Raw genomic sequence first — 55,945 nt, 5'->3', positions numbered from 1 at the left:
GCTCCAGCGACACACCCTCGGCACCTGACACCCCAAGATCATCTCAGACCGCCCGCCGCCACGACGAACGACCCACCAAGACCTGAACAGTTACACATGAACATTAGACAGCATACTGCATGCAACTTCGATTGTGGCGAGTCGCGCCGGAACCGACCCCCGGCCCCGACGGGCGTTGGCGTACGGAGTGAGTGCCGATGAACTTCCCGGTGCGGGTGTGGATCGCGGCCCTGGTGGCGCTGGCCGCGCTCATCGTCGGCGACCTGGCGTTCGTGGGTCGCCGGCCGCACGCGGTCGGGGCTGGGAGGCGAGCCTGTGGGGCGTCGGCTACGTCGCCCTCGCGGGCCTCTTCGGTGTGCTCCTGCTCGTCTTCGCGGGTCCACCAGCGGCGCGGAGTTCTTCGCCGGTTACGTGACCGAGTACAGCCTCTCGATCGACAACCTCTTCGTGTTCGTCATCATCATGTCGCGGTTCGCGGTGCCGAAGGAGCACCAGCATCGCGTGCGGCAAACTGACCACCCGGGTCAGTGGGCGGCGGATGTTCACCCCGATGGTCGTGGTCGTCGCCGCGCTCGGGCTCGCCAACGTCATCTTCGCGCTAGACTCGATGCCCGCGATCTTCGGTCTCACCAAGGACAGCTTCATCATCTTCACCGCGAACGCCTTCGCGCTGATGGGGCCGCGCTCAGCTCTACTTCGTCATCGGCGGGCTGCTGGACCGCCTGGTGTAACTCAGCTACGGCTTGGCGGTGGTCCTCGGTTTCATTGGGCTGAAGCTGATCATCGAGGCCCTGCACGGCTCGCACATCTACGAGATCCGCTTCGCGGTACCTACCGGACATCGGCATCGCCGCGTCGCTGGGCTTCATCGTCCGCACCCTGGCGGTGACGACCGTGGCGAGCCTGCCCCGCTTTAGTTCGACCGCGAATAAACCCGAGGAGCCCGTGGAGGTGCGCGAGCCCGCGCACAGCGGCGACCACAGCGCATGACCTGGCGGGAGTGTGGCGGTGTTCAACCCCAACTCATGCTGGAGGCACGTTCCTCAGCGCGTCGGCCGCGATGACGCCCGCCATCCAGCGAGGAACCGAGTACTCCGGGTTGCCTCGTCGGCGCAGTCCGACCGTGCCCTGCGCGAGGTCGTCGGGACTTCCCTCATCACCCGAGCTTCGGCGTCCTGGGCGGTGCGCCAGCGGCGAGATCGGTGTCGTTGTGACCGCAGATGCCGCTGAGGCCTTTCGTTGCTGCGGCCACCAACAGCACTGACTGACCATGCATGCCGACCTGTGGGTCCGGCGGCGGACGCGGTAATCGAGCCCTCGGGAAACGCGTGAACTGGCGGAATAGCCGACCGAGTGGCGGCGTTCACTTCGTATGAGCAAGCGGGCGCCGCAGGACGCGCCGTCTCAGCTCGAACCGCGGACGGCGAGGGAATTGCTGGCAGAGGAGCGCGCCAGTGCGATGGCGCGCGTCGAGGCTCTGGAACGCCACCTCGCGTCCATCGGCGAAGTGTCGGCGTGGACCGGCACCGATGACGAGCACGACCCCGAGGGTGCGACGCTCGCCTACGAGCGGGCCCAGGCGCAGAGCCTGCTCGCGGACGTCCGGCGGGAGCTCGACGAGCTGGAACGGGCCACCGCGCGGCTGGACGAGGGTACCTACGGCATCTGTCAGCGTTGCGGGAAGCCCATCGCGCCGGAACGCTTGGAGGCGCTGCCCGCCGCGACGACCTGCATTGCTTGCGCAACCCGCCGCTGAACACCTCGTCAACCCAAGCTCGCGACGGCAGGACGGGCGAAGGTGCGGCGGTAGTCGCGTGGTGTGACGCCCACGATGCGGCGGAAGTGGTGCCGGAGCAGCGCAGCCGTGCTGAACCCGCAGTCACGCGCGACCTGGTCGATGCCCAGCTCCGTTTCTTCGAGGAGCCGCCGGGCGTGAAGCACGCGCTGCGTGACCAGCCACTGGTTCGGGGTCGTCCCGGTTTCGGCGACGAACCGCCGCGCGAAGGTGCGCTGCGACATCTGCGCCCGCCTGGCGAGGCTGGCGACGGTGTGCTCGCGGTCGAGCGTCTCCTGCAGCCAGCTCAGCAGCGGCTGCAGGCTGTCAGCGGAGCACTCGGGGACCGGCAGGTCGATGAACTGGCGCTGCCCGCCGTCGCGCTGTGGCGGCACGACCATCCGCCGGGCGATCTTCATCGCCGCACCGGAGCCGAGCTCGCGCCGCACAAGGTGCAGGCAGGCATCGATCCCGGCGGCGGTGCCCGCACTCGTCACCACGTTCCCGTCGTCCACGTAGAGCACGTCCGGGTCGAGGTGCGCGGCGGGAAACCGGCGCCGGAAATCGGCCGCCTGGAACCAGTGAGTCGTGCAGCGGCGACCGTCGAGGATCCCGGCAGAGCCGAGCACGAACGCGCCGGTGCACACCGAAAGCACTGTGGCCCCGTGGGCCTCGGCTTCCCGCAGCCCGGCGAGCACGCCCGGCGGGTAGACGTCCCGGATCCGGCACGCGGGCACAGCTACGACGTCGACCCCATCCAGCCCGTCGAGCCCGTGCTCGGGGGTGAGGCTCATCCCCACAGACGTGCCCAACGGCACCCCGGGGCGCTCACCGCACACCCAAAATTCGATCGGTGGCACGCCATCGGCGGTGCGGTCCAAGCCGAAGACCTCGCACAGCACACCGAGTTCGAACGGCGCGGCGCCGTCCAAGACGATCGCAGCCACTGAACGAAGCATGTCTCGATGATAGCTGGCAGGATTTTGCTGAACATCGGCGTCGCTGCCACTGTTGGCAGGAAATGGGTGCATCGCAAACTGAGTGCCATCAACCGGACGTTAATTCAGAGGTGAGCACGATGCGCACACCACTTCGGGACAACCCGACGCCGGACCGGTTCGCCGGGATCAGGCGGTATTTCGCGACCCAGAACCTGGTGTGGTCCCGCCACCTGGACACGCTCCAGCCGTGGGAGCAGGTCACCGAACTCCGCTGGGTCCGCAACCCGATCAGCCGCCGCTGGGAACTGCGAGGCGGAGTGCTTCCCGGCTCTTGAGGCCAGTCGGGCCTGGCGCCGGGCCAGCGGTCGACGCCCGGGTGGCGAGGGGCCCGCGAGCCTTTCGGGTGCTATTGCACCGAAAAGTGCTCGCGGGTCAGTAGCAAGGCGGAGCCGGCGGTTCTCATGCGTCGATGACCAAATCCTCCAATGGTTTGGAGCAGCAGAGGAGGATCTTCTGCTCGGCTCGGTCGCGGGGGCGGATGCCCCCGTTGTGCTGCATGTCGACGGAGCCCTTGAGCAGCGTCGCCTTGCAGGTGCCGCACATGCCTTGCCCGCAGGACGACGGCAGGCTAATGCCCGACAGTGCGGCGGCGTCGAGCACGGACGTGCCGGCGGCGCACTCGATGGTCAGCCCGCTGCGGGTGAGCTCCACCGAGAACGATTCGTCCACACTGGACACCGCGCGCACCGGCTGGGGCGGGGTGATCGTGAAGCTCTCCTGGTGATAGTGGTCCATGGGGAAACCGGCTTTGGCGAGCATCAGGCGCACGGCTTTCATGTAGCCCGCCGGGCCGCAGATGAACGCTTCGCGGTCGAGGAAGTCCGGGGCGATCTGCCGCAGCACGTCGGTGGTCAGGCGCCCGCGATGCCCGTCCCACCGCTCGGTCGGCCCGTCAGCCTCGCAGATGTGGCTGACCCGGATCCGCTCCGAGGTTGCCGCCATGAGTGCCAACTCCTGCCGGAAGACGATGTCGTCCGGGGTGCGGGCGCTGTGCACGAAGACCACGTCGGCTGGGGACGCCAGGTCGTGCAGCGTCCTGGTCATCGACATGAGAGGGGTCACGCCGCTGCCGGCGGAGAGGAAGAGGTACTTGTCCGCCGGGTGGCGGACCATCGAGAACTCGCCGAGCGGTCCCTGCGCCCGGAGCACCGCACCGGGTGCCAGGTGGTCGTGCAGCCAATTCGAGACGGGCCCGCCGGGAACCCGCTTCACGGTGATTGCCACGAGGTGCGGACGTGTCGGTGGTGAGGAGATCGTGTAGCACCGCTCGATCTCCTGCCCGTCGATCTCGACCGTGACGACGAGGTGCTGCCCCGGGTCGTGGCGGAACAGCCGGGGCTCGACGGGTTCGAGGACGAACGTTGCGACGTCGCTGGTGATCTGCTGGACCTGCTTGCAGAGCAGCTGCTGATCCGCCGCGCCGTCCCAGTCGCGGCGGCCGACCAGGGACCGGAAGGTTGGCGCGCCGTTCATCGCGTCAGGTGGGCTCGGAGGCGGGTGATGTACCAGTTGCAGAACGCCTCGACCTGGTACTCGGTGGGGGCGTACGGCCCGGGCTCGTACGCCGGGCTGCCGACCCCGCGCTGCGCTCGGGCGACGAGCTCCGCGTCCTGCTCGTTCGTGGCCGTCCAAACCGCGAGCAGCTCGTCCGGGTCGTAGGTTACGCCGGCTTCCGCGTCCGGGTGTACCAGCCAGGTGGTGCGCAGCAGCGTCCGGTCAGCGGCCAGCGGTAGCACCGCGAAGGTGATCGCGTGGTCGCTGACGAAGTGGAACCAGCAGTTAGGCTGCAGGTGCAGCGCCAGATGGCCGAGCCGGGGCGTCGGGAAATCGCCGAGTAGCGGTCGGGACGCGGCTTTGCCGTCCGCGGTGAAGGATTCACCGGCGAGGTTGAGCGCGTCGCGCTGGATCCGGAACCCGGTGGCGCGGGTGTCCAGTTCCTCGATCAACTCGTAAGGCAGCCCGAGGCGCTGGCAAGTCTGGCGCAGCTCGGCGTCCACCTGCAGGTAGCGCTCGTGCGCGGGGCGCAGTCGCGGCGGGAGGTTCTCCTCGGTGTAGCCGTAGGTCGGGAAGAAGGAGCGCAGCAGCTCGGGATGGCCGTCGCAGTGGTAGCACTCCCGGTTGTTCTCCATCACCAGCTTCCAGTTGCCCTCTTCGACGAGGTCGACCTGCGCCGCGACCTTGGCGCCGCGCAGCTGGTGTGGCAGCAGGTAGGGCTCGATTCGCGCGGCGACGTCGGGGAAGTCGCTCGGCGGCCGTTGCGCGAGGCAGACGAACACGAGCCCGGCGACGCTGCGGACGTGCACCCGTTTGAGGCCGAAGCAGCCGGGGTCGAAGCCCTGCGGCTGGGACGGCGCGTGCAGCAGCGTGCCGTCGGTGCCGTAGGTCCACTTGTGGTATCCGCAGACGATGTTCCCGACCGATCCGCGTTCCTGCTGCAGGATCCGTGCGCCGCGGTGCCGGCAGATGTTGTGGAACGACCGGAGGTTCTCGTCGTCGTCGCGCACGACGACGATCGAGTATTGCCCGAGCGCGATCGTGACGTAGTCGCCGGGTTCGGGGAGTTCGGCCTCGGTCGCCACGAAGATCCAGTGCTCGGCGAAGATCGCCGCGACGTCCAGGTCGAAGAACTCCGGGCTGGTGTAGAACGGCGCTTCCAGGCTGCGCCCGACCGTCCGGCGATCGACAAGTTCCGCCGGCGTTGCCGCGATGTCTGGGAGTGCAGTCACTTCTACTCCTCGCGAATTCCGTTCGGATTGAAGAGCGCGCGCTGCCGGAGACCGGCACACCGCAAGCGTGGGGCTCGCACGGCCGGCGGACAATCAAACGTTCATGCAGGAAATCGTGCAAACTGCTTTCATGATTGACAGTCGGCTCCGGATGCTGCAGCTCGTCGCCAAGCACGGCACCGTCACGGCCGCGGCCCAGGCGCTGCACTACACGCCTTCGGCCGTCTCATACCAGCTCCGCCAGCTGGCGGCCGAGCTCGGCGTGGAGCTGGTAGTGCCGCAGGGCCGCCGGATTCGGCTGACCTCGGCCGCCCGGGCGCTGCTGCGGCACGCCGAGCTGCTCTTCGCACAGTGGGAGCGCGCGCAAGCCGATCTGGCGGCACTCGCCGACGAGCCCGGCGGAACGGTCACGCTGTGCGGTTTCTCCACCGCTGCAACGCATCTGCTGCCACCTGCAGCCGCAGAACTGCGCGACAGCTTTCCGAACCTGCGCGTGCGGCTGATCGAAGCCGAGCCCGCCCGCTGCTTCGACCTGCTGCTCGCCGGCGATGCCGATCTCGCTCTCGTGATCGTCACCGCCGACACCCCACCGCTGTCGGACTCGCGCTTCGACCAGCTGCCGCTGCTCGACGACCCGCTCGACCTGGTCACGCCCGCGGGCCACCCGTTGGCGGCTCGCCCGGTGGTGACATTGGCCGACGCCGCGAACGAGTCGTGGATCGTGGGCCGCCCGGACAGCACCTACCACCACCTGGTGATCACCGCGTGCATGGCGGCGGGCTTCAGCCCGGACATCGCGCATTACGCGGACGAATGGGACACCGGCACTGCCATGGTCGCCCACGGTTTCGGCGTCATCCTGGTGCCCCGGCTGGCCCGGCTGCACCGCGAATGGCCGGTCGCGCGCATCCGCCTGCACGGGGAGCCCACCCCTGCCCGCCGGATCCTCGCCGTCACACGATCAGGTGGGCGGGCCAACCGCACGATCGCCCGCGTGCACGAGGCGATCACCAAGACCGCGGCCGGGATCTTGCCCGTCGCTCCGGCGGCGGAGGCGAACTCGCCGCTTTGACGGCGAGCTGGCTCGGTCCCGGGAGCTCATCGCTGTCCTCAGTGGACCCGCCAGGCCTGGCACCGGCACAGCATACCGACCGGGTGGTATGGACGGGCGTTCCGGTGAACGACCCGGATGCGGACCCGGGCTCGGAGCGACGTCTGATGCCGCAGGATGTTTCGAGCAACGACGAACGGATCGACGTCGGATCGCTGACCTCAGTTCGTCCTCTCCGGTGGCTCGCAGGGGCGCCCGGCGCTGCTGCTGCACGGCTTCGCGGAGACCGCGCGCAGCTGTGAGCTCGTCTCGGCTCGACTGGTCGAGGCCGGCGCACGATCGCGCCGAACCAGCGCGGCTACTCCTCCGGCGCCGGGCCCACGGCGACGACCAGTACTCCGTGCCACACCTCGTTGCCGACGCGGTGGGCGTCCTCGACGCGCTGAGATTGTCCTCAGTGGACGTCGTCGGTCACGACTGGAGCTCGGCGGTGGCGTGGCATCTCGCCGGTGCGCACCCGGATCGCGTGGCAACGATGACCGGCGTGTCCGTGCCGCACCCGGCGGCCTTCGGCTGGGCACTGGGCAACGATGCGGGCCAGCAGCGCCGCTCCGAGTACATCAAGCTCTTCCGTTAGGAGGGCAAGGCGGAGCGCATGCTGCTGGCCGATGGGTGAAGCGGCCGCGCGGCTTGTTCGGCGACGCGGTTCCCGCGGAGCTCGTGGACGAGCTCGTCCGAGTCCTCAGCGAGCCGGGCTTGAACTGGTCCGCGCGATGAGTCGCGACATCAACGAACTCGCGGCCGTCATGGTCCCGGCGACGTACGTGTGGAGCACCGGTGACGCGGTGCTGGGGCGAGCGGGTGCCGAGAGATACGGCGACCATGTGGCGGCGCCGTACCGATTCGTGCAACTCGACGGTGTCAGCCACTGGATCCTCGAGGAGTCCCGGACTCCCTCGCCGCGGCCGTCCTCCGGCCCCACGATCACTCGTAGGAGTTGAACGCAACATCGTCGGGCTTGGCCTTCTCGAGATTCCTTTCGAAGGCGCCATCCTTGATCCCCAGATTGGCCTTGCCGAAGTCGGCGCCGGTCAGCTTGTCCCGAATGCCAGACGGGAAGTTGTTCCAGCTGACCAGGTCCGGGTACTGCCACGTGCCGTAGTGGTTCTCCGGCTGCTCGTCGTGATTGGCCAGGCGGAAGCAGTGGGTGCTGACGCCGTCCTTGTGGTAGACGATCTTGGGGTGCGTTCCTTCCCAAGAGACCTCGGAACTGCGGTGCTTGTCGTAGTTCCCGTGCGCCGAGGTCGAAACGTACTGCGCCTCGCCCTGGTTCACCCACACCACGACGTGCTCGATGTCGTGCCGATGCCCGAAGGCGTCGTTCACGCCGTCGAGCGCCTGGTCCTTCTCGAAGTACAGGTCGTATAGGTAGGCGCACCAGCCGTTGTCGTTGCACTTGGCGTGGGAGTAGGAGTTGGTGTTGTCGAGGTCGGACTGGTCGTGGCAGTTCCCGTTGAGGGGGCCGGAGGGCGTCAACCCCTCGGCGATCGCCCCGGCGGGACCGACGGCCGGGGTGGGATAGCAGCCGTCGCCGTCGTAGTCGAAGGCCGGTTGCCACCTGCCGTCGGCCTCGTCGAAACTCGCGGGCAGCGCGGCCGGAGGTTCCGCCCATGCGGCCGGGGGAAGGCCGACGGCCAGCAGGGCGGCACCTGCGACCGTGCTCACGGCGAATGACAACTTTCCCGGTTTTCCCGGACGCGCGCTGTTCGGCGGTTGGGTTTGCTTCCTACGCGTTCTTCCATTCACCGCAATGCCCGTCACCGCAGAACCTCCTGATCGACGCCGGTCGACGCGTGATCGTAGTGAGGTTTCCGTCGCAGGTGTAGGGGAACTTCCGACTCGCCCCGCCGGGTTCACCGCACTTTCGCAGGTGCCGGGTTAGGTGAGCGGGCGGTGGAACAGGTCTGGGACGGGTTTCGGGTCGAACCAGGTCGACTTCGGCGGCATCGTCCGGCCCGAGTCCGAGGTCGCCATCACCTGGTCGACCGTCGGTGGGTGCGGGATCAGCCGGAGCGCGTTCTCTTTACTGCACCAGCAGGTTTCCACGGCGTGGTGCAGGTTTGGCGTCGCCTCGATCTGGTGGTCCACGAGGTCGTGCAGCTTCGGCAGGAGGTCTTGCTCGACGGCGAAGGCGTCGAGGACTCCTGCGGTGCGCAGTCGCAGCCGGTACCAGCGGTCGCCGAGACCGACTGCCACCACGCCAGATTCCGTCTCCGCCACCGGGAATTCCTCGATCCGCTCGGTCAGCGGGTGGTCGGCGAGACGATCCAGCACATCCCGGGTGGACGTGCCCGGCGTCAGCGCGAAACAGCGGTGGTATCCCAGGATGCGCATCTCGTCGCTGGGGAACAGCGCTGCGAGGGTGAAGGCGCTGGGGTGGTCCGGCCCGAGGTGGCCGTGCCGTGCGGCGTAGCGCTCGGCGGCCAGCATCCGGTGGTGGCCGTCGGCGATGTAGAGGTCGCCGATGCGGCCGATCTCATCACACAGCGCCCACGCGCGGGTCTCGTCGTGCCGGACCCAGACGGTGTGGGTGACGCCGCCGCCGGTCAGGCGCGCGGCGGGAACATCGGCGGTGATCTCGGCGATCCGGGCGTGCAGATGTTCTCTGTGGATCAGCATCACGGGCATCCGCTCCATCCCCGTGGCCTCGGTCTGCTCGTCGAGTTCGCGCACACGGGACGGTTGGGCGGCTTCGTGGCGGCGGATCCGGCCCCGCCGGTAGTCATCGATCGACACCTCAACCACGACCCCGGTCTGCCGGTGCCGATCGGTCTCTACCCGGTAAACCACGACCGCCGGTTCGGACAGCGCGCTCCCGTGCAACAGCACACGCGGCGGCCGTGCGGTGATCCCGGTGCGCTCCGATGCGCCCTGCCGGGCGGTGTTCATGAGCCGTCGCCGAGATGCGTTGCGGACTGCGGGGAACGCGACTCTTCGAGGTTCACGCAGTGCAGCACCGTGCCCGAGGCTAAAGCCTCCACCATTCGCACCACTTCCGCCGCGACTGCCTGTTGAGCCTGTTCGGTGGAGGCCCCGATGTGATGGGTGCCGTAGACGTTCGGGTGCTTGGCCAGCCTGGACTCGATGTGTCCCGTGCTCGTTGCGGGCTCGTCCGCGTAGACGTCGAGACCGGCGCGGATGTCCTTATTCTCCATGGCTTCGATGAGCGCGTCGTCGTCGATGAGATCCCCGCGCGAGGTGTTCAGGATGATCGTGCCCGGCTGCACCTCGGCGAGCAGGTCGGCGTCGATCAGGCGCCGGGTGTTGTCGGTCGCAGGCACGTGCAGCGAAAGGACGTCGCAGGTCCGCGCGAGGGTATGCAGGTCGTCGACGAAGCGCACGCCGATCGAGCTGGCGCGGTTCAGGGTCTCCTGCGGGCGCCCTGGTTTGGCCACGGCGTGCACCTCCATCCCGAATGCGGCCGCGCGTTCGGCGAACGCCAACCCGATCTGGCCCAGTCCGATGACGCCGACCCGGCGGCCGAGGATTCCTCGTGCGCGCGAATACCGCTTCTTGTCCCAGCGCCCCGCCCGCAGGTCTGCGACGTTGTCGCAGATGCTGCGATCCAACGCGAGCAACAGGGCGAAGGCGAGCTCGGCAACCGCGACCGCGTTGCGCCCGGGCACGTTGCACACGTGAATCCCGAGCCTGGACGCGGCCTCGCAGTCGATCGTGTTGGTGCCGGATCCCGCCCTGATGACCAGCCGCAGCGCGTCGGCGGCGTCGAGCGCAGAGGCGGGCACACGGGTGCTGCGGACCACCAGCGCCTCGCATCCGGTGAGTCGCTCGGCGAGCTGATCGGTCGTGGCGTCCGGCCGGTAATCGCAGTCGTGGCCCAGCTCGGTCAGCTCGGCCAGGTGAGCAGCGGGGAAGGCGTCGGCGAGCAATATCCTCATCGGCAACTCCCAACCAGCTGACATCCCGGAACTGTTGCTCAATGCGCACCATACTGCGCATGGCGCAATGGTGGCGGTTGGGCTGGAGTGCAGTCAACACCCGAGGGCGGGTGCCAGGTGTTCTTGTCTGGCACCCGCCCGTGTGCGCAGGCCGCTCTCGGCGACCATCCTGCCGGGTCGAACCGGTCGTGCGCGTTGGAGAAATCGCCGACGTCGCCAGGTGTCGTCGAAGGAGTAGCCGAACCTGGCCAGGTTGGAGGAACCCATCGGGTTGCGCAGGAACGAAAGCCCGATCCAGTTCGGGTCGAATGGCCGTACCGGATTCGATCATCGGCTAATTAGGTGTAAAAGGCTGAGAGTCAAAGCCCCGAAGTCTTCTGCGGCGCTCACCGCCCCGCCCCGGCAAGTCCGCGGGAAGCGGTGAAGCGGTCGTGCTGCCGCTCCGGGCAGTCCTCTTGCCGTCGACCGCTGCGCGGTATCAGGCAACCCCTCCCTTGTGAGTGGAGACCGCCCACCCGTCAGCCGACGCGGCGCAGGGTAATAGCTGCCCAAAAGACTCACGGCCCCGATCGTTGCGCAACGGTGCCGCCAACGCTGTTCGCTGCTGCGCGGGAACGCTCCCGGCGGAGGAACGACTCCACGATGATCAGGTTGATTATCCAGCCAAGCCACTGCCCGATCGGGATGGTCGCCTGGACCGCCGCCGGTACCGAACCTCCGTACATCGTGCCGATGAACGGGATCTGGGCGAGCAGCAGCAGCGGCACGACGACGCGCGAGGTCACCGCCAGGAAGGTCAGCGCGTAGTTGCGCAGCATCCAGGCCCGGTGAGCGGCAAAGTCCCGGCGCCGCGCCGCCCGGGCCGCCAGGGCACCTGTCACCAGCCAGCCGACGGCCGGGATGAGCAGGCCGACCCTGGTTAGGGCGTGCTCGGACATCAGCGCCACGGGGATGCCGGCCAAGCCCGCCGGCAGCATCCCCGCGAGCAGATAGGTCCGACCGATCGTTCGGTGCAGCCGGTGGCGAGCCCGCAGCGCTGGGAGGAACTGCAGCGGCCCGAGCACGAGGGCCACCGCAGCGGTGAAGATGTGCACGGCCAGCAAGATCCAGTGCAGTTCGTTGCGCACCTGGATCCGGCTGGCGTCCACGTCGAGCAACAAGTAGGGCATGACCAGGGCGGTCGCGGCGACGACCGCAGTGCCCAGCAGCAGCCAGCCCCGCCGTGCCCGCCCCGCCGATCTAGTCATGTTCAGCCTGCTTCCTGCGCCGATCGCGCGTCGAGGCAGCGATGAGCTCGGCCGCCGGAAACCACTTCCGGCGGCCATCGGGATCAGCCCAGCTCGTTGAGTCGCTCGCGGTACTCGTCGGAGCTGATCTCGCCCCGGGCGAAGCGCTCGGACAAGATCTCCTTCGCCCGCTCGACGCCGGAGCGCTGCCGCGGCCGGCCGCGAACCGCCAGCCAGATCGCGGTGGCGATCAGGGCGACGATCAATAGCAGGAAGAACAACCCGAAGATCCAACCCGGGCCGCTATGCGCTCCGTGCCAGCCGGGGCCCCACTGCGCCAAGAACTCGGTCAACATCACTGCCACCTCCGAAGCCGCATCCACTTGCTGCTCAAGCTTCGGTTCGGCGACCTCGGATGTCGTCGGTCGGCGAGCGGCAGTTGTTCTACCTCGCTCGACGTAGTGCGCATACGAAGGACTACGTGCGAATCATGCGCGAGGCCTTCGGCGACGTCGCCCGCGAACGTGCAATGGCTGCTGGGCAACAACTCCAAGCGGTCGATCGGCCCCGACAAGATCAACCAGCTGCGGCACGCCATCTTCCTGCGGGACGCGGACGGGGTGCGGGCCCACATGGAGCGCCAGCGCGGCCTGCTGCAGCCCAAGTTCGAGGCGGTGGCGCGGGTCCTGGAGGCGGAACTCGGCGGGACCGGGCTCGCCACCTGGACCTCGCCCAAGGGCGGGTACTTCGTGTCCCTGGAGGTGCAGGACCGGTGCGCCAAGGAGGTCGTGCGCCGTGCCAAGGAGGTCGGCATCGCGCTGACCCCGGCCGGCGCGACGCACCCGTACGGCGACGACCCGCGCGACGCCTTCATCCGCATCGGGCCGAGCTACCCGGGGCTGGAAGAGCTGGAGCGGGCGATCGAGGGGCTCACCGTCTGCGTCCGTCTCGTCGGCTACGAGAAGCAGGCCAGGTAGAACCCGTTTTTGCGCGGCGGTGCGGTTGAGCGGAGCTTGGCCGCACCTCCGTCGGTTCGCCTGCTTGCGCAACGCAATCGGGCTGCCGATCTTGTGGTTCGGTCGTTCGGCGGGGCAAACTCCTGCGTCATGGCGAAGTCGACGCGCATAGCGCTGCTTTCCGTTGTCGTAGCAGTCCTTTCCGTGCTGGGGTTCGTCGCGCCGTCCCAAGCGGCGCCGCCCGGCCGGATCGATGCCCGGCCCAGCACCGCCGAGTTGGCCCGGAAGTTGGGCGAACTCCAGAGGCTAAGCCACGGCGCGATCGAGGTCTCCGCAATCGGCAAGTCCAACCAGGGCCGGCCGGTGTGGAGCGCGCGGGTCGGCGACGGCCCGCTGCGCATCCTCTACGTCACCCAGCAGCACGGCGACGAGCCGCTCGGCACCCCGGCCGCACTGGAGTTCCTGCGCGAGGTCGGGGTCGGGCACAGCCGCTACCAGCGCTGGCTGCGGTCGCAGGTGACCGTTGACATCGTGGTGCGGGCCAACCCGGACGGCCACGAGCTGAACTGGCGGTACAACTACGCTCCAAACGCGGCTCCGGAGTACGGCGAGACGGGCAAGGGCTACGACATCAACCGCTACCACGACCCGGCGGTCGCGCCCGAGAACAACCCCGCCACCGAGGCGGGCCTGATCCAGCGCCACTACGCGGAGTTCCAGCCGCAGATCGTGGTCGACTACCACATGCAGGGCCGCTACGTCGACGATGGCGGACGCGAGATCACCGCATCGCTGATGTGGCCGACGAACCCGGGCGTTACGTCGAGCGACCTCGGGCTGGCCAAGCAGATCTCGGTGGTGGCGCAGCGGTCGATGACCGGTGGCGGGGCGAACGTTTCGCAGTACCCAGGCGGCGACTACCAGGGTATCGCCCGCAACGCCTACGGCCTGCGCGGCAGCGGCAGCGTGCTAATCGAGCTCAGCGACATGGGCCCGCAGCATGAGCAGGCGCAGATCGATTCGGCGCTGCGGTCCATGTCGGCCATCGCGCGGAGCGCGGCCGACGGTTCGCTCGGGGCGATCGACGCGGCCGAGGCGGACGCGATCCCGCCGCGCGGCGAGCCGATCCCGCAGGCTGCTACGGCCGGCACGGGTTCCGACTGGCACAAGCGACCATGATCAAAGTCAAGGAGCCACGACCGCGGCCTACACCAAGGCCTTCCATCAAAACCAGCTGGATCCTCCGAGGTGAGGGGCACCCTTTAGTGGTTTAGCCGGGCAGCCATAGCAACCCAAGGACTCACGGCCTTGGACCTGCGGAAACGGTGATCCCTGCGCTGTGGTCAGCGGGGCTGGTAGAGGGCGCTGCCCTTGACGTAGTCCGGGTAGGGGATCGTCCAGTCCGGAATGTCCCCGTCTGCCGTGGTCAGCGGGCGGTCGGAACCGACGATCTCCACCGGGTCGCCGATCTGCACGAAGTCGAAGTACCACTTTCCGTCAGTCGGCGACAGGTTCACGCATCCGTGCGAGACGTTGGCGACGCCTTGTTGGCCGACGGTCGCGGCGTTGACGTGCACGAATTCGCCGTTGTTCGAGATTCGCACCGCGTTGGGCAGGACCTCGTCGTAGTAGCCGGGTTGGCCCTTCTGCGGGCCTCCCCAGGTGTCCGAGCGCATCCGCGTCGAGATGTGCTTCTCGAAGGCGACGTGGGTGCCCGATTGGGTCGGGTAGACGCTCCTGCCGTAGGAAGCCGGGAACTGGCGGATCTGCTGTCCGTCCTGGAAGACGGTGAAGGTGTGGTCCTCGACGTTGCCGACCGCGCGCTGGTCCCGTCCGACGAGGAAGCTGCTCTCGTGGTCGGCGTTTCCCATGACGCCGCCGCCGGTGTCCACGCCGTAAAGCCGCGCGCGCACCCGGACGCTGGTTCCGGGTTGCCAGAAGTCCTTGGGGCGCCAGTTGACCTGTTCGTCGCTGATCCAGTGGAACGAGCCTTCGGTCGGCGTCGACGGCTCGACCGACAGCCGACGTTCGACGGCGGCCCGGTCGGTCACCGGCTTGCTGAAGTAGATCGACACAGGCATCGCGATCCCGACCGTGTCGCCGTCGGTGGGCCGGGTCCTCTCCACGGTGACGGTGTCCACGGGTGTTGCGGTGCGGAACGTCGAGTTCAGCGGGACCGAGGGCTTGCGGTCCACGTCCTCGGCCTGGGCCCGCACGTGGTAGGTCTTGCCGAACTCCAGCGGCATCGTCGTGCGCCACCTGCGGCCGCCGTCGCTCAGCGAACCGGGCACCGCCGTTCCCCCGTCGGTGGTAACCGCGACCGAGGTGAGCGTGCCCTCGTGCGCGCTGACGACCAGCGGCTCGCTGGGGGCGATCTGGCCGGCCCGATCCGGTACCGAAGCCGTCACGCTAGCCACGGACGGCTTGGGTTCCGAGCACGAGGTCAGCGCGCAAGCGAGCACGCTTCCGACGACAAGCCCCGCTGTTGTGACCCGCATCCCGGCTCCCGTCCCCGCAGCCATCCGACTCGACACCGACTCCACTGTCCGGGGCCGATGCGAATGTCTCAACACGATCATGCAGTCGGAAGGGGCTGGGAAGAGGTCCGTCACATGCCGGGAATGTGCCAGGTGAAGGGGCGTCGTCGCCGCCGTCGTACTTGGCTGCGACGATCTCCTCGCCTCCGCTGGCGGCTTCCGACTGGCAGGTCTCGTACTTGGCGCCGACCTCGTCGTAATCCGCGGGGATCGGTGGCGCTTGCACTTCGGCACCGCCCCGCTGATGAATATGCCCGTGGTGGTGCCGTCAGCCAAGAGCCCGGCGATCCTCGGACCGTTCTTGCCGCCCAGATCGGTGCCGCCGACTTCAAGCTGCGCCTGATGCAGTACGGCGTGGCGCCCTTGGCCTCTTCGCCGAACACCTGCTCGAAGCTCGCCTGGTTGCCGGGCTCGATCGCGGTCACGGTGAAGGCGATGCTGCCCTTGTCGATGCCGTCGTCGTAAGCGATGACTGCTCGGTCACCCCCACGGCCAGCTTGGTTCCGGGCGGGGACGTGAGCCCCGTGACGAACGGCGCGGCGCTGGTGGTTGGGGCCGGCAGGGGCGTCGACTTGGCGGTCGCGTCGCGGGGCGACCGCAGGCTGTGAGCGGGGCGTGGCGATCACCAGCAGGCCGATGTTGCGGAACGCACTTCGGACAGGAATGGATGGCGCGAAACCGCTATCGGTTCCGTCTTGTGCGAACCGCCACAACCGCCGTAGCTCGCGAGAGATCGTCCTGACCGACGCGGGTCCACATCGGTCAGGACGATCCACCAGGAGGATCGGGTCGGCAGGTGAAAGATCTAGCTGGGCTCAGCCGCGCAGTCCCAGACCCGCAGCCGCATACCGTCGGCGTCGTCACCGCCGGTGACCTCGAGATAGCCGCCGGAGCCGGGATTGCGCCACGTGCTGTCTGGCGGGGGTTCCCACTGCTGAGCCTTGGTGCCGTTGCACTCCCAAAGTCGCACGGCCCTGCCGAGGGCGGCTCGTCGTAGGACGGCGGCGCGTCCGCCGGGGAGCTTCCCCAGGTGGTGTCGGGCTCATCGCCGAGGGCGAAGTCCAGCGTGCCGCCCGTCGCGACGAAGTCCTCGCCGAGCCACGGTTTCGTGCTTTCGGCCCTGTTTGCTTTCAGGCCGTGCACGTACTTGGTGTTCTCGGTGGCACCTGGCGCGTTGATCGTGATCTTCGTGCCGTTGCCCCGGTCGATGACCACCGAGGGGAACAGCGGGCTGGCGAGCACCAACTCGGCCCGCCCCGGAGCCTGCGGGTACATGCCGATCGAGGCCCAGACCGCCCAGGACGACATCTGGCCGAGGTCGTCGTTGCCGACTTCGCCGTCCGGCGTCGATTTGAACAACTCCACGAGCGCGCGGCGGACGACGTCCTGTGTCTTGTGCGGTTGCCCGGTGTATGCATACGCCCACGGGGTGTTCAGCGTGGGCTCGTTGCCGAGATAGGCGGTGGGCTCGTCGGGACCTCCGTTGAGCTGGGTGAAGAAGGCGTCCAGCCGCGCGGTGACCTGCTCATCGCCGCCCATCAGGTCGAACAGCGCCCGGTGGTTGTAGGGGACCATCCAGGTGTACTGTGCGCCGTTGCCTTCGACGTACTCGTCGTGCTGCACGGGGTCGAACGATGGCCAGGAGCCGTCGGCGTTGCGCGGTTGGAGGTACTCGTTGCCGGGGTTGAAGAGGTTCTTCCAGTTCTGCGCGCGGGTCATGAACGTGTCGTGCACGTCCGCGGCTCCGATGCGGCCGGCCAGCTGCGCCACGGCGAAGTCCGCGCTGGTGTACTCAAGCGTGGTGGACGCCGATCCCCACACGCCGTTCACGCCCGGGGGCACGTAACCGAGCGAGTTGTACTGGTTGTAGCCCGCGCGTTCGCTGTGGTTCCCGGCGCCGTCGACCATCCTATCGAGCGCCCCGGCTGCGTCGAAGTCGGTCGCGCCGAAGGCGTAGGAGCTGGCGATGATGATCGGCAGCGGGTCTCCGACCATGACACCGGTGCCGCCGTTGGCCACCGTCCAGCGGTCGAAGTACCCGCCCTGAACGGACTGGTTGAGCGCGGACTGCGCGATGTCGGAGGCGATGTCGGGTGCGATCAGTGCGACGAGCGGGATCTGGGAGCGGTAGACGTCCCAGCCGGAGAAGTTGGCGTACTGGGTATGGCCTTCGGTCGGCGCGTGCACTTGCCCGTCGAACCCGGTGTACTGGCCGTTGATGTCGCTGAAGACGTTCGGGTGCAGCAGCGAGTGGTAGAGGCCGGTGTAGAGGCGGCGGCGGTCCTCATCGTTGCCACCGCCGACGTCGATGCGGCCGAGCATCCCGTTCCATGCGGCGCGGGTGCCGTCGCGGATCTCGTCGAAACTCTTCGCGGCCTGCTCGGCTTCCGCGTTCGTCTTGGCGTTCTCCGCGCTGACGAATGAGATTCCGACCCGGGCGACGACCGAGGAATCGGTGCTGGTGTCGAACTTCACAAACGCCTTCGCTCCTTCGCCCGCCTGGGGATGGGCGGCCGACGGGCTGGCGTGCTTGGTCGGCTGCGAGGCGATGCCCGCTGACGCGCCGGAGATCTGGGTGCGGTTGTGGTTGACCTCGCCGGACTCGACGACTCCGGTGCTGGTGAAATCGCGGTCGAAGCTGGCGTGGAAGTAGACCTTGTACCGGTTCCCCGCCCCGCAGAACCCGCCGCTCTCGCTGTACCCGCTGATGGCGTTGGTGCCGATGGTCAGCGAACCGGTCGCGTTGTTGAACGCCTTGGCCGCGTCGATCGACAGCGCGGCTTGCTGCCCCTGCGGGTAGGTGAAGCGGGCGATTCCGGAGCGTTGGGTGGCGGCCAATTGCGCTTTCAGGCCGTTGTCGAAGGTGACCCCGTAGGTTCCGGGTGCGGCGGATTCGTTGCTGTGGGAGAAGGTATAGTTATCCACCGGGCGATCGTCGAGGACGGGCATGAACGGGATGTTGCCGAAGTCGCCGCAGCCCGCGCCAGAAATGTGGGTGAGGCTGAAGCCGCGGATTCGGTTGTCGTCGTGGAAATATCCGCCGTGCTGGTAGGTTTCCGTGTCCGGGCTCCACTGCAACATTCCGAACGGAGCCACCGCGCCGGGGAAGGTGTTGCCCGCGCCGCCGCCATGGCCGAAGTCCGGCCCGCCCGGCTTGGTGCCGACGAACGGGTTGACGTACCGCGCCTCGCCGATCATCGCCGCGGTTCCGGTAGGTGCGGCTGCGGCAGCCGGCGGCAGGGCGGCCGCCACAACCGAAATTGCGAGCAGCTGGGTGAACTTGAATTTTCTCGTCGAACTCAGATGAATTCGCCTTCTCGATTCCTTCATCATTCTCCTCTTCGAGAGGGACCGGGGTATCACGCCGGCGCTGTGGCCACGCCGAGCACCGAGTCGGCCATGCCGTAGTACAGGAACCAGTGGTCCTGGAACCGGACCAGGCCCTCGCTGAACACGACGTGGTTGACCTGGCCGTTCTGCTCGTCGTCGGCGGTGGGGAAGATGAAGGGGCGTTCGAGGCGTGCGAGGGCCTTGGTCGGGTTCTGCGGGTCGATGAGCAGCTGCCCGCCGGAGTACTGCCCTTCCTGGTAGCCGCCGCTGCCGTCGGCCCGGCCGTTGTAGATCAGCAGCAGGCGGCCGTCGTCGGTCAGCAGCGGTGGCGGGCCGGGCTCGATGAGCGATTTCTCCCACGGGAACACCGGTGTGGCAACGGGATCGTCGTTGCCCGGCGTTTCCCAGTCGAGCAGATTCCTCGACCGCGCCCAGAAGATGTTCGACTCGCCGAAGTACATCCAGTACCAGCCCTGGATCGGCACCGGGGTGATCGCGCCGGCCTTGTTCCAGGGCCCCGGCCCGTGGCCGGGATCGGGCAGGTTCGGGAACAGCGGGGGATGTTTCGCCCAGTGCACCAGGTCGGTGGAGGTGGCCATGCAGAGCAGCGCCCGCCGGCCGTCGTAGGCGGTGTAGGTCAGGTAGTACGTGCCGTCGATCCGCGCAACTCGCGGATCCTCGCAGCCGCCCGGGATCTCCCAGGGCTCGGTGGGTATGAGCACAGGTTCGGGATGGCGGCGGAAGGTCACGCCGTCGTCGCTGAACGCCAGACCTATGCAAGATGTCTTCGCCGCGTTCTGCGCCCGGTAGAGCAGCGCGACCTGGTCCTCGACGACAATCGCGCAAGGGTTGTAGAGGTAGGCGGATTCCCATTCGTGGGCGGGATCCGGCCGCAGGATCGGATTCTGCGGGCTTTTCTCGAACGGCCCCAGCGGAAATGGCGCGGCGTTTGCCCGAGCGGCGATGGCTTCACCGGAAAACGTCGGAATCGCGGCTGCTCCGATCGCGGCACCTGCACCTGCCAGGAGCGCGCGCCGACGATTGATCGGGACGTCGTTTGGGCGTGGCAAGAGACCTCCCCGTTGACAACGTTGTCTACTCGCAGATCATTCCAACGTATCGAGCCACCCGGTCCCCGGCAATATCCGATCGGGTATGACAACGAGACAAGAATTGAGAATTGGTAGCCAGGACATGCACTTTCATCCTGTGCGGTGTCTAGTTAGTATGCATTTGCGCTTCTGCCCTTCGTGGAGATTCCCCCTTGCGGGGGTTTCCCTTGGCGCCCGTGCGACTCGGTCCGCCGGGTCCGCCGGGTCCGCGGGGATCCGGCGCGAGGCCAAGATGACTGCAATTCAACGCAGTTGGGAAGGTCGAACATGTCCGTGCGCAGCAAGCACCGTCGAGCACTGAGCGTCCTGTCCTGTGTTCTCCTCGGGTCTCTCGCGTCCCCGGCGTCCGCTGTGGCAAGCCGGAAGCGGGGAGATCTCCAACCGGCAGTGCGATGCGCGTGATCCGCAGTGCGCCGCGAAAAACCGCGTCCCGGTATCCGCCGCGCTGCACGATCCAGCTGCGCATAAGCGATGGGAGTGATGGGCCGGTCGAGGTGCAGAATGCGACGTACTTGCCGAGTTTCTGTCCTCGTGCGCGTGGTGCTCCGGGAGCACGACGATGTCCCGGATGTTGAGCATAGCGCGCATGGCTTGGGCCAATCGAACTTCGGAACATCGAGGAGGAACCACTTGGGAGCGCCTGCCATTTCGAAGGCAGGCGAATTTGGTAAGAACGCGAACGAGCCGGTGGACAGCGGGGATTCGGAGGTCGGCTTCGGGTGGGCTCAGGACGTGCCGCGGCCCATTGGGAACCGCGCGCTAGCCGGACTTGCCGATGTGGTGCCGGATGTTTGGCAGGCTTTGCTGCTGATCTTGTGCGGTTCGGGGCTGCAGTCTTGTCTTCGGGTTAACGTCTCAGGAATTGCCTTGCTCCTCGCACACGATCGTCTCTTGTGGACGGTCGCGGTCGGGTAGCCGTGTCCACAGCAAGGCGGTAGCTCCCGCCTGTGAAGACGAGAGCTACCGCGAACAGCAGGACTGCTTTGGGTTGGTTCTGGTTGCCGGAAGGGATAGGGCCTTCCGGGAGTTAGGGCTTGATCACCAGCGACGGCCCCAGTGGCCCCAGCCGCCCCAGCCCCAGCCGTGATGCCAACCCCAGCCCCAGCCCCAGCCGTGACCCCAGCCCCAGCCGTGACGGTTGCTGAAGATTGTGCTGATCTTCATTGTGGTCCCCCGTTAATCGATGGCGAAGCCCTGGTCGGCCGGCTTTCTTGGAATGCCGAGATGGCACGGGGCGGAGGCCTCGATCGGTTCCGCCCCTGATCCAGGCGTCGGCGTGTCGTAGGGTTCGCCGTGTTGTTTGAGACATCATCCACGGTAGGACTCGACGACAGCGCGCAAAACGGGTCTTTCGCCCCGAGTGCGTTTCGTAGTTACCGGTCACGTTGTGCAGTCGGTCGAATGTCGACAGCGGGTAAACCGATTTCGCGTCCTGTCCCAGCCAACGATCGTCCGGGTGCCGGAGCGCGCGGGTATGTATGCCGTGCCCCGCCGCGGAAAGCGGTCAGGACGTGCGGCTCACGGGCTGGCCAGTGAACCGGTGGCGAAACGGCGTCCGGCTGCGGGCACCGCTGGCCGGGCAGTGACCACGACCGGGCCGCCGCAGTTCCAGCATTCCGGTTCGTTGTCGGGCGCGGTTCGCCCCGCGACGTCGCAGCCAGGGCACATCCAGGCGGTCAGGATCACGTGACCGAGAGGGGCATGTTGGGGACGCATCGGCAGCCACCCATTTCTGATCGTGTCGGGTGCCGCCTGCGCGTTGTGACTGCTCCGACGGGGTGTTCACACTTGTGGGTGGAAATTATCGACAAGGTTCGTACTCAGAGTCAATGGTGCGCCGTGTCACGCGGAAGCCGACCACCCGGCGGACGGAGCTGCTTATCGGTGTGCCGTCCCCGCGCTTGACAGCGCACGGCACCCGGAGTCTCCTCGATTGTGGGCGCCGAGTTGCGTCGGTGACCCGCCGCCGTAGGCGGCCAAAGGGCGAGAAAGAGTTGGTCCCACGGGGAAGGGCCGGCCTAATCATGGCGACTTACGAGTACGACTGTCCTCGGTGCGGTCGCTTCGAGACGCATCAGCCGATCGGAACCGCATCGGATCCGCATGACTGCCCCGGATGCAGACGACCCGCCCGCAGGGTTTTCTCCGCGCCGCATCTCACCACCGTGCCCAGGCGGCTGGCTGCCGCGCTCGAGCGCGAGGAACGAAGCGGCGCGGAACCGGAGGTGGTCACCGAGGTGCCGCCGGGGCGTCCGCGGCCTGCGCCGCACCCGGTGCTGTCCCGGCTCCCTCGCCCCTGACTCCCGGCACCAGCGGAGGTGTCACCGGTGGCATATGTGGGATTGCTCTACGTCGGCGCCGTGCTGTTCCTCAACGGCGTCATGCTCTTGGGCAAGGCGGATCCGAAGGCGATCGCCGTGTTCAACCTCTTCGTCGGCGGGCTCCAGGTGATCACGCCGACGATTTTGATCGGCACGCACCTCGCGGACCCTGTCACCATCCTCAGCGCATCGGGCATCTACCTGTTCGGCTTCACCTACCTCTACGTCGGAATCGGGCTGCTCGGAGACTTGGACAGCAGCGGCGTCGGCTGGTTCTCGCTGTTCGTCGCGATCATGGCGCTCGGCTACTCGTACGCGAATTTCCACTTGCTCGGGGACAGCCCGTTCGGCGTGATCTGGTTGTACTGGTCATTTCTGTGGCTGCTGTTCTTCCTGCTGCTGGGCCTCAAGTTCGAACGGCTCACTCGATTCACCGGCTGGGTTGCCGCGATCGAAGGCTGGGTCACCGGCGCGATCCCGTCGTTTCTGATCCTTACCGGCCACTGGCAGAACCCGAACGTCATCGCGCTGGTTCTGCTGGTATTCGGCGTCGTCGTATTCGTCGCGCTGTGGTTGTTCACCACCGGCGTGTGGTCGGTCCGGGGCCTGCGGTCGGGCATCCGGACGATGTCCGCACCGCACAGGACGGCACATCAGTGAGGAGGATTTCCATGCCAGAAGTGATTTTCAGCGTCGACCAGTCGAAATCGATGCGGGAGCAAGCCGTGCCAGGGCACAACCGGTGGCACCCGGACGTCCCGGTGGCCGCCATGGTCCGTCCCGGCCAGGAGTTCCGCGTCGAATGCCGGGAGTGGACCGACGCGCAACTCGGCAACAACGACTCCGCCAACGACGTCCGGGACGTCAACCTGAACCTTACGCACATGCTCAGCGGCCCCATCGGTGTCGAAGGCGCCGAACCCGGTGACCTCCTGGTCGTCGACGTCCTGGAGTTGGGTCCGGTGCCGCAGGAGGTCGGCGAGGCCCCGGGGCAGGGCTGGGGTTATACCGGCGTGTTCGCGAAGGGCAACGGCGGCGGCTTCCTGACCGACTACTTCCCGGACGCCTACAAGGCGATCTGGGACTTCCACGGTCAGCAGTGCACTTCACGGCACTTGCCGGGGATCCGCTACACCGGCATCACCCACCCCGGCCTGATCGGTACGGCTCCGTCGGCCGATCTGCTGGGCAAGTGGAACCGGCGGGAGCAGGCGCTCATCGACACCGACCCGAACCGGGTGCCTCCACTCGCCCTGCCGCCGACCGAGCCTGGCGCGCTGGCCGGCCAGGCCGACGGCAGCGAGGCGCAGCGGATCGCCCGCGAAGGAGCCCGGACGGTTCCGGCCCGGGAGAACGGAGGCAATCAGGACATCAAGAACCTCACCCGCGGGTCGCGGATCTTCTTCCCGGTTTTCGTCGAGGGTGCGAAGCTGTCCATGGGCGACCTGCACTTCAGCCAGGGCGACGGTGAGATCACCTTCTGCGGTGCGATCGAGATGGGCGGCTTCATCGACCTGCACGTGGACCTGATCAAGGATGGCATGAACAAGTTCGGCATCACCACCAACCCGTTGTTCATGCCGGGCAACGTCGAGCCGCGGTACTCGGAGTTCCTGTCGTTCTCCGGGATTTCGGTGGACCACGACACGGACACGAACCTCTACATGGACGCGACCGTGGCCTACCGCCGCGCCTGCCTCAACGGCATCGAATACCTCAAGAAGTGGGGCTACACCGGCGAGCAGGCGTACCTGCTGCTCGGATCGGCACCCATCGAGGGGCGGATCAGCGGCATCGTCGACATCCCCAATGCCTGCTGCACCCTCTACGTTCCGGCGGCGATCTTCGATTTCGACGTCCGGCCGAACGCGACGGGACCCGTGCGCGAAGATCGCGGTCAGTGCGCCGTCACGTCCTGACCACCGGCAGCGGCCCCGCGGGGCCGCTGCCCCTTTGCGGTATGCCCGGAATGGGTGATTACTTGGGGGTGTGAGTTGCCTGGAGGAGAAGGCGGTGCTAACTCCGAGCCGGGGGCAACTGCGTCCTCGTGAGGCGGGGTGGGAAGGAAGCCCGAGGCGAAACTCTGCACCGATTCTGCTGGGCTTCTTGCGCATGAGCCGGGACGGACTCCCTTTAGTCCGCTGACCGGTTTCGAGATCGCGACTTCACGCGCAGGCGGACATCGCCCTCGAGGTGGTCGGCCTCACGTCCACATTGGATGCTTCGCTGGCGGCGACTCGCCGCGCACCGGTGGGGTTTCGCCAGCCGCGTGCACTTCCTTCCCCGGGCGGGCCACGACCGCCGATTTCGCGCGACACCGCGCATCTCCAGCGGCCCGATCAGGTGTGGAGGTGGGCGGGCTGGCCCGTCATCTGCTCGACGTCGTGCTCGGCGGTCTTGAGCAGTCGGCGGGCCAGGTCGAACAGGGCTCGCGCGGCGGCCAGCTCGTCGCCGATTTCCGGGACGCTCCGGTCTTCCGGGTTGCGCCGCGCCGATCCACGGCCGTGGATGTCTCCGGCGGCCGGCGCCTGCAGCCGCGCCTCGGCGTGCGTGTGGTCGACGTCCTCGTCGAAGTAGACGTCGACGATCCAGTGCTTCGTCGCAGCCATCGCCGATTCTCCGCGTTCGTCGGGGAGCCGTCGGCTCCGTTGGAAACCAAGCATCGCGGACTCGCGCCGCGGGGCGGCAGAGCCCATTGGCACCACCGAGGTGATTCTTCGCCATCGCACCGAACTGCCTCGCCGGTTCTTCCCAATCGGCGAGGACGTGCGTTCAGTGGTGGTTTCACCTTGAGATGCGGGTAACCCGGTGGCTTGCGGTATCCGACCCGAGGAGGCTGCGATGAACGAACGTGCATGGGAGCGCGCAGGAGCGGCGAGCGGTTTGGCGGCGGCGGTGTTGCTGCTGGCCAGCTTGTTCCTCAACCCGTCGGCACCGACCGGTGAAGAACCGGTCCTGACCTTCTTCTACGTGGCCGCGAACCGGGTGACTGTGTCGCTGGCGGCTCTGTTCGGGACGCTCGCGGCCGTGGTGTTCCTGTGGTTCGTCGGGCATCTGCGCCACCTGTTGCAGCGCGCCGAGGGCGGCACGGAGGCATTCTCGCCGGTGGTGTTCGCCGCGGGTGTCGTGCTGTCGACGGCGACGGTGCTGAGCATGCTCCCGGTGATCGCGCTGGCCTCGATGAGCCGGGATGTGACGACCGCGAGCCAGTCGTCGGTGTTCGTGCTCTCCGAGTTGCACCGGCTGTCGCTCGGTCCTATCGGTCTCCTGGTGGCGTTGTTCGCCGCGACGACCGGGGCCGCGATGGTGCGTCGCGAGTTGCTCGCGCCGTGGGTCGGGTGGTTCGGCTTCGTGGTGGCGCTGATCGGGCTGATCGCTGGGGTCACGGCCTTCTTCCTGACCGGGCCGTTCATCATGGTCGCCGCCATGGTGACCGGCGTGGTGTTCGCGGTGTGGATCGGTGATGCCGCGGTGTTGATGCTGTACCGGCCGGAGGTTGACCGCGTCCGAACCGTGGGAACGGCGTTCGCGCACTGATCACCGAAGTCGCGGAGCGGCTTGCGGGACGTCGAGCGTCGTTCGGGGTTCGGCGCGCAGCTCCTCCCGGTAGTGGCAGTTCGGACAACTGGGGGCTTCCCACACGGTGCCGCGCATCCCGTGCTTGCGCCGGTACATGTCCCGGTCGGCCTCGTGCAGGAGCGCCTGCGGCGGGGTGGCCGGATCGGTGGTCGTGGCCAGCCCAACGCTGGCCCGGATCCGCAGGCGGTAGTCGGGCGTTTCGCGATCGGTCCGCAGGCGCTGGGCGACGCGGTCCCGGAACTCCTTGGCTGCCCGGACGTCCGGATGCGTGCTGATGACGGCGAATTCGTCGCCGCCGATCCGGGCCACGGTGTCCCCTGGGCGAGCCGCGTTGAGCAGCTCGTCGGCGGTAGTGATGAGGAGCCGGTCGCCTGCGGCGTGCCCGTAGGTGTCGTTGACCGGCTTCAGCTCGTCGAGGTCCGCGACGAGCACGGCGACCACGCCGCCGTCCCGTTCCAGTTCTGCGAGGGCGTGCGCCAGGCGGTCGGCGAGCAGGGCCCGGTTGGCCAGTCCGGTCAGCGGGTCGTGCAGCGCGAGGTGGGCGAGGTGGGCGTCGGTGACGCAGCGTTCGCTGAGCTCCTCGCACTGGCTGACCAGGTACGCCGGGTGTTCGTCGGGACCGGTGACCACGCTGGTCCGGACCAGCACCCAGATCGGGTGGCCATCCTTGTGCCGGTAGCGCTTCTTCAGGCTCACGGTGGTCCGCTTGCCTTCGACCAGGTCTGCCAGCGCCACAGAACCGCTCTCCTGGTCCTGGGCGTAGGTGACGTCGGAGTAGCGCATCCCCAGCATCTCCTGCCTGCTGTACCCGAGCAGGTCGCACCACGCTTCGTTGACATCGGTCCAACGGCCGTCGAGGTCCAGCAGCGCCATCCCGATGGGGGCGTTGGCGAACACCCGGCACCAGAGGACGTTGGTTTCCGGACGGTCTGCGATCTCGTGGAACTGCGAAACCAGCAAACTCGGCTCGCCATCCGTATCGAGGATCGACGATGTGCTTTGGCGCATCCACAAGGTGGTCGCGTCGGACCGCATGAAGCGCCGATCTGCCACCGTTCCGCTGCCTCGAACGTCTCCGACCGTGAAGTCGGCGAGCGGGCGGTTGAGCAGGCTGTCCCGCCCGTACCCGAGCACCGAGCAGAGCGCGTCGTTGGCGTGCACGAACCGCCCGCACGGGTCGAGCAAGGCCATCGGGGACGCGGCACGATCCAGCAGCAGCTGCCACTGTGAGGACGAACTGGTCGACTCGCATTCGAAAGTTCGCATCATGCCCCCGTGGAGAGGTTCTGCCGACGTCCGGCCGTGGCACGGGAATTGTCAACCGGTGCTCGCCGCGTGGTGTCCGCGAAGTCGGTGGCATACGCTGCCGGAAACGCACGCGCAACCCCGTCAAAGCTTGCTGCGCGGCTCGAAGTGGTCTTCGCCGATGGGGGGCGAACGTGTCGCGAACTGCGGTGGGAAACATTCCCGTTGACACGACCAGCTTCGTCGGGCGCAGTCGTGAACTGTCCGAAGCAAAGTCGATGCTGACCCGCTCGCGGCTCGTGACGCTCATCGGCGTAGGTGGTGTCGGCAAGACGAGGCTGGCCCTCCGGGTCGCCGCCAGCCTGCCCCGGGCCTTCCCGGACGGGGTGTGGCTGGTCGACCTCACGAAGATGTCGGGCCCGCAGCTGCTGGCCCGGACCGTGGCCGAGGCGGTGGAGATCCGCGATTCCTCGCGGCGCAATCCGCTCGTCGTGCTCGCCGAGCATTTCCGGGACAGGCGTGCGCTGCTGGTGCTGGACAATTGCGAATCCATGTCCCAGGAGTGCGCTGGGATGGCGAACGCACTGCTCAGGGAGGCACCGAAGCTGCGCATCCTCGCGACGAGCCGGCAGCGGCTGAACATCGCGGGGGAGGCGCTCATGGACGTCCCTCCGTTGTCCGAAGGCGTCGCGCTGTTCGTCGAGCGGGCCAAGGCGGTCCGGGCCGATTTCCGGCTCGACGACCGGAACCGCGCGGCGGTGGAGGGCATCTGCCGTCGCTTGGATGGTCTTCCGCTCGCCATCGAACTGGCCGCCGCCCGGACGCGCACCCTCTCGCCCGAGGAGATCCTCGCGCGACTCGACGACCCGTACCACCTGCTCGACGTCGCGTCCGCAGGCGGGGAACCCCGGCACCAAACCCTGCGGGCGCTGATCGACTGGAGCCACGAGCTGTGCACACCCGCGGAGCGCCAGGTGTGGGTCCGGACGTCGGTGTTCGCCGGCACCTTCGACCTGGAGGCGGCACAAGCCGTTTGCCGGGACGAAGACCTGCCTGCCGAGGACGTGGTGGACGCTGTCGCCGGTCTGATCGACAAGTCCATCGTGCGCCGGGAACTGCACGGGAACATCTCCAGGTACCGGCAGATCGATACCATCCGCGCGTACGGGCGGGAGCGGTTGGCCGACAGCGGTGCGGAGCCGGCAATCGCGCTGCGCCACCGGCAGTACTACCAGCGCGTCGGGGCGCGTACCGCAGTGGAGAGGTTCGGTCCGAACCAGGTGGAGTGGTTCGCTCGACTGCGGCTCGACCACGCCGACCTCCGCGCCGCGCTGGAACGGTGCGCCGCGGATCCCGGCGCGGTGTCGGACGGCCTGCGCCTCGCAGCGGACTTGATGTACCACTGGGTCGGCAGCTACTACCTCAACGAGGGGCGCGGCTGGTTGGACGAGTTCCTCGCGCTGGTCACCGAGCCCACCATGGCCAGGGTCGATGCCCTGTGGGTGAACGGCTGGCTGGCGCTGATCCAATCCGACCTCACCACGGCGAGATCGATGCTCGCGGAAGCCCGGACGCTGGCGATCCGAATCGGCGCCGAGCCCGCACTCGGATACATAGCCCTCTACACCGGTATGGTGGCCAGTTTGTCCGACGACGCCGCGACGGCGCTGGAGCGCTACGACGAGGCGTTGCGCCGCCATCGCGCCAGCGGCAACCAGCACGGCATTGCCACGGCACTGATCCGCACCGCCATGGTCCGTTCCCGGCTGGGCGAATCCAACCAAGCCGGTGCGCTCGCGGAGGAATGCATCGCGGTGTGCGACGCGGCCGGCGACATCTGGCACAAGTCCTACGCGCTGACCGCGTTGGGCATCGAGATGTGGCGGCAGGGCGACGCCGAGCGGGCCGCTGAGCTGGAAGGGGAGAGCCTCCGCCTCAACCGGGACCTGGACGATCGGATGGGCATCGTGCTGAACCTCGACGTGCTCGCCCTCGCTGCCGCCAGCGGCGGCGACCACCGGCGCGCGGCCCGGCTGTTCGGCGCCCAGCAAGCCCTGCGCCGATCCCTCGGCGTCTCGCTGCACACCTACACGCATCTCGCGGCTGGCCACGAGGAATGCGTTCAACAGCTGCGAGCCAACCTCGGCGAGCATGCCTACCAGGCGCTTTTCCAAGAAGGGACCGCGCTCACCTTGGACGAAGCCGCCACCCTCGCACTCGCGGAGGAGCCCCGGTTCACCGCGCGACCCGCGATTGCCGGCGGGCCCGCGCTGCTCACCCGTCGGGAATCGCAGGTCGCCGAACTCATCGCGCGGGGCATGACCAACAAGGAGATCGCGGCCGAGCTGGTGATCGCGCTGCGCACGGCGGAAAGCCACGTGGAACACATATTCGCCAAGCTCGGCGCCACCTCCCGCTCCCAGGTCGCTACATGGATCACCGAGCACGCGAGGGCCTTCGGGGACTGACCTCGTTCTCGCGCCAGATGCCGGGCGTGGCGGGCGGGCAGCGTTGTCGGGTTGTTGGCGGTCGCTGAATAGGGGCATGTCGACCTCGAGCGTCGGGGAATCGGGGACGATTGATCCACCATGCGCGAAGTCGCCGCGGAAAACGGCGTAAGAACTACCGACTTCCATACCTAGATTTGCCGTGCGATCGCCGCTGGGGGCGACCTGTGGGCCCCACTTCCACCTGAAAGACCCGCAACGGCGGTTCCTCCAGCCACATCTGGAACATACGACACCAACCGGAAGGGCCACGGAATTATCCTGGACGCGCTTGCAGCGTCAGGAACCGGGTTGGTAATGGTTTTCTCGATGCTATCGCTTTTTTTCCGGCCCGGTGCCGAATTTATCGTGGGGGGTCGGCAATGCTGATCAAAGTGAACGAGAACAGGTCTCCCGGCAGGAAACCCAGCGGAGCGAGGCGAGCATTGCTGGGCGTGCTGCTCGGCGTGGTCGTGTTGGTCGCGGCCGTCTGCACCGGGGCGTCGGCTGCGGCATCACCGGCGCCGACGGCGCACGCGGGCGGCGGCGGGCTGCGCCTGGTGGTCGTCAAGATGGTCGATTTCCGGCTCTTGCAGCCGGCCTTCCTGCCTCCGGGGCAATACACGTTCCGGGCCGTCAACGACGGGCGGGCTCCGCACGCGCTGCAGATCAGTGGGCCAGGAGTCACGAACGCACGCACTCCCGTCGTCCAAGCGGGCCAAGCGGCGGATCTCAGAGTGTCATTGCGTCCCGGCGTATACGATTTCTGGTGCCCGGTCGGTAACCACCGCCAATTGGGGATGCAGCTCGACGTCTACGTCGGCTGATCCATTTTCGTCCTAATTGGACACACTCGGGCGCCTCCGGGGGCGTCGGGCGGAGCCGGAGCGGATTAGCTAGCCGGATGAGTCGACCAGAGCCGCATTCGGCAGAGCTCGGCGGAGTTCCCGGCGCGAACCGATGGCGAGCTTGGTGAACACCTTGCGCAGGTGCCATTCGACCGTGCGGGGGCTGAGGAACAACTGGGCGCCGATCTCCGGGTTCGTGTGGCCGTCGCGGGCCAGCCGGGCGATCTGAGCCTCCTGCGCGGTCAGCACCACCAACGTCTGCGGTGTGACCCGATGCATGGTTTCGCCGGTGGCCACGAGTTCCCGGCGAGCGCGCTCGGCGAACGCCTCGGCACCGACGCGGCTGAACATGTCGTGGGCGTAACGGAGTTGTTCGCGCGCTTCCAGCCGCCGGTTCTCCCTGCGCAGCCACTCGCCATGCAGGAGATGGGCGCGTGCACGATGTACGGTGGCACGGCTGCGTGCGAGCCATTCCGTGGCCTCCCGGTACAGTCCCTGGGCTTGCTCACCGGCGCTGAGCAACGCGCGTGAACGAGCCTCGATCCCGAAAGCCCAATCCGTGCCGCACGCGCCCGTTCGCTCCCGAAGCCGCTGGAGCGCGTCGGCGGCGACGTCGCGGTGCCCGCTCCGGACGCCCGCCTCGATCAGCTCGGCCAGCGCCCACCAGTAGACGCTCAGCTGGTCGCGCCGGCAGGCCCGTTCGGCTGCGGCCAAGGCCGTCTGGTAGTCGCCGAGGCCGTTGTACAACAGCGCGGTCGCGTAATCGGCCATGGTGATCGCCCGGCCTTCACCCCTGGTGTCCGCGTCCCGCGCGCTGGTCTCGATCAGCTCCAATGCCGGGCCTTCGCGGCCGCGGGTCGCAGTGAGCGTCATCGCTGCGTAGCGGTGGGGCGCATTGCCGGCTGCCTGGGCGATCGCGTCAGCCTCATCGAGCATCTCCGACGCCACGTCGAGCTGGCCGGCATGCACGTGCGCGCCCGCGCAGTAGCTGAGCGCGGTAGCGAGCGCGGTGAGCGCGCCGGTGTCGCGAGCGCGGCTGAGTCCGCGCGTGGCGAGCTCGTGCCACGCCTCGTCGTCGCAGAGATCCGTGGCGACGCGGCACACCAGCCCACCCCAGCGCAGGTCCTCCGCGCTGGGCGCATCGCTGAGGCGGAACGCCTGCACCGCGCGCTGCAACTGCGGCGCGCCGGCGGCGAAACCTTCGGTGAGCCGCACGGCCAGGCCGTCCAGCATGAGGTCTATCGGTCGCGGCGGCTGCGGTGCGGGTGGTGCAGGCCTGGCGGCCTCGGCAGCCCTCAGCGCATCGTCGCCGTCGCCGATGCGGCCCGTGAAGATCGCCGCCTCAAGTGCTTCGAGGTAGGTTTCGCGCGCCAGCGCGACGTCGAGCGGTTCAAGGCGTTCGGCAGCCCTCAGCAGCAGCGGCGGAGCGTTGCGGCCCCGGTTGACCGCGAGCGCGATTTCGGCGCGCAGCAAGTCGGCGCGCGCGTGCTGGAGCTCATCGAGCGGTGCCGCTTCCGCGATTGCCAACAGCCCGAGCGAGGCATTGGGAGCACCGGCGTCCAACTTCGTCTGCGCGGCGGCCAGCGCACGCGCGCCTCTGCGAGCCGGCTGCGGCGTCAGCTCGGTCGCCTTCGCCAAGAACGCGGCTGCCGCCGCGATGCCGCCGCGATTCTGCGCCCGGTCGGCTAAGCGTTCCAGCTCCCCGGCCACCACCTCGTCCGGCCCCTGGGCCGCGCGGGCACGGTGCCACGCTCGCCGGTCGGGCTCCACCTCCGGATCGGTCACCTCCGAAAGAACGCGGTGCACTTGCTGGCGCTCCTGCGGTGGCGCCGACCGGTAGGCGGCCGAACGCACCAGCGGATGCCGGAACCGCACCTGGGCGCCGATTTCGATCAGCCCGGCGGCCTCGGCTGGAGCCGCGGCATCGGCCGCGATCCCGAGCCGCACGACCGCCCGCCACAGCAGGCCGGCGTCGCCGGAGGGATCCGCGGCTGCGGTCAGCAGCAGCCGCCGGGTGTCGGCCGGAACGGATTGGAGCCGGCGGGTGAAGCACTGCTGGACGCAACCGGCCACGGGCCCGGGGCTGGGGAGTCCGAACCCGCCGGCCAGCTCGGCCGGGGTGAACGCCCGCGGCAGCTCCAGCAGGGCCAGCGGATTGCCCCGGGTCTCGGCGATGATCCGGTCCCGCACCTGCTCGTCCAGCCGCCCGTGGATCACCGAAGCCAGCAGCTGGGCCGCGTCGGCATCGGCGAGCCCCGTTATGACGAGTTCCGCCAGGCCGCGCAGATCGTGGTCGTCGGTCGGCTCGCGCACGGCGAAAACGACTGCGACGGGTTCGGCCAGCAAGCGGCGCGCCCCGAACGCCATGGCCTGCACCGAGGCTCGGTCCAGCCACTGCGCATCGTCGACGAGGCAAACGAGCGGCCGCTCGGCGGCCGTCTCCGAGAGCAACGTCAAGACCGCCAAACCCACCATGAATCGATCGGGAGCGCCGCCTTCGTGCAGGCCGAAGGCGACGCGCAGCGCGTCCCGCTGCGGTTCGGGGAGCCGATCCAGTCGGTCGAGCATCGGCGCGCACAGCTGGTGCAGACCGGCGAACGCGAGCTCCATCTCCGACTCCACACCCACGACTTGGGCGAGGTGGCAGCCCGATGCACGCTCGCGCACGTAGTCCAGCAACGCCGTCTTGCCAGTGCCGGGTTCGCCGCGGAGCACCAACGCGGAACTCTGCCCAGTCCGGACTCGCGCCAACAGGCGATCCAACACGTCGCACTCGCGGTCCCGACCGCGCAGCCAAGCCCCGGCACGGCTGCCGGAAATAGCCATGACCGATGGTAGAGGCGTTGCCCCCTCGATTCGCAACTCCTCCGCAACGCCTGCGGCTCCCGAACACTTCCGGGCCGCAACGCTGAATCGCGAACCTCGTTGGCGCGCCCCGGGAATCGCCAGGGAGGGGGCCCGGGTCTTTCCCTGGCGCAATGTGGGCTCGGCCGGAGAAAACTCTGTGTTGTGGGAAGCCGGTGGCTTTCCACGATCCGCGGAAATGGACAAGGGACTTAGGTAACGAACGTGTGCGTTCGACATCCACCCCTCGGCTGGAGCGCCGCATTTCCCGGAGCTGAAGGGAATCCCGAACAGGGAGCACATCTGCGCGCACGACGCCAGGAGGACATCTAAATGCGGACAGCGGTACGCGCACTGGCCGGTCTCGCGTTGGCGCTGCCCCTCGCACTCGGAGTTGTCGACGCCGGATCCGCCGCCGCGAGCGGCACGGCGAGTCTGGTAGCGGTGCGCCACTCGGGCGACACCGGAAACCACACGTCCAACAGCGATGGGAAAGCCAGCGACAGCAGCAGTAGTAGTAGCAGCAGCCGGGACAAGAGCACCAATGATTCCGCCGGCCAGTCCGGCAGCGGGAACGAAGTGACGGCGACGCCGCGGTGGCCGCTCGCCGGGTACGGATGGTAATGACGCGCTGACTCACCACGCCACCGGGAGCGGAGCTCGGTCAGCCCGCCGGTGAGCGTGTCGCGGCGCGCTGCCACCCCGGCCAGGCGCATCGTCGGAAACCGCGGAACCAGTTGGGAGAACATGGCCTGCAGTTCGATGCGGGACAGCGACGCACCGACGCAGTAGCGCGGGCTGTGTCCGAAGGTCAGGTGGCTCGAATCGGCACTGGTGATGTCGAAGCGCTCCGGCTCGGCGAATGCGGCTTCGTCGTGGTGGGCCGCGGCGTCGCGCAGCAGGACCAATCTCCTTTGTGGACGGTGGTGCTACCGATGTCCACGCCGGTGCGGGCGTGGCGGGGAATCCACCGCCGTCTCCGCGAGGTGCTCGCAGGATCTCTCCCGCGGCGCCACCGACCAAGACGGGTTCGTCGAGCAGCGCCACGGTCAACGCCTTGACGCGTGACCGCAGCGCACGCATGAGCCTGGGGGAGAAGTGCGGCTGGAGTAGCGACCGCATCCGGGCGTGCTCGGCCTGCGCGGTGTCGGAGTCGCCCATCGGGCCGCCGTACAGCGCCGATTTCCCGGTGTGCGACGCGTTCTCCGGACCGGGGTGGGAACGGCCGAGCCGTTCGTCCCCCAACAGCCGCCGCACCTCTGCGTAACCGGTGACCATCCACGCCCATGCCCCACTGCGGTGCAGATCTCGTGGATCGTGCCGGTGGACCTGAGTTCGCGCAGCAGCGGCGTGATCTCCAGCGATGGCGCTGTCGAAGGGCTGGATCCGCGCGCTCACGGCTACCTCCGCGCGGTGGACATATGATTGTTTACTCTTATATAAACAAGAGTAGGTGTATACTCCGGAGTAAACAAGTGGCTGGAGTGCGATGGTAACCGAGGGTCAGGAAGAGGCCGGTGTGGCGGCGAAAGCCCCGGAGCAGGTGCGGCGCCTGCCGCGCGCCGAACGGCGCGAGCAGATCCTCGCCGCGGCCACGCGCGCCTTCGCCCGTGGTGGCTACACCGCCACCAGTCTCGACGACGTGGCGGCCGAAGCCGGCATCACCCGCGTGCTCCTCTACCGGCACTTCGACTCGAAGACCGACCTCTACCGGGCGGTGCTCGCCCGCGCCCGCGCCCGGCTCGACGACTCGGTCGGGGCCAACGACTTCGACTACACCACCATCCCGGCGCTGCTGCGAGCCGCTGCCGACGACCCCGACGGCTTCCGGCTGCTGTTCCGCCACGCCGCCCGGGAGCCGGAGTTCCGAGAAGCCGTCGACACGATCAGGACCGCATCCACCGAAATCGCCGACCGCCACCTCGCCGAGGCGATCCCGGACGGCCCATGGCGCAACTGGGCGGCACTACTGGTGCCGGCGGTCGCCCTCGAGGCGGTCATCGCCTGGCTGGACGCGGGCCAACCGAACCCGGACCAAGCGGCCGAACGGGTAACCCACGCGGTTGAAGCGGTGATCCAAGCCGCCCAACCGGACTGATCTGCCAGGCCGACCCCGTGCATTCGTACGCACCGACGGACTTCGACGGCGCCCGTGATGAGCCACCACGTGTAGACGCCTCCTGCCGGGCGAATGTTGATCTTTTCGGTGGGTTTCGGTAGCAGAGAGGTGCACAATGGACATCTCGCGGGGAAGAGGCGATCGCCGAAGGGCGGTCGGTGCCTTTGCGGTCGGGGTGATTTGCGCTGGAATGCGCATCGGAAACCGGTGAATGCCCGGAGCAGGGGGCGTTGCTGTTGACATTGCCCGGCTTCGGACGAGACTGGAGGCGTGGTCAAGACGCTGCACCCGCAGAACTACAACGACGTTTACCACGTCGGTGATTACTTCCGCCAAGGCGTGCCCGTGGTGATGGACCTGACGAGCTTGTCGAAGGCGGAGGCGGTGCGGCTCGTCGACTTCGCATCGGGCATGGTCATCGGACGGGGAGGCACCATCGACCGGGTGGCCCCCAAGGTCTTCCTGCTGACACCGCCGGGGGTCGAGGCCGGAGAGGTTCGGCCGGATCCGGCGGGCGTCCCCACCTGACGCGCACGAGAAGTGCCGGTCCCCGGGGTGGTTCCCGGGACCGGCGATGAAGGGTTCGTCAGTCCGCGACCAGGCACTGCGGTGCTCGACCGCAGATCGCCGACGCAACGTCCGGTCTCGGCGGTCTAGGAGCCGGGGACCAAGCCCTGATCAATGACCGCCTACAGCGCGAGCATCGCCGCGGCGACCTCATCGGCTGCCGCGTCGGGGATCGCGGTCGCGGCCTGTTCGAGCACGAGCAGCCGTGCGCCAGGGATCTCGCGCGCGAGCGCCTCGCCGTTGCCGACCGGGAAGAACATGTCGCGACGACCGTGCACCACGAGTGCCGGTATCGCAAGCTCGGGCAGGCGCTGGCGCCAGCGCGGCTTGCAGTCGAGCTTGGAGAACACCATGCCCATCTGGTTGGCCATCTGGACGGCTGGCTCCGTGCCCGGCGTGCGGTCGAAGATGCGCTCGGCGGTCGCGCGTGCCGCGGCGGGATCGTCGCCGAGGATCTCCGCGCCTGCGGCGGCGAACTCCGCCACGGCAGCGCGGTCGGACCAGTCGGGCATCGCAAGCGCGAACCGCTGGTCCATCGTTGCCGTGTCGTGGTCGGGCAGGTCATCGTCGACTGGGCCCGGTGCGACGGGCCGCGTCCCGGCGAGGGTGAGTGCCGAGAACGCGTCGGGGTGGTCGAGCGCGGCGACCTGAGTGACCATCCCGCCGACGCCGATGCCCGCTAGGTGCGCCGGCCGCTCGTCGAGTCCGCGGGCGAGTGCGGCGGCGTCGGCGGCGAGGTCGCGCAGCGTGTATGCCGGCGCCTCGGGCTCGACGGTCGTCGACGCGCCGGAGTCGCGCAGGTCGTAGCGCACGACGTGACGTCCGCCGCGAGCGAGCGCCTCGCAGAGCGCGTCGGGCCAGGAGAGCATGGTCGTGCCGCCCGCGAGCAGCACGAGGGGCGCCGCAGCATCGCCGAAGTGCTCGACCCCGAGCGTGAGGCCCTCGGGCGCGTGGAACGAGTGGACCGTCGATTGCATCATCAACCTCCAGGACAGCTGCGTGACAGCGGCACACGCTACGCGCGAAACGTCGCCTGACGGCTCGGCACCCAGCACCAACTCAGGGATCCGGCTGGAGCTCAGTTCGCAGCCGTGACCCGTCGCTGCGACTCCGCCGCATTTAACTTGCGAACGAACAGCGCCGGCTGCCGTGCCATCACCCACCTCCACCGGCATCCCCCAGCTGTCGAGGTGTGCGATCAAGCGGACACGGATTACGACGCCAACTGCCTGGCCCGCGGCTGCGGGCCAGGTTTCGGGGGCGATCGACAAGGTGCTGGCGATGATCGCCGACGACCTCAACCGACCGACTTGCAAGGGAGCACCGGGTGTTCAGCTCTGACCTGCCGCTCGAGGTTGGAAACACGGTGCGGCTCCGTCGGCCCCACGTGCCCAGGGACGCATCATCGCCGCTGAACCCGACACCGAAGTTGCCGAAGTTGACTGGGACCCCTTTTCCAGCGGAATTCAGGTGGGCGTCGCCCTCCAGTTGCAGTTGTGGCACTGCGGCCTGCAGCGCGCTCGTGAGTCACCGCCATCGCGTCGTGGCCGAGTTCCGTCGCGGTGGGTCCGCGACCCGATCGAACTCTGAACCAGCCCGCACGGACTCCCGCTATTCGCCGCGCCGCGGGCCGAGCCGGGTTCGCGCGGATTCTGCGGGCCAGCGGGCACCGTAGCCGAATATGACGCCGACTGGACAACCGAACGCGCCGATCGGAACCACCATGAGGCCCGCGAAACCGAGGTCAACGCTTTTCGCTGGAGCTCCCTGCCTCGAAATCACGCTGATCGCGGGCGCCCGGTCGGTCGGAACTGTCCCTCTCCTGGGACTGTGCCGTGCGGGGCGGCAAGAACGGGGCCGCACCGAAGGGCATTTGGGACTGGGAACCGTAGGACGCCTGGGCCGGCGCCGGGCCGGGTACTGTCGATCCTGCCTGGGGCACCTGCGACGGTGCATGGGCCTGCGACGACGGCAGATGCGGCATCGGGGACGCGCCCCGCGCGTACGACGCTTGGGCCGCTGCGGTGAAGGATGCCTGGGGTGTCCCCGAGTCGGGCAGCGCCTGGGTCTGCGCCACGCCGGAAACGCTCGACGGCTGGCCCGGGCTCCCGACCGATCCAGCCACGGACGTCGGCTTCCCGGACGTTTCGGTGCTCGCCTGGCAGCGCTGGCTGATCTGCGAGATCTTGTTGGTCAGCTTCGCCACGGCGCGCGCCGTCGAGTTGACGTGCGTCATCAGGTTCCGGCTGCTGGACAACAGGTTTTGCATGTGCCCGAGGATCCGCCCGGCGTATTCGACGGCGACCTGCACGGCCTGCGGGATCGCGGCCGCGATGCTTGCGCCGAAGGTCGCCTGGGCCGCGGCGAGGGACTGGTTGATGATCATGATGATCTTCGCGGTCGCCTCCTCGACCAGGGTCGTGACCTCTTGGAGCGTCTTCGCGACCGCCTCGCCCGCGTTGGCCGCCGCTTCGGCCAACGCGACGCTCGCTTGGCCGAGCCCGTTGATCCCGTCCACCAGCTCCGCTCCGGTCTTCAGGTACTCCGAAGCCGCAGCACCCGACCATCCGCTGGTCTGCGAGCCGGCCGATTCCCGGTACGAGTCGGAGATCGAGGAAACGGCCCGTCCGGCTGTCTGGAAGCCCTGGGCTCCCGACGAGACCGAACTCGGGTCACCGGCCAGCTGCTGCAGCGGTTCCGCCAGGAACGACACGGCTTCCGTGATGAAGCCAAAACCGGCCGCGGAAAGCGCCGACAGCGGATCGGGTACCGAGGCGATGATCTGCAGCCCCGGGCTCGCACCGCCGAAGTCACCGGAGAGCCAGGCCTTGCCCTGCACCGCCTGCGTAGTCGACTTCAGGGCGTCGACGACCTGGGACATGCTCGACTGCCCCAGATCCGGCTGGTTCGTCGCAACTGTGCTCATCGCGCGTCCTTCCCGAGCAGCACAGCGGCGTTGTGCTCATCAGCGCGCTGGTAGTCCTCGGCGGTCCGCACGAGCGCTGCGCTCACATCGTCCACAGCCGACGCTGCCAGCGCGATGGCATCCGTGGCCTGAGTCATGGCGATGCCCAGCCCGGCCGTGAGGAACTGGACGAACGTACCGAGCGCGTTTTCGGCCGGTTCGCCGGGCAAGCCTCCGGCGGCGGAGGACAGCCCGCCGGCGATGCCGGAGACCGTGTTGGCGTGCTCCCGGATCTGGGCCGGATCGACCTGGAAGTTGTTGGGTGCGCTCATCAGACGATCACCCGCGGGTTCGCGAAGTAGTCCTCGTCGTTGTCGGTCGGACGCACACCTGAGGTTGCGTCGACCCCGGCGGCGGGCGGCATGTTCTGCTTGACGAAGTCAAGCGCGGGGCCGTCGCCGACGTAATCGGTCATGATCTCGACGACCTGGGAGCCGACCGAGCGCTGCGCTTCCTGCGCGGTGGCCAGGATGAGCTTCGCTAGTTGCTCGACCTCCATCGCGCGGGCCGCCGGTGTAAGCCGGATGTCCTCCAGTGCTCCGCTGGGGCCGACCTGCACCGCTACTTCGCCGCGTGGGGAAGTAGCGGTGCCGCTCATCCGGCTCAGGGTTTCGCTCGCGGCCTTGGCGTTGGCCGCCGCCCGCGCGAGCTTCTGGTCGTAGCTGGCCAGCCACTGTGCTGCTGAATCCACGGTGTTTTCCTCCGACTCGTCCGAAACGGTTCGCGCTACCGCGGCCTGCGTGCGATTCCGGCCAGGTCCTCCAGCGCGAACCGGAGGTCGTCCCCTCGCAACGGGTTGATGCTCATCCAGCCGTTGCGGGCGGGGTTGACCTGAACCCGCCCGCGCGGACCGTCCAGCCAGGACAGTTCGGTGCCGGCCCGAACGCTGCCGTAGCCGTCCCGGCGCGTCGCGCCGAGCTGGCCCCGACCGGCCAGCGACGGGAGCAGGCCGGCGAGGTGGTCGAGCGCGTCGGGATCACCGCCGCAGTCGCGGATGAGCTCGCGCAGCAGCCTTTCCTTCGCCGCGTCATCCGCCGCGTTGCTGATCAGGTCCGCCGCGGCGCTGATCGCGCGTTCGGGCAGCGAGATCGGCATCGACCTGGCCGCCGCCACGTCGGGCACCATCGCGAGCAGTGAGTCGGTCAGCGCGTTCGCCACCACTCGGCGGATTCGAACCGGGCTGGCCGGGTCGTCGTCCAGCGGTTGCTCGCAGATCAGCGCCCAGGATCGGTAGACCATCGCGACGATGGCGGTCGCCCCGTCGCTGTCCACCAGCACGAGGTCGACCGTGCTCCGGTGCTCGCGCAGCGCCGTGGCCAACTCGGCCGCGGCGCCGGCCGGTCCATCCTCGTCGGCGAGACCGCGGGCCTGGAGGGTCTGCCCCGCCGCAGCGAACAGCACCTCGCGCTCACCGGCGATCCGCCCGAACGACGGCACGCGGAGCGGGAACGGGAAGGGCACGCCGACGTGGGTAGCGATCAGGTCGAGCTCGATCTGTCCGAAGTGGATTCCTTCGGGGGCCCTGCGCCGTGGGGTGCGCGTGGTCGCGGCCGTCATCTCGCGGCACCGCCCGTGTCCCGCAGCGCCTGTGCGCTGTCGTCGTCGGTTTGGAGGTATCCGGTTACGGTCGCCTGCAGCGCGGTGTGGAAGCTGTTCAGCTCGGTGTCGGCGGCGCTGATCTCACCTGTGAGCCCGGAGTCGCCGGCTGCCTCGCGCAGCCGATTCGCCAGGTGCAACGCGGGCGGCGCGGTGCCGAGCATCGGCATCCGCCCGGCCAGCTCGCCGGCGGACGTCACCAGGCCGTTGGTCCGTTCGCCGATCCCGGACAGCGCCGTGACCTGCAACGCGAGGTCTTGCGGCGCGACCTGGTAGCCGCGCCCGGGGTTTCCTTCGGAGGTCAAGGTTCTCGCTCCTGTCCTGCTCAGATTCCGATGACCGGGGCGCTGGCCGGCCTGTCGTCGGCGAACAACTTCTGGTCGACGGTGGGCATGCGGTTCTGGTGCACCTGCTCTTCTTCTTCCTCCGCGTTGCGCCGCGCGCCGTGCGGCATCATGCTTCCGCTGCCCGCGCCGCGTCCGGCGAGACCGGACATCCCGCTGGCCGGCGCCATCAGCGAGCCTCCGAGTGCCCCGCCGCGCAGTCCCGCACCCAACGGGTCGGCGCCGCCGACCAGCTTCCCCCAGGGCATCCCGCCGCCCGCCGAACCTCCGCCACCGAATCCCGCCGCGGAGGTTTGCGCCGGTGCAGTGCCGAAGGTCTCGGCCGCAGTCGACCCGGCCGGCGCGATCGCTGTGCTGCTGTTGCGGAGGCTCGCCTCGTAGCGCTGCATCACGTGAACCGCCTCGGCCTTCTTCTGGGCAGCATCGACGTTGGCGAGGAACAGGCTGCCGCCGCCGGCGGCCACGGCGCCGATGGCGGCACCCATCAGGGCGCCCGGGCCAGCGCCGATGCCGCCCGCACCGGCACCGACGATGCCCCCGATGACCGCACCCGCACCGGCGCCGGCCGCGGCGCTGGACAGGGCCATACCGGTCGGGTCACCGGGCGGCGGCGGCATCGTGTTGCGTGCGACGGAAAGCGCGTCGCCGGCGTCCTGGGTGGCTTGCTGGACGGTGCTCGCGCGGGTGCCGATGTCGGAGGTACGGTCCCCGAGCTCGCCGAGCCGGTTCGTCGCCAAATCCGCCGCCGTGCTGCTCCAGTGCGACTGCATGACGCCCTGCTGCTGGCGCATCGAGTCCGCTTGGTCGGTCAGCTCGGTGCTGTGCCGCCCCCATTCGGCGGCGACCGTGCTGACGTCACCGACGTCGGCGTTGTCCCACAGCATCTGGTGGAGTTGTTCGTGGGTGTAGGCGTTCCAGTTCGTGCCGTCGGGAGGAATCGGCGAACCGAAGTACCCCTCCCACACGTTGCGCAGCGCGTCCACGACGGGCTGCGCCAGCGCGCCGCCCGGCCCGGACTGGTGCAGAACGGAGGTGGTGGCGCCCGCCAGTTCCTGCACACCGGCGGACGCCGTGTCAACGAGATTCGCTGTTCCGGAGTCGTCGATCATTCCCGGTCTTCTGCCTTCCAATCGGTGCGCCGGCTCGTCGGCGCACCACCATCACGAACATTTCTTTGGTGAAGGGTGTTTCAGCCGTGCCATGACCAAAGGCACGAAGTGGTTCATGGCGGCCTGCCGATATGCGTCCTGTGGGCCGAAGATCGATTCGGCCGGGACGGTCGGCGTGCCGTACGAAGGCGTCTGCGCGGTGCCGATGACTGCGGCGCGCATTTCCTGGCTCAACAGGTCGGGCACCGCCGTTACCGACGTGGCGACGGTGCCGACCAGTGCGGCGACCCCGCCGCGCAGCACGGACCTGCGCAGGAGGTTCATGCGGTGCTCCACCTTCGATGTCGGGCCCGCTTCCCCTCGGCAGGCACCGCACAAAAGATCATCAGAACCGGCCCGCAAAATCATCAGCAACATTGCTGATGTTGTCGGTATGCCGTAGGTATGCCGCGTTGATGTCGCCCGATTCGCCCACGTTGCGCCCGTTGCGCGAAATGGTCGACCAGGGTGCCGGAGCTGCTGCAACGACCCGCAGCCCGACCCCGGGGCGAAAATTTTCGGTGCCACCGGCATCGGCGGCGGACATTCGGGGCTGGCGGTGCGCTCAGCCACGCTGCTCGAATCCGAGCACGATCTCGACCCGCGACGAATAGCCGAGCTTGGCGAGGACCCGCGACACGTGCGAATCGACCGTCCGGACCGAAACGACCAGTCGTCCGGCGACCTCCCGGTTGGTGAGGCCCTGCGCGACGAGTTCCGCGACGCGTAACTCCGCGGCGGTCAGGCTGTCCCAGCCGTGCTTCGGGCGGCGGCGGGGCCCCGTCGCGCCGCGCCGGAGGCCGTACGCGCGAAGCGCCGCGTCGGCTCGCTGGATGGCGCCGGTGGCCGTCAGCGCGGCGTACCGGTCGATCGCGGTCTGGTAGGCAGCCCGGGCATCGGTGGGCCTGCCGGACGCGGCCAGGATCCGCGCCGCGTCCTCCGCCGCGCTCGCGGCGGAGATCGGCGATCCGTGCTGGGCGAATTCTTCGGCGGCGGTCAGCAGCAGGTCGACGTCGCTGTCGACCAGACCCTGGCAGTACATCAGCGCATTGCGCTCGCCGGCTGATTCGCCGGTGCTCAACTCCCGTATCTGGGCGAGCAGCCGAGCGGCCAGGTCCTGGTCGCCGCCCGCGACCGCTATGCGCACGATCCTGGCGCCGACGGTCGAGACCGCGTGGCCATGGTGGACTCCGACGGCGCCGTCGGCGAGGCTGCGCACGAGCTCCAGCGCCCGCTGCGCGTCGCCTTCCGCGTCGGCGACGACAGCGCGCGACAGTACGGTGATCTGCTCGTAGAACATGGCGACCCCGCGGCTGACGGACTGTTCGGCGAGCTCGACGTGGACCCGAGCACCGGGCAGGTCACCGCGGTTCAGCAGGATCGACGAGGCCACCCCGTGTAACGGCCCGCCCATGCCGTACAGGTCGGGCAGGGCCATGGCCGCGTCGAGCTCGTCGAGCGCTTGGTCCCACAGCCCGTGGTTGAACGAGGCCAGCGCCGCGATGGTGTGGAGCCAGGCCAGCAGGCCCGCGCCGAACACCCGTGCGAGCGGTCGCGCTTCCTCGACGGTCTGCAGGGCCGTCCGGTCCTGGCGCAGGTCTTGGACGACCGCGCGCAGCAGGCGCGACATCAGCCATTGGCCACGGTCGAAGACCGAGATTTCGAGCAGTGCGTCCGCCTGGTCCAGCACCTCCAGCGCCCCGGCGAGGTCCCGGAAAACGAGAAGACCCGTCGCGCGGACGTTCAGCAGGTACACCTCGATTAGCGGGTCTTGCGCGGCTTCGGGCGCCGCGACCTCGACTGCACGCTTCGTGCCCTCCAGATCGCCAGCCAGCAGGCACGCGACGGCGTCGATCGCGGCGAGCCGTCCGGGGAGCTCCCCGTGCGCCCGTTCAGGATCGAGGGCAGCGGCGGCGCCTTCGGGATCCATCTCCCGGATGCAGCTCAGGGCGAGCACCGCGCGCAGCCGGTGCCTGATCGGCGGGTCCGGATGCGCGGCCAGACTGCTGTTGGCGGCGCTCAGCGCCTCATCAACCCGGCCCGACCACATCAGCGCCTCGGCCAGCGCGGCCCGCAACGGTTGCAGGCGCGAATTTCCGGGCGGGAGCCACGAAACAGCGCTCTCGAGCAGCTCCACGACCGCCGGTGTCGGCTGGGTGGCGAGGCGGTCGGCGTGGTCATCGAGCCAAGCCAGGGTCCAGGCGTCCATCGGTGTGTGTGCGAGTTGTTCGGCGACCGCGGCGGGCGCGGCGTCGCGGCCCGCGAGCGCCCGCGCCGCGGAACCGCGCAAACCCACCGAGGTCGCCGCCAGGTCGTGGCGCACCACCGGATGACGGAACCGCACCAGCCCGGCCTGCTCTTCGACGAGCCCGAGCGCGGCGAGCCGCGCCACCCCGGCCAGCACGTCCAACGGTGCCCTTCCGGTGACGGCGGCCAATTCGTCGACCGACGCGGGTTCGTTCAGGATCGCGGCGAAACGCAGCAGGGCGGCGTCGCCGCCCGCCAGGTCGGTCACCCAGGCGGTCACCGCCGAAGCACGGTCGCCATCGGCGAGGCGGTTCAACAGCCACGGGTTGCCACGTGCCTCGTCCGCAAGCCGCAGCAGCGACTCCGGCGGTTGCTCACCGGTTACCTCGGCGAGGACAGCGCTGACAGCGTCATCCTCCAGCGGTAGGAGGTCATGTACGACTGCCATCCGGTCGAGCCGCTCGAACCGGGCGGGAGCAGTACCGCGATGCCGCCCGGTGACGACCAGCAGCGAGCGGTCGCGGAGTTCTTCGGCGAGCGCATGCAGCGCCAGCAGCGTCGCGTCATCCGCGCGGTGCAGATCGTCGATCACGACCACGGCGGGCTCGGTCCACTCCGGCACACCGGTCGACAACTCGGTGCATCCGCTCGGCGGTAGCACGACGACCCGGTGCGTCCTCATGCCAATGCCGCGCGCCGCGGCAGAGTGAGCGTCCAGCAGGGCGGTCGTACCGAGACCGGGATTTGCGCGCAGCATGACGAGCCCGCCGCGTCCGGCCCGCGCTTGCACCGCGGCGTTAGCGAGCAGGCACAACGACTCGTCTCGTCCGAATAGGTCCACCATCGTTTCCCGGCGGGAGCTTACTACCGGTGGATCTTGCGCCGGGTCGAAATGCGGAAGTTGGGCTAGCCGCAGCCACGGGAGGTTGCTCGGTCCGGAACGTCGGAGGTGTGCGCCAGAATGCTGGGCATGGGTGTGCCGAGCGGTAAGTTCATGCGGATGGTGGACCGCCTCGCCGAGGTCGAGCGCGCGGAGGCGAGGGACTACACGTCGTTCAGCGTGCGCGGAAAGCGGTTCGGCTACTACTGGCCGCGAACGGAGACGGTCGGCCTGAAGCAGACGCTGTCCGAGCAGATCGCACTGGTCGCCGAGCGCCCGGATGTGTTCGAGGTGCAGTTCACGGCCGGCGGATTCGGCTGGGTGGTCGTGCATCTGCGAGGGATCGACGCTGGCGAACTCAAGGAGCTCGTGTACGAGGCATGGCGGCTGTCGGCCCCTGAGCCCCTCGTCGAGGAGCACCCGACTCCGTAGCCCGAGGGCCGGTCACGCGCGTGGTCTGCCCACCGAGCCGCGGTGCTTCGGCTCCGGTGCGATCAGCTTGCGCCGGCTGCGCCGGTTCTTGTCGACCGCTTTGAGCACGCGGTCGACGACCGCGTCGACGACGGTCTGCACGTCCCAGCGGTAAGTGGACAGCGCGGGTGTCAGCAGCCGGGACACCGGGTGGTCGTCGTAGCCGAGGACGGACAGGTCCGTGGGGATGGCCAGGCCGAGATCGCGAGCTGCCTCGTAGACGCCGTAGGCCATCGAGTCGGTGAGGCAGAACGCCGCGGTGGGCCGGGGTTCCTCGGTGAGCGCGGTCCGCGCCACCTCGGCCGCGCCGGTCAAGTCGTTGGCGCAGGCCAGGACGCGCAAGCTCATCCGCAGTTCGCGCGCGACCTCGTGGACGACCTTCTCGGCCGGGCGTTGGCGCATCAGGCGCGGTCCCGGGGTCAGCACTAGGACCTCGTCGTGCCCGGCGGCGCTGAGGGTCTTCAGCGCGTCGGTGACGCCCAGGCTGTTGTCGAAGACCACCTCGGCGGCGGTGGACGCCCCGGGCAGCGGGTCGCCGATCGCGACGAGCATGGTCCGCTCGGCGGCCTCCGGCCAGTGCCAGGAAGTCGGGTCGACCGGGATCGTGACGAGCGCGTCGACCCGCTGGTCGAGGAGGTTCTTGGCGAGCAGGGCCTCGCGCGCGGGATCGGCGGCGGAGTCCATGAACAGCGTGTTGCGGTCCGCGGCGAGGAAGCGCCTGCCGAGCGTGGTGGCGAAGTTCTGCTGCCACAGGTCTTCGAGCGAACTGCATAGCACACCTACCATCCCGGTGCGCCCGCTGGCGAGGGCGCGGGCGACCGGATCGGCCTCGTAGCCGAGGCGGTCGGCGACCTCCCGCACGCGCTGCTGGGTTTCCGGGGGGACCTGCAGGCCGCGGAGCGCGTAGGACACCGCGGCAGGGGAGAGCCCCGTCTCCGCCGCGATGTCCTTGATCGTGGGGCGCTTGCGGCGTTGCACCTGGAAAGCCTAGCGCGCGGCGGATGGACGCGTTCGGCCCTTGACCGTATGCCCGCTGAGGCGGTTCACTGAAGCCATTCACTGAAACGCTTCACAAAGGCGTTGCCGTGCCCGGATTGATGATCGACGTGCACCAGCACCTGTGGCCTCCGGAATTCGTCGACGCTCTGCGCGGACGGGCGAATCCGCCGCTGCTGCGCGGCTGGACTCTGCATGTGGCGGGCGAGCCTTCGTTCGAGGTGGACCCGGCCGATCACGATCCGGCGAAGCGCGCGGCCCGGGAGGACGGGACGGCGATCGTTTCGCTGTCCAGTCCGCTCGGCATCGAATGGCTGCCGCCGGAGGACGCGGGCCCGCTGCTGGACGCATGGCATCGCGGGGCGTCGGAGCTGCCCGATCCGTTCCGGGTGTGGGCCGCGGCCAACGTGCTGGAGCCCGACGTTCGGCTGGTGCGGGACGCGCTCGGCAGCGGATGCGTCGGCCTGCAGATTCCGGCCGATGCCATGCGGAAACCCGCTGATGTGGTACGCATCGCCCCGCTGCTCGCGGTGTGCGAACAGCACGACCGGCCGGTCATGGTGCATCCCGGCGCAGCGACTTGCCCGCCTGGCGTGCCCGTGTGGTGGCCGCCGGTCGTCGACTACGTGGCGCAGATGCAGGCGGCGTGGTGGTCCTGGCACGTCGCGGGCCGCGCGCTGCTGCCGGAGTTGAGGATCTGCTTCGCCGCCGGAGCGGGGCTGGCACCCGTTCACCACGAGCGCCTGGTGACTAGGGGCGGGGCGTTCGACCGCATCGACCCGGGTGTCTTCGTCGACACGTCGTCATACGGGCCGCGCGGGGTGGACGCGCTGGTCCGGGTGCTCGGGATCGACCCGGTCGTCCTCGGCAGCGACCGCCCCTACGCCGAGCCGACCGATCCTGGAATGGGGGAAGCCGCCGCCCGGGCCATCCGCTGTTCGAACCCGCATCGCCTGCTCGAAGGAGGACTACCGTGATTGGCCAATCTCAGGCGATTGTCGAAGTGCCCGCCGGGCGAGCGCTCCCGATCGGCGAGGTGCCAACGGGTTTCACCCTCGAAACCTTGCCCGGCCGCTGCCTGGACCCGCGCGAGCTGCTCGGCCTGGTCGCGGACTTGGCGCGCCGACCGGAGCTTTGGCGGAACCACGTAGCTTTTAGCGACGACAAGCGGCATTACGCATCGCTGCACCGGGACGCGCACATCGACGTATGGGTGCTGTGCTGGACGCCGGAGAACGACACGGGCTGGCACGACCACGACATCTCCTCGTTCGCGGTCGCGGTGGCCGGGGGTGCGCTTGTCGAGCACAACCTGGCGGTGGCCGGGCCGAGCTTGGCGACCGAGGTCGGCTCTGGCTTCGTGTTCGGCTGCGGCCCCGAGCACATCCATCGGCTCACGGGCAAGGAGCACAGGAGCGTCTCGATCCACGCGTACTCCCCACCGCTGTGGCGGATGGGGCAGTACGCCGTGTCCGGCGGCGTGATCCGGCGCGTTTCCGTGTCGTACGCCGAGGAGCTGCGTCCCATCGACGACGCTGCCCTCATCTGAGGCTGCGCGTGGAGGTAGGAATCGTGACTGTCGTTCAGGGTGCGGTGCGCGCTGGAAATCCCGTGCTCCTCGGCGGATCACAACTGTCCGGCGAGGACGTGGTTCGGATCGCGGGCGGGCTTGGGGTCGCTGCGTTACCGGCCGCGTTGGACCGCCTCCGAAAGCGTTGGCTGAGGGCGAGGAAGGCCGTGGCGCAGCCGGTGTACGGGCGCACCACCGGTGTCGGTGCCAACCGTGCCGAAGTGGTGCCCGGAAGCGCGGCGCACGGGATGCGGCTGTTGCGCAGCCATGCCAGCGGAATCGGGAACCTGCTGCCCGAACGAGACGTGCGGGCGATGCTGGCGGTCCGGGTGAACCAGGTCCTGCGCGGTGCCGCGCTGCAACCGGCTATCGCCGAAGCAATGGTCACCGCGCTCAACGCAGGTACCTGTCCGGAGGTGCACGAGCACGGCGCCGTCGGGACCGGCGATCTCGGCCCGTTGGCCGAACTCGGGCTCGCTCTCGCAGGAGAGGTGAGCTGGGCCGGTGGGGGGCGGCCGCCGGATCCGGTCATCATGACCGACGGCGACGCCCTGGCGTTGATCAGCAGCAACGCACTGACCATCGCCCAGGCGGCCCTGGCGGCGGAGGAGGTGCGCGGGCTTTTTGATGCGACCGCTCCGATCGCCGCGCTGACCTTGCTCGCCGTCGATGGGTCGAGCGAGCCGTTCGCGCCCGAGGTGCACGCCGGGCGGCCGCACGCCGGAGCGGTCCGGGTCGCCGCCGACATGCTGGCATTGCTCGGCGGGGCGGTGACTGCCGGGCGCAGGATCCAGGACCCGTTCGGTCTGCGGTGCTTCCCCCAGGTCCACGGCCCCGCCTTGGAGGCATTGGCCGATGTCGACTCGGTCTTGGCCGTGGAACTCAACGCCACCGGCGAGAATCCGCTGATCACCGACCAACAGGTTCGCCACCACGGCGGGTTCCACGCCGCCCAGCTCGCCCTCGCGCTGGATCGGCTGCGGCTGGCGATGCTCTCGACCGCGCAACTGTCGGCTGCGAGGCTGTCGCTGCTCACCGACCCCGAGATGACCTGCCTGCGCCCATTCCTGGCCACCGGCCCGCCAGGCAGCTCGGGAATCATGGTGCTCGAGTACGGCGTCGGTTCCGCCTTGGCCGAGCTGCGCTACGCCGCTTATCCCGCGACGTTGGGCCACGTGGTGCTTTCCAGGGGCGCCGAAGAACACGCGAGTTTCGCCCCGCAGGCGGCCAGCCAGTCCCGCCGCGCGGCGGAGGCGTACCGGCTCGTCCTGGCTTGCGAACTCGTGGCAGCGGTCCGCGCACTCCGGTTGCGCGGGTCTGGCCCTGCACAACCGGTCCGGACGGTTTACCAACGGGCTTGCGGCGCTCTCGATCCGGATGCCCGGGATCGCCCGTTGTCCGCCGATGTCTCGGTCGCTGCCGCGATCATCGACGAGATCGCCCGGATCGGCCGACGGCTCGTTCGGGCAGGAGCAGAGGACTGACCTGGGATGCGGAAAGCCTCGGTTGGACAACGGTTTCAGCTGGGGACGGTCTTGGCGAGCAGGTCCAGGACTTCGGCGGTGCTAACCCTTTCGCCGAGGCGCGGGAAGATCTTCTCGACGCTGTTGCGGTGTGCATCGGCATCGATGTCGGACATGGCGTCGACGACCGCGGCCAGGTGGTACCCGTGCTCGTGGGCGGCGCGGGCGGTTGACTCGACGCCGATGCTGGTGGCGAAGCCGGTGAGCACGATCTGGGTGATGCCGCGCCGGCGCAGGTGGAGGTCGAGGTCGGTGCCGTAGAAGGCGGACCAGTTGCGTTTGGTGACGACGATGTCCTCGGGGTGACCGGCGAGATCGGCCACGACAGTGTCCCACTCGGCGGGCCGAGGATTACTGGGACGGGACAATTCGGTGCGTCCCGGGGGAGTGTCGGAACCATCGGGGGCGGCGGTGACGCGCACAAGTACGACCGGCAGGCTCCGCGCGCGGAAGGCGTCGGCCAGTTCCGCGGTCCGCGCGATGACGTCGCTGGTGGGGTGCGGGGCGGCGGGGGCGGCGAGAACGGCGTTCTGCAGATCGATGACGACAAGCGCGGTCTTCGGGTCGAGGGTCGTGGCCATGGTTTCATCCTTCGATGATTTCGGTGCAGGTAACGGCAGTTTTGTTGGCGGGCGATGTGGCGGAAGGCCCGTCGGCGAGGGCCGTCGCGACCGAACAGGGCGGCGATGCCGAGCAGCGGCAAAGCGAGGTGGTGCAGGCCGTCAGTGGTGGCGCCGCTGGTAGCAGGCGGCGTTGCGGCGAGGATCCCGTTGGGATTCTCCGGGACCGTGCGGGCGGATTCGGTGCGCGGCAGGAACATGACGCCGGGTACGCCGCCGACGTGCCGAAGCCGAGCAGCACCCCGGGATGCGATCAGCACTCCCAGGTACAGCGCGGTTCCCGCCAGGTACAGCGGCCGTGGCCCGTAGGCGTCCACCAGGCGTCCGATCATCGGCTGCCCGGCCCGCGGCCCAGGTACAGCGCCGTCACCAGGCACGTCGTCTGCGCGGGCGCAGCGCCGAACGCAGCGCCGATCGGGATCAGGGCCATGGCGAGCATCGACGAGTTGATCGGGTTGGGGATCGAGTCCAGCAGCATGGGGGTGATCGGCTTGCGGTCGGATCGATCCGCCGCGCTGCGAGCACATCGGATCGATCCGCCGCGCTGCGAGCACATCGGAACGCGCCGCCGCGCTGCGAGCACATCGGAACGCGCCGCCTGCCGCCTCACGCCTGGGTCACGTCGTCCAGCAACGCCATCGCCTCGATGATCATCAGCCGCTGCTCCTCGGTGCACCGCTCTTGTAATGCCCGCGCCAGCCACTCCTGACGAGCCTGCTGGTCGCCAGCTCTCCTCTCTCGCCCCAGCTCGGTGAGGGCGACCAGCTGTCGCCGTCCGTCATCGGGGTCGGGATGCCGGACGACGAGTTCGGCTCGCTCCAGCGCTGCGATGATCGTCGCCATGGATTGGGGGCGCACACGCTCTGCGGCGGCCAGCTCGCTGGCCGAGCCCGTCCCTTGCATGGCCAGCCGGGCCAGCACGGAGGCCTGCGCCGGGGTGAGGTCTCCCTCGCTGGTCAGCTCCTTCAACCTGCGGCGCAGGCGGCTGACCGTCACCCATGCGTCACTGGCGGCGCGAACCGCCGACACGGAAACGCCTTCGCTGTTGCTTTCGTGCACACCAAGACAGTAAACTCGTCAGTCAAAACTGTCCAGTTTCAGCTTAACAGCTCAGACCGTCTTACTGCTGCGTTTCGGCAGCTTCGTCGTTCGTCCGTCCTGGTTCCGGCGGGGCGGCGCGGGCGGCCACCACTTGGCCGATGAACAGGTCGTAGACGACGGCGCCGATGACGGCCCCGACGAGCGGCCCGACGATCGGGATCCAGAAGTAGTTGCTGAACCACTGGTAGCTCCCGGGTAGCGCGATATCGCCCCAGCCGGTGATGAACGTCCACAGTCGAGGCCCGAAGTCGCGCGCCGGGTTGATCGCGTAACCGGCGTTCGGGCCGAAGGTCAGGCCGATCGTGGTGACGACCATGCCGATCATGAACGGTCCGATGTTGGCGGACGGAGCGGCGTTGCGCGTGTCGATGAGCGCGAATATGAGCAGCACCAGGACCGCGGTGCCGACGATCTGGTCCAGCAATGGTCCCCACCACGATCCGTCGAAGTATTTGGCGGGGAACGTCGCGAAGATCGCGAACGTGTCCAGGGATTGGTTGCGGCCGAGGCCGGCCTTGGCGTTGAACGCGTTGATCGCCCAGCTGTAGACGGAGTACACAACCGCTGCGGCCAGGAACGCGCCCACGAACTGGGCCACCACGTACGGTATGACCTTCCGCCACGGGAAGGCCCGCCGCACCGCGAAGGCGAGTGTGACCGCTGGGTTGATGTGCGCACCGCTGACACCGCCAGCGACGTAGACGCCGAACACCACAGCGAATCCCCAGCCGAACGCGATGATGAGCCAGTTCCCCGGCCCGAAGGCGTCGGACTGGCGTCCTGAACCGGGCAGGCCCGCGACCGCGACGGCGACCGATGCGCACCCGAACAGGATCAGGACGAAGGTTCCCAGGAGTTCGGCCAGCAACTCGCCGCCGAGTCCTTCCCGGTAGCCGTTACGACGTTGGTTTTCCTCGGACATCGGAGACCCCAAACCCGAGTGGATTTCCCCCATCGCGCAATCCGGCCGAAGCGCTGCGGCGGCATCGGCACTCCGAGTGTAGGACCCGGGACCTGAACGTGCTGGACGCGAATGCGCTGTGCATGCGCAACGCGGCGAACTCGAACACCCTGGCTTGGGCAGGGCCGGGCCTGATTGGTCCGCGCGCGCGTTCGGTCGGGGGTTTTCGACGACGAATTTTCGGCATACCGTAATCTCCTGGTCGCCGAGCCGAACTGCGGCTCGCATGGGCCTGCGGGACGACGGGAGGCAGTCATCAACGGGCAGGAAGCCGGGGCGGCAGCACGGGTGGATCAATGGACATGACCAGGGTCAATGCGCAACGGGGCCCGCGACCGGCCGTCGGGCAGGTGCTCGGACGAGGTCCGGTGCGCGGCGCACTCGCCATGTTGGGGCCGGCCTTCATCGCGGCGATCGCGTACGTCGACCCCGGCAACTTCTCGACGAACATCGGCGCCGGCGCGGAATTCGGTTACGCGCTTGTGTGGGTAGTGGTGTTGGCGAACCTGATGGCGATGCCGGTGCAGTTCCTGTCCGCCAAGATCGGCGTCGTCACCGGCAAGACCCTTCCCGAGGTTTGCCGGGAGCGCTATCCCCGGCCGATGCGGTGGGGGCTCTGGTTGCAGGCGGAGATCGTCGCCATGTCCACCGACCTGGCCGAGTTCGTCGGCGCGGCTCTCGGCCTGTACCTGCTGTTCGGCATCCCGATGATGCCGGCGGCGCTGATCACCGCGGTGGTCGCGTTCGCGCTGCTGGGCCTGCAAACGCTGGGCTACCGGCCCTTCGAGCGGGCGATCGCCGGGTTGCTGCTGCTGATCATCGCCGGTTTCGCCTACGAGCTGCTGCAGATCGGCCCAGAGCCGGCCCAGGCCATCTCCGGGTTGGTGCCGACGCTACCCAGCGGCAGCGCCTACCTCGCGGTGGGGATCGTCGGCGCCACCGTGATGCCGCACGTCGTCTACCTGCACTCGGCGCTGATGAGCCGCCGGGTGGCGTGCTCGAACGACGACGACCGACGTCGGGTGCTGCGCTTCGAGCGCTGGGACGTGGTCGTCGCGCTCGGCCTCGCCGGGGTGATCAACCTGTCGATGCTGTTGGTCGCCGCGAAGCTCTTCCACGCCACCGGGAACACGGACATAAGCACCATCGAGGATGCGCACACGGGCCTCGCCACGCTCGCCGGTGGTGCCGCCGCCCTGGTGTTCGCGGTCGCCCTGCTCGCGTCCGGGATCTCTTCGTCCGGCGTCGGCACCTTCGCCGGGCAGGTCGTCATGGCGGGGTTCATCGACTTCCGGATTCCGTTGCTGCTGCGCCGGTTGATCACGATGGTGCCGGCGCTCGTGGTCATCGCGCTCGGCATGAACACCACCGACGTCCTCAACTTCAGCCAGGTCGTGCTGAGCTTCGGCATCCCCTTCGCGCTGATCCCGCTGCTGCTGGTGACCCGGGACCGCGCGGTGATGGGGAAGTTCGCCAACCCGCGCTGGCTGACGACGGTGATGACCCTGATCACCACCCTGATCGTCGGCCTGAACTGCTACCTCCTCTACGACCAGTTCGTCGGCTGACCGGCGGTTGACTTTATGCAGGCATTTGCCTGCATAAAGCCGGGCGTGCCTGCTGAGCTGGAGAAGGTCTTCAAGGCGCTCGCCGATCCGACTCGGCAGTTCCTGCTGGACACGCTTCACGAGCGCAACGGGCAGACGCTGGGCGAGCTCCTGCGAGCAGTTGGACACGGCACGCCAGCCGGTGACCCAGCACGTGCCCGTCCTCGAAGTGGCCAACCTGATCAGCACGGTCCGGCGAGGTCGGGAGAGGTTTCATTACCTCAATCCCGTTCCCCTCGGCGAGATCCAGGACCGGTGGATCCACAAGTTCGAGGGCCCGCGCGTTCAAGCGCTGAGCGCGCTGAAGCGGCGAGCGGAGGAGGACCGCATGAGCCCTCCTAGTCGGACACGTTGCTGTGGCCCCAGAACTGCGCCGTCAGGTCGGGGTCGGTCAGCGCGCGGGTGATCTCGGCGGCCGATGACCGGACCATCGCGCGGCGGGCGCCGGGAACGAATTCCCGGCGCCCGCCTGCCTCGAGTGATCAGAATTCTTCTTCGTCGCCCTCGAAGACCTCTTCCATGATCTCGCCCGCGACCATGCCGCCGAGGAAGCCGACGCCGGCGCCGAGCGCGGCGCCGGCGACCATGCCGCCCATCCCGGAACCGCGCCGATGGTGCTCTTCGTGGTAGCCGTGCGGGTGGTGGCCGTAGCCCTGGTGGTCGTAGCCGCCCAAGTGGTGACCCATGCCGCCGCGTCGTTCGACGGCCTGCTCCAGCCAGCCGTGGATCTGCCCCGCCCAGTCGGTGGTGAGCGCTACCTCGTGGGTGACGTGGAAGCGGCCGAAGGAGTCCTGGCTTGGGGTGAAGAACCCGCCACGTTTATCGGCCTCCAGCACCACGTCCAGCCCGTGCGGGTTGGCGACGAAGGTCAGCTCGACCTCGTTGATGCGTCCGGAGAACTGCGGCGGCGGGAAGAACTCGATCTCCTGGAAGAACGGCAGTTCCTGGCGGACGCCGTGCAGGTGGCCGTGCTCCAGGTCGGCGCTCTTGAAGTGGAAACCGAGCTGGGAGATTGCTTCGAGCACCTTCTCCTGCGAGGGCAGGGGTTCCACGATGACCGGGTCGAGGTCGCCCTTGTCCGCGACCTTGGCGATGGCCAGTTCGGTGCGCACGCCGAGCGTTATCCCGTGCAGGTGCTGGCCGTGGACACTGGTGATCGGCGTTTCCCACGGCACGGGCAGCTCAAACGGGATGGTCTTGTTCTCGGTCTCGCGCAGCGCGAAGTGCCCGGCCACCACGGCGCGGTGGAACTCCACCCCGGCGTGTCCGTCGCGGCCGCCGTGCTCGGTCTCGATGCGGGTGACGAAGCCGAGCGCGACGTGCTCGACGTTGACGTCCTGTTTGCCGCCGGTGATGCGGACCTCGCCGACGAGGTGCTCGCCCGGGCGGACGTGGGGGCGGTGCAGCACAGTGTCCACCGACGGGCCGCCGACACCGAACGCGCCCAGGAGCTTCTTGAAGACCATTTTGTTGGCCCTTCCTTCTCTCTTCGCTGCCAGTTGATTGCGGTGCGTGTTCTCGAATGGGTAGCGGGTGGTGCGGCTCCTCGGTCGATCGGAGATTCGGCGCGGCCCGGTCAGCGTGGCTCTGCGGGGCCGCGAGCCTGCGCGATGCACTTCGGAGCTTCCGCGTTCGACGTCCCGGCAGGCCGAGGGGGCATGCGCAGGAAAGGGGAGTTGGTCGTCCGGGGAAGAAGCGCTCGCCGGTTCTCGGCTGCACGGCGCGCAAGCGCGCAGAAATCAACTCTCCCCAGTGGTCCGAAGTGGACGATGTCCGGGCCCGCGGGTGACATCGGCTCGCGGACGTGTGGCGGCACGGCTCCGCGCAGTCTGTCGGTTTGCGGTGGCGTCAGCGTCCTCGTGGGGTCCGCACTCCTCGAACTGCGAGGAGCGCGGCCGAGACTGCCAGGATCATCGTCCATGTCCATTGGAACGGAACAGTAGAGCAGCGAGTTCCGGACAAACACCCCAAAAATCGTGATCAACACAACATCGCCCGTTCGGCTGAGTCGGCGCGAGTTCGTGATCTGCGGAGACTCGACCGGCTGGGCGTACGGCCTGCGATCGCCCAAGGCGAATAGTGTGATCTCGATCTAATCTGCTCGGTTCGGCAAATCGGCGACAACACCTGGATCGTCTCCGGACGACTGCGCCCGGACGAGCTGGCCGAGTCAACCGGATTCGCCATGCCCGACGGGGACTACGAGACCGTCGCCGGCTTCGTGCTGGCTCGACTGGG

Annotated in this window: 52 protein-coding genes and 2 pseudogenes; 23 read left to right on the top strand and 31 right to left on the bottom strand. The window is 68.5% G+C overall.

Annotation, left to right across the window (positions count from 1 at the left end; translation table 11 throughout):
• The first annotated feature begins 197 nt into the window (after positions 1-197).
• A pseudogene (locus ACWDKQ_RS14425) lies at positions 198-990 on the top strand (TerC family protein).
• A 382-nt stretch (positions 991-1,372) separates the two neighbouring features.
• Positions 1,373-1,756, top strand: a complete 384-nt coding sequence (locus tag ACWDKQ_RS14420; protein WP_450139217.1) for a TraR/DksA family transcriptional regulator — start codon at positions 1,373-1,375, stop codon at positions 1,754-1,756.
• Between the two features lie 8 nt (positions 1,757-1,764).
• Here ACWDKQ_RS14420 and ACWDKQ_RS14415 read toward each other — a convergent pair whose 3' ends face one another.
• A complete protein-coding gene (locus ACWDKQ_RS14415; protein WP_450139216.1) occupies positions 1,765-2,733 on the bottom strand; it encodes a GlxA family transcriptional regulator in 969 nt (322 codons plus the stop codon).
• Between the two features lie 119 nt (positions 2,734-2,852).
• On the opposite strand from ACWDKQ_RS14415, the gene ACWDKQ_RS14410 reads away from it, so the two are divergent.
• Positions 2,853-3,050, top strand: coding sequence for a hypothetical protein (locus ACWDKQ_RS14410; RefSeq protein WP_450139215.1), 198 nt, complete (start codon positions 2,853-2,855; stop codon positions 3,048-3,050).
• Positions 3,051-3,174: 124 nt separating this feature from the next.
• Here the strand turns inward: ACWDKQ_RS14410 and ACWDKQ_RS14405 are convergent, their stop codons facing one another.
• Together ACWDKQ_RS14405 and ACWDKQ_RS14400 are read right to left on the bottom strand one after the other, a co-directional pair.
• Positions 3,175-4,248: a 2Fe-2S iron-sulfur cluster-binding protein gene (locus tag ACWDKQ_RS14405; RefSeq protein WP_450139214.1), complete on the bottom strand. Its 1,074-nt coding sequence runs from the start codon at positions 4,246-4,248 to the stop codon at positions 3,175-3,177.
• On the bottom strand, positions 4,245-5,501 hold the full coding sequence (locus ACWDKQ_RS14400) for an aromatic ring-hydroxylating oxygenase subunit alpha (protein ID WP_450139213.1): 1,257 nt from the start codon (positions 5,499-5,501) through the stop codon (positions 4,245-4,247). Before ACWDKQ_RS14400 ends, ACWDKQ_RS14405 begins: the two co-directional genes overlap by 4 nt.
• A 130-nt stretch (positions 5,502-5,631) precedes the next feature.
• On the opposite strand from ACWDKQ_RS14400, the gene ACWDKQ_RS14395 reads away from it, so the two are divergent.
• From ACWDKQ_RS14395 to ACWDKQ_RS14385, 3 genes are all read left to right on the top strand, one after another.
• On the top strand, positions 5,632-6,573 hold the full coding sequence (locus ACWDKQ_RS14395) for a LysR family transcriptional regulator (RefSeq protein WP_450139220.1): 942 nt from the start codon (positions 5,632-5,634) through the stop codon (positions 6,571-6,573).
• 88 nt (positions 6,574-6,661) lie between these two features.
• Positions 6,662-7,189, top strand: a complete 528-nt coding sequence (locus ACWDKQ_RS14390) for an alpha/beta fold hydrolase (RefSeq protein WP_450139212.1) — start codon at positions 6,662-6,664, stop codon at positions 7,187-7,189.
• 136 nt (positions 7,190-7,325) lie between these two features.
• A complete protein-coding gene (locus ACWDKQ_RS14385; protein ID WP_450139211.1) occupies positions 7,326-7,553 on the top strand; it encodes an alpha/beta fold hydrolase in 228 nt (75 codons plus the stop codon).
• Here ACWDKQ_RS14385 and ACWDKQ_RS14380 read toward each other — a convergent pair.
• From ACWDKQ_RS14380 to ACWDKQ_RS14360, 5 genes are all read right to left on the bottom strand, one after another.
• Complete coding sequence (locus ACWDKQ_RS14380; RefSeq protein ID WP_450139210.1) at positions 7,537-8,277, bottom strand: NPP1 family protein; 741 nt, start codon at positions 8,275-8,277, stop codon at positions 7,537-7,539. The genes ACWDKQ_RS14385 and ACWDKQ_RS14380 overlap by 17 nt on opposite strands.
• A 213-nt stretch (positions 8,278-8,490) precedes the next feature.
• Positions 8,491-9,501: a DUF1015 family protein gene (locus ACWDKQ_RS14375; RefSeq protein ID WP_450139209.1), complete on the bottom strand. Its 1,011-nt coding sequence runs from the start codon at positions 9,499-9,501 to the stop codon at positions 8,491-8,493.
• The gene (locus ACWDKQ_RS14370) at positions 9,498-10,508 is read right to left on the bottom strand and encodes an NAD(P)-dependent oxidoreductase (protein WP_450139208.1); all 1,011 of its coding nucleotides are present in this window, start codon (positions 10,506-10,508) and stop codon (positions 9,498-9,500) included. Before ACWDKQ_RS14370 ends, ACWDKQ_RS14375 begins: the two co-directional genes overlap by 4 nt.
• 557 nt (positions 10,509-11,065) lie before the next feature.
• Positions 11,066-11,755 (bottom strand): DUF2306 domain-containing protein, encoded by a 690-nt coding sequence (locus ACWDKQ_RS14365; RefSeq protein ID WP_450139207.1) that lies wholly within the window; start codon positions 11,753-11,755, stop codon positions 11,066-11,068.
• A gap of 83 nt (positions 11,756-11,838) precedes the next feature.
• Entirely contained in the window at positions 11,839-12,090 is a 252-nt protein-coding gene (locus tag ACWDKQ_RS14360; RefSeq protein ID WP_450139206.1) for an SHOCT domain-containing protein, read from the bottom strand.
• Positions 12,091-12,246: 156 nt separating this feature from the next.
• On the opposite strand from ACWDKQ_RS14360, the pseudogene ACWDKQ_RS14355 reads away from it, so the two are divergent.
• Together ACWDKQ_RS14355 and ACWDKQ_RS14350 are read left to right on the top strand one after the other, a co-directional pair.
• Positions 12,247-12,711: pseudogene (locus ACWDKQ_RS14355) on the top strand (aminotransferase); the annotation flags it as partial.
• 129 nt (positions 12,712-12,840) lie between these two features.
• Complete coding sequence (locus tag ACWDKQ_RS14350) at positions 12,841-13,869, top strand: M14 family zinc carboxypeptidase (protein ID WP_450139205.1); 1,029 nt, start codon at positions 12,841-12,843, stop codon at positions 13,867-13,869.
• A gap of 164 nt (positions 13,870-14,033) precedes the next feature.
• On the opposite strand, the gene ACWDKQ_RS14345 is transcribed toward ACWDKQ_RS14350, so the two are convergent.
• Entirely contained in the window at positions 14,034-15,098 is a 1,065-nt protein-coding gene (locus ACWDKQ_RS14345; RefSeq protein WP_450139204.1) for a L,D-transpeptidase, read from the bottom strand.
• 342 nt (positions 15,099-15,440) lie between these two features.
• Here ACWDKQ_RS14345 and ACWDKQ_RS14340 point away from each other — a divergent pair, with 342 nt between their 5' ends.
• Positions 15,441-15,692 carry a hypothetical protein gene (locus ACWDKQ_RS14340; RefSeq protein ID WP_450139203.1) on the top strand — a complete coding sequence of 84 codons (252 nt, stop codon included), beginning with the start codon at positions 15,441-15,443 and terminating at the stop codon, positions 15,690-15,692.
• Positions 15,693-15,989: 297 nt separating this feature from the next.
• Here the strand turns inward: ACWDKQ_RS14340 and ACWDKQ_RS14335 are convergent, their stop codons facing one another.
• Positions 15,990-18,557, bottom strand: a complete 2,568-nt coding sequence (locus ACWDKQ_RS14335) for a GH92 family glycosyl hydrolase (RefSeq protein ID WP_450139202.1) — start codon at positions 18,555-18,557, stop codon at positions 15,990-15,992.
• Between the two features lie 29 nt (positions 18,558-18,586).
• Positions 18,587-19,627 (bottom strand): glycoside hydrolase family 130 protein, encoded by a 1,041-nt coding sequence (locus ACWDKQ_RS14330; protein WP_450139201.1) that lies wholly within the window; start codon positions 19,625-19,627, stop codon positions 18,587-18,589.
• 1,871 nt (positions 19,628-21,498) lie between these two features.
• Between ACWDKQ_RS14330 and ACWDKQ_RS14325 the strand changes: the two genes are divergently transcribed.
• The 3 genes from ACWDKQ_RS14325 to fmdA are packed head-to-tail and all read left to right on the top strand — an operon-like array spanning position 21,499 to position 23,909.
• Complete coding sequence (locus ACWDKQ_RS14325) at positions 21,499-21,969, top strand: FmdB family zinc ribbon protein (RefSeq protein ID WP_450139200.1); 471 nt, start codon at positions 21,499-21,501, stop codon at positions 21,967-21,969.
• A gap of 27 nt (positions 21,970-21,996) precedes the next feature.
• Positions 21,997-22,650: an AmiS/UreI family transporter gene (locus ACWDKQ_RS14320; protein WP_450139199.1), complete on the top strand. Its 654-nt coding sequence runs from the start codon at positions 21,997-21,999 to the stop codon at positions 22,648-22,650.
• 11 nt (positions 22,651-22,661) lie between these two features.
• On the top strand, positions 22,662-23,909 hold the full coding sequence (gene fmdA, locus ACWDKQ_RS14315) for a formamidase (protein WP_450139198.1): 1,248 nt from the start codon (positions 22,662-22,664) through the stop codon (positions 23,907-23,909).
• 420 nt (positions 23,910-24,329) lie between these two features.
• Here the strand turns inward: fmdA and ACWDKQ_RS14310 are convergent, their stop codons facing one another.
• A complete protein-coding gene (locus ACWDKQ_RS14310; protein ID WP_450139197.1) occupies positions 24,330-24,599 on the bottom strand; it encodes a DUF1876 domain-containing protein in 270 nt (89 codons plus the stop codon).
• Between the two features lie 232 nt (positions 24,600-24,831).
• On the opposite strand from ACWDKQ_RS14310, the gene ACWDKQ_RS14305 reads away from it, so the two are divergent.
• Complete coding sequence (locus tag ACWDKQ_RS14305; protein ID WP_450139196.1) at positions 24,832-25,527, top strand: hypothetical protein; 696 nt, start codon at positions 24,832-24,834, stop codon at positions 25,525-25,527.
• Here ACWDKQ_RS14305 and ACWDKQ_RS14300 read toward each other — a convergent pair whose 3' ends face one another.
• Positions 25,528-26,835 (bottom strand): diguanylate cyclase domain-containing protein, encoded by a 1,308-nt coding sequence (locus tag ACWDKQ_RS14300; RefSeq protein ID WP_450139195.1) that lies wholly within the window; start codon positions 26,833-26,835, stop codon positions 25,528-25,530.
• A 257-nt stretch (positions 26,836-27,092) separates the two neighbouring features.
• Here ACWDKQ_RS14300 and ACWDKQ_RS14295 point away from each other — a divergent pair, with 257 nt between their 5' ends.
• Entirely contained in the window at positions 27,093-29,282 is a 2,190-nt protein-coding gene (locus ACWDKQ_RS14295) for an ATP-binding protein (RefSeq protein WP_450139194.1), read from the top strand.
• 401 nt (positions 29,283-29,683) lie between these two features.
• Positions 29,684-30,127, top strand: a complete 444-nt coding sequence (locus ACWDKQ_RS14290) for a cupredoxin domain-containing protein (protein ID WP_450139193.1) — start codon at positions 29,684-29,686, stop codon at positions 30,125-30,127.
• 69 nt (positions 30,128-30,196) lie between these two features.
• Here the strand turns inward: ACWDKQ_RS14290 and ACWDKQ_RS14285 are convergent, their stop codons facing one another.
• Both ACWDKQ_RS14285 and ACWDKQ_RS14280 read right to left on the bottom strand, forming a co-directional pair.
• On the bottom strand, positions 30,197-32,974 hold the full coding sequence (locus ACWDKQ_RS14285; protein ID WP_450139192.1) for an AAA family ATPase: 2,778 nt from the start codon (positions 32,972-32,974) through the stop codon (positions 30,197-30,199).
• 347 nt (positions 32,975-33,321) lie between these two features.
• The gene (locus ACWDKQ_RS14280) at positions 33,322-33,900 is read right to left on the bottom strand and encodes a cytochrome P450 (RefSeq protein ID WP_450139191.1); all 579 of its coding nucleotides are present in this window, start codon (positions 33,898-33,900) and stop codon (positions 33,322-33,324) included.
• Between the two features lie 581 nt (positions 33,901-34,481).
• On the opposite strand from ACWDKQ_RS14280, the gene ACWDKQ_RS14275 reads away from it, so the two are divergent.
• Positions 34,482-35,090 (top strand): TetR/AcrR family transcriptional regulator, encoded by a 609-nt coding sequence (locus ACWDKQ_RS14275; RefSeq protein ID WP_450139190.1) that lies wholly within the window; start codon positions 34,482-34,484, stop codon positions 35,088-35,090.
• A gap of 291 nt (positions 35,091-35,381) precedes the next feature.
• Positions 35,382-35,639 carry a cell division protein SepF gene (locus ACWDKQ_RS14270; RefSeq protein WP_450139189.1) on the top strand — a complete coding sequence of 86 codons (258 nt, stop codon included), beginning with the start codon at positions 35,382-35,384 and terminating at the stop codon, positions 35,637-35,639.
• A gap of 161 nt (positions 35,640-35,800) precedes the next feature.
• On the opposite strand, the gene ACWDKQ_RS14265 is transcribed toward ACWDKQ_RS14270, so the two are convergent.
• The 10 genes from ACWDKQ_RS14265 to ACWDKQ_RS14220 all read right to left on the bottom strand — a co-directional run bounded on the left by ACWDKQ_RS14265 (position 35,801) and on the right by ACWDKQ_RS14220 (position 44,819).
• A complete protein-coding gene (locus ACWDKQ_RS14265) occupies positions 35,801-36,655 on the bottom strand; it encodes an alpha/beta fold hydrolase (protein ID WP_450139188.1) in 855 nt (284 codons plus the stop codon).
• Positions 36,656-37,422: 767 nt separating this feature from the next.
• Positions 37,423-38,604, bottom strand: a complete 1,182-nt coding sequence (locus tag ACWDKQ_RS14260) for a hypothetical protein (RefSeq protein ID WP_450139187.1) — start codon at positions 38,602-38,604, stop codon at positions 37,423-37,425.
• Positions 38,601-38,915: a type VII secretion target gene (locus ACWDKQ_RS14255; RefSeq protein ID WP_450139186.1), complete on the bottom strand. Its 315-nt coding sequence runs from the start codon at positions 38,913-38,915 to the stop codon at positions 38,601-38,603. Before ACWDKQ_RS14255 ends, ACWDKQ_RS14260 begins: the two co-directional genes overlap by 4 nt.
• A complete protein-coding gene (locus tag ACWDKQ_RS14250; protein ID WP_450139185.1) occupies positions 38,915-39,334 on the bottom strand; it encodes a YbaB/EbfC family nucleoid-associated protein in 420 nt (139 codons plus the stop codon). The genes ACWDKQ_RS14255 and ACWDKQ_RS14250 overlap by 1 nt, the downstream gene beginning before the upstream one ends.
• Before the next feature lie 35 nt (positions 39,335-39,369).
• Positions 39,370-40,200, bottom strand: a complete 831-nt coding sequence (locus ACWDKQ_RS14245; RefSeq protein WP_450139184.1) for an ESX secretion-associated protein EspG — start codon at positions 40,198-40,200, stop codon at positions 39,370-39,372.
• Positions 40,197-40,544: a hypothetical protein gene (locus ACWDKQ_RS14240; protein ID WP_450139183.1), complete on the bottom strand. Its 348-nt coding sequence runs from the start codon at positions 40,542-40,544 to the stop codon at positions 40,197-40,199. The genes ACWDKQ_RS14245 and ACWDKQ_RS14240 overlap by 4 nt, the downstream gene beginning before the upstream one ends.
• A 20-nt stretch (positions 40,545-40,564) precedes the next feature.
• Positions 40,565-41,692: a WXG100 family type VII secretion target gene (locus tag ACWDKQ_RS14235; protein ID WP_450139182.1), complete on the bottom strand. Its 1,128-nt coding sequence runs from the start codon at positions 41,690-41,692 to the stop codon at positions 40,565-40,567.
• Positions 41,693-41,743: 51 nt separating this feature from the next.
• Positions 41,744-42,016 carry a hypothetical protein gene (locus ACWDKQ_RS14230; protein ID WP_450139181.1) on the bottom strand — a complete coding sequence of 91 codons (273 nt, stop codon included), beginning with the start codon at positions 42,014-42,016 and terminating at the stop codon, positions 41,744-41,746.
• 61 nt (positions 42,017-42,077) lie between these two features.
• The gene (locus ACWDKQ_RS14225) at positions 42,078-42,278 is read right to left on the bottom strand and encodes a hypothetical protein (RefSeq protein ID WP_450139180.1); all 201 of its coding nucleotides are present in this window, start codon (positions 42,276-42,278) and stop codon (positions 42,078-42,080) included.
• 18 nt (positions 42,279-42,296) lie between these two features.
• Positions 42,297-44,819, bottom strand: a complete 2,523-nt coding sequence (locus ACWDKQ_RS14220) for a LuxR C-terminal-related transcriptional regulator (RefSeq protein ID WP_450139179.1) — start codon at positions 44,817-44,819, stop codon at positions 42,297-42,299.
• A gap of 129 nt (positions 44,820-44,948) precedes the next feature.
• Here ACWDKQ_RS14220 and ACWDKQ_RS14215 point away from each other — a divergent pair, with 129 nt between their 5' ends.
• Positions 44,949-45,290, top strand: a complete 342-nt coding sequence (locus tag ACWDKQ_RS14215) for an MmcQ/YjbR family DNA-binding protein (RefSeq protein WP_450139219.1) — start codon at positions 44,949-44,951, stop codon at positions 45,288-45,290.
• Positions 45,291-45,302: 12 nt separating this feature from the next.
• Here ACWDKQ_RS14215 and ACWDKQ_RS14210 read toward each other — a convergent pair whose 3' ends face one another.
• Positions 45,303-46,307: a LacI family DNA-binding transcriptional regulator gene (locus tag ACWDKQ_RS14210; RefSeq protein WP_450139178.1), complete on the bottom strand. Its 1,005-nt coding sequence runs from the start codon at positions 46,305-46,307 to the stop codon at positions 45,303-45,305.
• A 107-nt stretch (positions 46,308-46,414) separates the two neighbouring features.
• Between ACWDKQ_RS14210 and ACWDKQ_RS14205 the strand changes: the two genes are divergently transcribed.
• From ACWDKQ_RS14205 to ACWDKQ_RS14195, 3 genes are read left to right on the top strand one after another with little or no spacing between them, the layout of a single operon-like run.
• On the top strand, positions 46,415-47,302 hold the full coding sequence (locus tag ACWDKQ_RS14205; RefSeq protein ID WP_450139177.1) for an amidohydrolase family protein: 888 nt from the start codon (positions 46,415-46,417) through the stop codon (positions 47,300-47,302).
• On the top strand, positions 47,299-47,874 hold the full coding sequence (locus tag ACWDKQ_RS14200; RefSeq protein WP_450139176.1) for a cysteine dioxygenase: 576 nt from the start codon (positions 47,299-47,301) through the stop codon (positions 47,872-47,874). Before ACWDKQ_RS14205 ends, ACWDKQ_RS14200 begins: the two co-directional genes overlap by 4 nt.
• A gap of 23 nt (positions 47,875-47,897) precedes the next feature.
• Complete coding sequence (locus ACWDKQ_RS14195) at positions 47,898-49,379, top strand: aromatic amino acid ammonia-lyase (RefSeq protein ID WP_450139175.1); 1,482 nt, start codon at positions 47,898-47,900, stop codon at positions 49,377-49,379.
• Positions 49,380-49,414: 35 nt separating this feature from the next.
• Here ACWDKQ_RS14195 and ACWDKQ_RS14190 read toward each other — a convergent pair whose 3' ends face one another.
• The 4 genes from ACWDKQ_RS14190 to ACWDKQ_RS14175 all read right to left on the bottom strand — a co-directional run bounded on the left by ACWDKQ_RS14190 (position 49,415) and on the right by ACWDKQ_RS14175 (position 52,061).
• Complete coding sequence (locus tag ACWDKQ_RS14190) at positions 49,415-49,999, bottom strand: isochorismatase family protein (protein ID WP_450139174.1); 585 nt, start codon at positions 49,997-49,999, stop codon at positions 49,415-49,417.
• Positions 50,000-50,366: 367 nt separating this feature from the next.
• Positions 50,367-50,648 carry a hypothetical protein gene (locus ACWDKQ_RS14185; protein ID WP_450139173.1) on the bottom strand — a complete coding sequence of 94 codons (282 nt, stop codon included), beginning with the start codon at positions 50,646-50,648 and terminating at the stop codon, positions 50,367-50,369.
• Positions 50,645-51,067 carry a MarR family winged helix-turn-helix transcriptional regulator gene (locus ACWDKQ_RS14180; RefSeq protein WP_450139172.1) on the bottom strand — a complete coding sequence of 141 codons (423 nt, stop codon included), beginning with the start codon at positions 51,065-51,067 and terminating at the stop codon, positions 50,645-50,647. Before ACWDKQ_RS14180 ends, ACWDKQ_RS14185 begins: the two co-directional genes overlap by 4 nt.
• Positions 51,068-51,158: 91 nt before the next feature.
• On the bottom strand, positions 51,159-52,061 hold the full coding sequence (locus ACWDKQ_RS14175; RefSeq protein WP_450139171.1) for an MIP/aquaporin family protein: 903 nt from the start codon (positions 52,059-52,061) through the stop codon (positions 51,159-51,161).
• A 341-nt stretch (positions 52,062-52,402) separates the two neighbouring features.
• On the opposite strand from ACWDKQ_RS14175, the gene ACWDKQ_RS14170 reads away from it, so the two are divergent.
• Positions 52,403-53,668, top strand: a complete 1,266-nt coding sequence (locus ACWDKQ_RS14170; RefSeq protein ID WP_450139170.1) for an Nramp family divalent metal transporter — start codon at positions 52,403-52,405, stop codon at positions 53,666-53,668.
• 521 nt (positions 53,669-54,189) lie between these two features.
• On the opposite strand, the gene ACWDKQ_RS14165 is transcribed toward ACWDKQ_RS14170, so the two are convergent.
• A complete protein-coding gene (locus ACWDKQ_RS14165) occupies positions 54,190-55,173 on the bottom strand; it encodes a sporulation protein (RefSeq protein ID WP_450139169.1) in 984 nt (327 codons plus the stop codon).
• 629 nt (positions 55,174-55,802) lie between these two features.
• Here ACWDKQ_RS14165 and ACWDKQ_RS14160 point away from each other — a divergent pair.
• Positions 55,803-55,945 (top strand): transporter associated domain-containing protein (locus ACWDKQ_RS14160; RefSeq protein ID WP_450139218.1); only part of this gene is annotated, 143 nt, incomplete at its 3' end.

This window comes from Saccharopolyspora sp. NPDC000995 (assembly GCF_053599315.1).
The sequence above is the reverse complement of the archived record's forward strand: the minus strand, read 5'-3'. Positions and strand labels throughout refer to the sequence as shown.

Bases quoted from the DNA above. Each gene is read 5' to 3' on its own strand.
- ACWDKQ_RS14295 (WP_450139194.1), top strand. From the start codon at position 27,093: ATGCTGACCCGCTCGCGGCTCGTGACGCTCATCGGCGTAGGTGGTGTC.
- ACWDKQ_RS14350 (WP_450139205.1), top strand. From the start codon at position 12,841: ATGGCGAAGTCGACGCGCATAGCGCTGCTTTCCGTTGTCGTAGCAGTC.
- ACWDKQ_RS14385 (WP_450139211.1), top strand. From the start codon at position 7,326: ATGAGTCGCGACATCAACGAACTCGCGGCCGTCATGGTCCCGGCGACG.
- ACWDKQ_RS14375 (WP_450139209.1), bottom strand. From the start codon at position 9,501: ATGAACACCGCCCGGCAGGGCGCATCGGAGCGCACCGGGATCACCGCA.
- ACWDKQ_RS14165 (WP_450139169.1), bottom strand. From the start codon at position 55,173: ATGGTCTTCAAGAAGCTCCTGGGCGCGTTCGGTGTCGGCGGCCCGTCG.
- ACWDKQ_RS14245 (WP_450139184.1), bottom strand. From the start codon at position 40,200: ATGACGGCCGCGACCACGCGCACCCCACGGCGCAGGGCCCCCGAAGGA.
- ACWDKQ_RS14255 (WP_450139186.1), bottom strand. From the start codon at position 38,915: ATGAGCGCACCCAACAACTTCCAGGTCGATCCGGCCCAGATCCGGGAG.
- ACWDKQ_RS14170 (WP_450139170.1), top strand. From the start codon at position 52,403: ATGACCAGGGTCAATGCGCAACGGGGCCCGCGACCGGCCGTCGGGCAG.
- ACWDKQ_RS14325 (WP_450139200.1), top strand. From the start codon at position 21,499: ATGGTGCGCCGTGTCACGCGGAAGCCGACCACCCGGCGGACGGAGCTG.
- ACWDKQ_RS14275 (WP_450139190.1), top strand. From the start codon at position 34,482: ATGGTAACCGAGGGTCAGGAAGAGGCCGGTGTGGCGGCGAAAGCCCCG.
- ACWDKQ_RS14310 (WP_450139197.1), bottom strand. From the start codon at position 24,599: ATGGCTGCGACGAAGCACTGGATCGTCGACGTCTACTTCGACGAGGAC.
- ACWDKQ_RS14175 (WP_450139171.1), bottom strand. From the start codon at position 52,061: ATGTCCGAGGAAAACCAACGTCGTAACGGCTACCGGGAAGGACTCGGC.
- ACWDKQ_RS14265 (WP_450139188.1), bottom strand. From the start codon at position 36,655: ATGCAATCGACGGTCCACTCGTTCCACGCGCCCGAGGGCCTCACGCTC.
- ACWDKQ_RS14225 (WP_450139180.1), bottom strand. From the start codon at position 42,278: ATGTCCGCCGCCGATGCCGGTGGCACCGAAAATTTTCGCCCCGGGGTC.
- ACWDKQ_RS14405 (WP_450139214.1), bottom strand. From the start codon at position 4,248: ATGAACGGCGCGCCAACCTTCCGGTCCCTGGTCGGCCGCCGCGACTGG.
- ACWDKQ_RS14230 (WP_450139181.1), bottom strand. From the start codon at position 42,016: ATGAACCTCCTGCGCAGGTCCGTGCTGCGCGGCGGGGTCGCCGCACTG.
- ACWDKQ_RS14285 (WP_450139192.1), bottom strand. From the start codon at position 32,974: ATGGCTATTTCCGGCAGCCGTGCCGGGGCTTGGCTGCGCGGTCGGGAC.
- ACWDKQ_RS14215 (WP_450139219.1), top strand. From the start codon at position 44,949: ATGGGTGTGCCGAGCGGTAAGTTCATGCGGATGGTGGACCGCCTCGCC.
- ACWDKQ_RS14305 (WP_450139196.1), top strand. From the start codon at position 24,832: ATGAACGAACGTGCATGGGAGCGCGCAGGAGCGGCGAGCGGTTTGGCG.
- ACWDKQ_RS14365 (WP_450139207.1), bottom strand. From the start codon at position 11,755: ATGACTAGATCGGCGGGGCGGGCACGGCGGGGCTGGCTGCTGCTGGGC.
- ACWDKQ_RS14290 (WP_450139193.1), top strand. From the start codon at position 29,684: ATGCTGATCAAAGTGAACGAGAACAGGTCTCCCGGCAGGAAACCCAGC.
- ACWDKQ_RS14190 (WP_450139174.1), bottom strand. From the start codon at position 49,999: ATGGCCACGACCCTCGACCCGAAGACCGCGCTTGTCGTCATCGATCTG.
- fmdA (WP_450139198.1), top strand. From the start codon at position 22,662: ATGCCAGAAGTGATTTTCAGCGTCGACCAGTCGAAATCGATGCGGGAG.
- ACWDKQ_RS14235 (WP_450139182.1), bottom strand. From the start codon at position 41,692: ATGATCGACGACTCCGGAACAGCGAATCTCGTTGACACGGCGTCCGCC.
- ACWDKQ_RS14415 (WP_450139216.1), bottom strand. From the start codon at position 2,733: ATGCTTCGTTCAGTGGCTGCGATCGTCTTGGACGGCGCCGCGCCGTTC.
- ACWDKQ_RS14390 (WP_450139212.1), top strand. From the start codon at position 6,662: ATGGACGGGCGTTCCGGTGAACGACCCGGATGCGGACCCGGGCTCGGA.
- ACWDKQ_RS14420 (WP_450139217.1), top strand. From the start codon at position 1,373: ATGAGCAAGCGGGCGCCGCAGGACGCGCCGTCTCAGCTCGAACCGCGG.
- ACWDKQ_RS14395 (WP_450139220.1), top strand. From the start codon at position 5,632: ATGATTGACAGTCGGCTCCGGATGCTGCAGCTCGTCGCCAAGCACGGC.
- ACWDKQ_RS14260 (WP_450139187.1), bottom strand. From the start codon at position 38,604: ATGAGCACAGTTGCGACGAACCAGCCGGATCTGGGGCAGTCGAGCATG.
- ACWDKQ_RS14360 (WP_450139206.1), bottom strand. From the start codon at position 12,090: ATGTTGACCGAGTTCTTGGCGCAGTGGGGCCCCGGCTGGCACGGAGCG.
- ACWDKQ_RS14370 (WP_450139208.1), bottom strand. From the start codon at position 10,508: ATGAGGATATTGCTCGCCGACGCCTTCCCCGCTGCTCACCTGGCCGAG.
- ACWDKQ_RS14410 (WP_450139215.1), top strand. From the start codon at position 2,853: ATGCGCACACCACTTCGGGACAACCCGACGCCGGACCGGTTCGCCGGG.
- ACWDKQ_RS14335 (WP_450139202.1), bottom strand. From the start codon at position 18,557: ATGAAGGAATCGAGAAGGCGAATTCATCTGAGTTCGACGAGAAAATTC.
- ACWDKQ_RS14300 (WP_450139195.1), bottom strand. From the start codon at position 26,835: ATGCGAACTTTCGAATGCGAGTCGACCAGTTCGTCCTCACAGTGGCAG.